This window comes from Pseudonocardia broussonetiae, assembly GCF_013155125.1.
In the GTDB taxonomy this organism is placed as follows: domain Bacteria; phylum Actinomycetota; class Actinomycetes; order Mycobacteriales; family Pseudonocardiaceae; genus Pseudonocardia; species Pseudonocardia broussonetiae.
The window spans coordinates 2,142,604-2,199,248 of record NZ_CP053564.1 but is presented as its reverse complement, the minus strand read 5'-3'; the positions used below and the strand labels follow the sequence as shown (position 1 = coordinate 2,199,248).

Sequence of the window (56,645 nt, the reverse complement as noted above, 5' to 3'; positions counted from 1 at the left end):
GGCCGGTGAGCACCTTGGCCAGGTGCTCACGGTAGTCCGCGGCGGCGTCGGCGTCACTCGGAGCCGCCGTGCCCTCGGTCGCGTGCTCGGCCGCGGCGCGGATGGCGTCGGCCGTGGCCGGCTGTCCCACCAGCGCCTGCTCCACGCCGGTGGCGCGGATCGGGGTGGTGCCCATGTTCGTCAGCCCGACGCGGGCCTCGGAGATGGTGCCGCCGTCGACCTTGACGGCCGCCGCGACCGCGCACATCGACCAGGCCTGCGCCGTGCGGTTGAACTTCTCGTAGTGGCTGCCCCAGCCGGTGTACTTCGGGAACCGGATCTCGGTGAGGATCTCGGCCTCGCCGATGGCGGTCGTGAAGTAGTCGACGAAGAACTCCGCCGCGCTCACCGTGCGGGTGCCCGAGGCGCCCGCGATGACCAGCTGGGCGTCCAGCGCCAGGGTGGGGGCGCCCAGGTCGCCCGCGGGGTCGGCGTGGGCGAGCGAGCCGCCCAGCGTGCCGCGGTGGCGGACCTGGTTGTCCGCGACGGTCTCGGTGGCCTGGCCCAGCAGCGCGACGTGCTGCTTCACCAGGTCGTCCCGGACGATGTCGTGGTACGGCGTCATGGCGCCGATCACGATCTGGTCGCCGTCCTCGCGGATGCCGCGGAGCTCCGCGATCCCCCCGAGATCGATGATCACCGACGGCGCCGCGAGGCGCAGCCGGAGCACCGGGATGAGGCTCTGGCCGCCGGCCAGGATCTTGGCGTCGTCACCGCCGTCGGCGAGTGCCTGCACCGCCTCGGCGACCGACGCCGGCTTGACGTAGTCGAACTTGGACGGGATCACTGGACCTCTCCCTGGGGGTTGTTCGGGTCGATCGAGCCCAGGCCGGCACCCGGCGAGTGGGTGTCGATCGGGGTCTCCTGGGTGGCGACGCCGCGGGCGTCCTGGATGGCGCGCCAGACGCGCTGCGAGGTGCAGGGCATCTCGACGTTGGTCACGCCGAGGTGGCGCAGCGCGTCGATGACCGAGTTGACGACGGCCGGCGTCGAGGCGATCGTGCCCGCCTCGCCGACGCCCTTGACGCCCAGCGGGTTCGACGTCGCCGGGGTGGAGACCGTCGAGGTGTCGAAGCTCGGGAGGTCGGCGGCCGAGGGCAGCGTGTAGTCGACGAACGTGCCGTTGACGAGCGTGCCCTGGTCGTCGTAGTTGGCCTCCTCGAACAGGGCCTGCGCGATGCCCTGGGCGAGACCGCCGTGCACCTGGCCCTCGACGATCAGCGGGTTGACGACGGTGCCGATGTCGTCGACGCAGACGTACTTGCGCAGCGTCACGCGACCGGTCTCGGTGTCGATCTCGACGGCCGCGAGGTGCGTGCCGTGCGGGAAGGAGAAGTTCTCCGGGTCGTACACGGCGTCGGCGTCGAGGCTCGGCTCCATGTCCTCCGGGTAGTCGTGCGCCATGAACGCGGCGAACGCGATCTCCTGGATGGCCTTGCCCTTGTCGGTGCCCTTGACCGTGAACGTGCCGCCCGAGAACTCGATGTCGTCCTCGGACGCCTCGAGCAGGTGCGCGGCGATCTTCTTGGCCTTGGCGACGACCTTCTCCGCGGCCTTGACGATCGCGATGCCGCCGACGACGAGCGAGCGCGAGCCGTAGGTGTCGAGGCCCTTCGGCGAGATCTGCGTGTCGCCGTGCAGTACCTCGACGTCCTCGAACGGCACGCCGAGCTGGTCGGCGACGATCTGGCTGAACGCCGTCTCGTGGCCCTGCCCGTGCGCCGAGGCGCCCGTGATGACCTCGACCTTGCCGGTGGCCAGCATGCGGATGCTGGCGGCCTCCCAGCCGCCGGCGCCGTAGGCCAGCGAGCCCAGCACGCGCGAGGGCGCGAGGCCGCACATCTCGGTGAAGGTCGAGATGCCGATGCCGAGCTGGACCGGGTCACCGCTGGCGCGGCGCTCCTCCTGCTCGCGGCGCAGGCCCGCGTAGTCGAAGGCCTCCATCGCCTGGGCGGTGGCCTGCTCGTAGTTGCCCGAGTCGTAGGTCAGGCCCACGACCGTGGTGAACGGGAACTCCTCGTGGGTGATCCAGTTCTTCTTGCGCAGCTCCATCGGCTCCATGCCGAGCTCGACCGCGAGCTCGTCCATCATCCGCTCGATGCCGAACGTGGCCTCGGGACGACCGGCGCCGCGGTAGGCGTCGGTCAGCGTCTTGGTGGTGAAGACGTTGGTGCAGGTGAACTTGAGCGCCGGGATCTTGTAGATCGCGTTGAACATGAACGCGCCCAGGATCGGGACACCCGGGCCGACGAGGCCGAGGTAGGCCCCCATGTCGGCGAGCAGGTGGACGTCCAGGCCGGTGATCGTGCCGTCCTTCTTGGCGGTGATCGTCAGGTCCTGGATCTGGTCGCGGCCGTGGTGCGCGGCGAGCAGGGACTCCGACCGGCTCTCGTTCCACTTGATCGGCTTGCCGGTCTTCTGCGCGAGGACGACGCAGAGCATCTCCTCGGGCAGGACGCCGATCTTGCCGCCGAAGCCGCCGCCCACGTCGGGGGCGATGACGCGCAGCTTGGACTCCGGGACGCCGAGCGTCACCGTGGTCATGGTGCGCAGGATGTGCGGCACCTGCGTGGCGGCCCAGACGGTGATCTGCTCACCGGTCGGGTCGACGACGCACGCGCGCGGCTCCATGAAGGCGGGGATCAGGCGCTGCTGGATGAAGCGGCGCTTGACGACGATCGAGTCGGGGTCGGCCTCGGCCGCGGAGATGGCGGCGGCGACGTCCTCGCCGGTGCCGGCCGCGCCGGAGTCGAACACCCAGGTGGCGTTCTCGTTGGTGCCGAGGTCCGGGTGGACCAGGGTGGCACCCTCCTTGATCGCGTCCTCCATGTTGAGGACGGGCTCGAGGGGCTCGTAGTCGACCTCGACGAGGTCGGCCGCGTCGCGGGCCTCGGCGGCGGAGCGGGCGAGCACCACGGCCACGCCCTCACCGGCGAAGTGCACGGTGGTGTTCGCGAGCAGCGGGCGCTGCGGGGCCTTCATGTCCGGCGTGATCGGCCAGGCGCAGGGCAGGCCGACGGCCTCGACACCCAGGTCGGCCGCGGTGTAGACGCCGATGACGCCGGGCGAGGCCTCGGCGGCGGACTTGTCGACGCCGGTGATGGTGGCGTGCGCCAGCGGGGAGCGCACCACGTGCAGGTGCAGCATCCCGTTGAGGTTGATGGAGTCGGTGAACTTGGTCCGGCCGGTGATGAGGCGCGCGTCCTCCTTGCGGGTGCGCGCCTTGCCGAACTCGAGCGTGGTGGGATCAGCGGTCGTCGTCATGCTCAGTTACCTCCACCGGCCACGGGGACCGGGGCGTCGGTCTGGGCGTGCGCGCCGGGCTTCATCTTCTGGGCCGCGCTCTGCACCGCCCGGACGATGTTCTGGTAGCCCGTGCAACGGCAGAGGTTGCCCTCGATGCCCTCGCGGACCTCGTGCTCGTCGGGGTCGGGGTTGTCCCCCAGCAGGTCGATGGCCTGCATGATCATCCCTGGGGTGCAGTAACCGCACTGCAGGGCGTGCTTCTCGTTGAAGGCCTCCTGAACGGGGTGCAGCTTCCCGTCGCGGGCGATGCCCTCGATCGTGGTGACCTCGGCGCCGTCCGCCTGGACCGCGAGGACGGAGCAGGACTTCACGCTCTGCCCGTTGAGGTGGACGGTGCACGCACCGCAGTTGCTGGTGTCGCACCCCACGAGGGTGCCGGTCTTGCCGAGGCGTTCCCTCAGGTAGTGGACCAACAACGTACGGGGCTCGACGTCGTCGGCGTAGTTCACGCCGTCGACGGTGACCCGGACCTGTGCCATGTGTCTTCTCCTAGGCAACGACGTCGGTAGGTGGTGGCCGACCACACCGGTGTGGCAGCGCCCACATCTCACCGCTGATCATCGGGGCCCGCAACAAAGCTCACCCTGGCCTGGAGCGCGCCGTCCGGCGCTCGTCGGACGCCTGTCCGTACGGATCCGTAGACGCGGAACGAATCACCCCACGACTCCGCAGGAGCGGGCGCCTCACACCGACTTAATCAACCGTTCGGACCAACCCGGAGGGCTGGTCCGGAGGGTAGGAGGGGTGCCGCGGTGCGGTGCGCGGCCGCGCCCCACCACAGCCCGGCGCCGTAGGCGAGGTCGTCCAGGCGGTGCGCGAGCAGGTGCGAGACGGGGTCCGGGCGCACGCGCGCGTCGCGGCCGCGGTGGCGCCACCAGTCGACCGCGCCCTCGGCCAGCGCCACGGCCAGCACCCGGCGGCGGGCCCGGCGCGACACCGCACAGGCGGCCAGGGACAGCGGCCAGTAGTGCCGGGTCACGGCGTCGGCCGTCTGGGACACCGCGCCCAGCGCGCCGAGCCCCACCAGCCGCGCGGCGGTGGTCCGCGGGCGGCGCACGTCGAGCCGGCGCGAGAGGCGCTCGACGGCCACCGCGCCGACGACGCCCGCCGCGGCCAGCGCCCACGGCCGCCCCACCAGCGCCAGCGCGGCGACGGCGGCCGAGGTCGGGCTGAGCACCATCGGCGGCACGGCCCCGTGGTGGCGCAGCGCGAGCGGCGCCGCGCCGGTGCCGTACTGCGCCTTGCGCCACCACCACGCGCGCAGCGTGGTGCGGTGGTCGTGCGCCACGCGCGCGTCGGGCACGTAGCGCAGGCGGTGGCCGCCCGCGTGCAGGCGCAGGACGAGGTCGACGTCCTCGGCTACGTGCATCGCCTCGTCGAACCCGTCGCCCACGGCCTCGCGGCGCACCACGACCGCCGCACTCGGCACGTACGCGACCCGGGAGCGCGGGACGACGAGCGCCGGGTCCGGCCCCAGGTCGAGCGAGGAGTGCACGGCCTCGTAGCGGCCGAGCCAGCCGACGACCGGCGCGAGGGCGACGATCCGGGGCGCGGCCAGCGCCACCGCCGGGTCGGCGAACACGGCCAGCAGCGGCGCGAGCCAGCCCGGTTCGGGCACGACGTCGGAGTCGAGGAACGCCACCAGCGGCGTCGACGCGGCGCGCAGGCCGGTGTTGCGCGCGGCCGAGGCACCGCGGCTGCGCCCGTGGCGCAGCACCCGCGCCCGCGGGCCCGCCGCCGCCCGGATCGCCGCAGGGTCGGCCGAGCCGTCGTCGACGACGACCAGCGCGCCGACCTCGCCGACCGCCGCCACCAGCCGCGCCAGCCCGTCGACGCGGTCCTTCACCGGCACGACGACGGTGACCGCGTCCGGCCCCGGCCCCGCCGGACCGCCGACGGGGTGGGCGATGCCGACGTCGAGCAGGCGGCGGGCGAGCGCGCGCGAGGTCGGCCCGTCGACGGTGAACGCGCCCGGCGCCAGCAGGTCGCGCCCGGCCCGGGCGAGCCGCAGCATCCGCGGGGGCGCCCCGCCCAGCAGCACCGCGCCGTCGTCGACGCTTCGGGTGCGGCGGTCGAGCGCCACCCGGAGCCCCTCGGGGAGCACCGTGCTGGCGGGGCCCTGCTCCCCGGCGTGCTCGTCACCGACGGGCGTTCCGTGCATGGCAGGAGCCTAGGGCGTGTCTGGCACGCTCCACCCGTGTTCCCGCTCCCGCTCTACGGCCACCGCTCCCTCGCCGAGGTGCTGCCCGCGCTGCTGCGCGCGCTGGGCCTGCCGGAACCGGAGTCGGACCTCGTCGTCGAGCCGGCGCGGGCCGCCGCGCTGCTCCTGGTCGACGGGCTGGGTCGGGAGCTGCTCGACGCCCACGCGGCCGACGCCCCGTTCCTGTCGTCGATGGCCGACGCCGGCCCGGTGACCGTCGGCTTCCCGTCCAGCACCTCCATCTCGCTGACCTCGGTCGGCACCGGACTGCCGCCGGGCGCGCACGGCGTCCTGGGCATCTCCTTCCGCGTCGGGGGCGAGCTGCTCGACTCGCTGAAGTGGACCTCCCACGGCGCCGGCGACGCCGTCGACCTGCGCGAGGCGCTGGTGCCCGAGCAGGTGCAGCCGTCCCCGACGGCGTTCGAGCGGGCGGAGGCGGCCGGCATCGGGGTCACGGTCGTGTCCCAGCGGGTGTTCCGCGGGTCGGGGCTGACCCGCGCGGCACTGCGCGGCGGCCGGTTCCGCGGCACGCACGCGCTGGGCGACCTCGCCGCCGAGGTGCTCGCCGCGCTCGCCGGCCCGGAGCGGCGGCTCTGCTACGGCTACCACGCCGACCTCGACGCGATGGGCCACCTGCACGGCCCCGGCAGCGTCGCCTGGCGGATGCAGCTCGCGCAGGTCGACCGCCTCGTGCAGCGGATCGCCGAGGACCTGCCGCCGGGCGCCGTGCTGGCGGTGACCGGCGACCACGGGATGGTGTCGGTCGACCGCATCCACGACGCCGACACCGACGACGCCCTGCGCCAGGGCGTCCTGCTGCTGGGCGGCGACGCCCGCGCCCGCCACGTCTACGCCCGCCCCGGTGCCGCCGACGAGGTCCTGGCCGCGTGGCGCGCCGTCCTGGGCGACGACGCGTGGGTGGTGCCGGGCGAGCAGGCCGCGGCCGACGGCTGGTTCGGGCCGGTCGCCCCGGCGATGCGCAGCCGGATCGGCGACGTCGTGGTCGCCACCCGCGGCACGGCCGCGGTCATCCGGTCCGAGGCCGAGCCGCTGATCTCCCGGATGCCGGGCCAGCACGGCTCGCTCACCACGGCCGAGCAGCTGGTGCCGCTGCTGCTGGTCAGGTCGTAGCGCCGGCTCTCAGCGGGCGACGCGGTAGCGCAGGTGCGTCACCGCCGGGGAGACGACGACCTCCTCCTGCTCCAGCACGAGCCCGTCGAGGCCGTCGAACAGCCGCTCCCCCGATCCGAGGAGGACCGGGACGAGGTGCAGCGTCAGCCGGTCGACGAGGCCCGCGGCCAGGTACTGGCGCACCGTGCTCGCCCCGCCCGCGATGTCGACGCGCCGCTCCCCCGCCGCCTTCCGCGCGCGCTCGAGCGCCGCCCCGATCCCGTCGGTGACGAAGTGGAACGTCGTGCCGCCCGCCATCTCCACCGGCTCCCGCTCCCGGTGGCCCAGCACGAACACCGGCGCGTGGAAGGGCGGGTCCTCGCCCCACCAGCCCGTCCACGAGGGGTCCCACGGCCCGCGGTCGGGCCCGAACATGTTGCGGCCCATGACGAACGCGCCCACCCCGCTGAGCGACTCCTCGACGATGCGGGCGTCGGACTCCGGGCCGTCGGGCACGAACATCCACTCGTGCAGGCGCTCCCCGCCGCGGCCGAGGGGCTCCTCGAGGCTCTGGTCGGGCCCGGCGACGAAGCCGTCGAGGGAGACGGTGAGGTGACTGCTCACGATGCTCATGCCGGGACCGACCGCCGTCGCGGCCGGAACTCATCGGGCCCGATCTGCCCCCTCGCGGTCAGCCCAGGCGGCCGCGGTCGTCGGGGAGCCAGCGGGTGAGGCGCTCGCGCAGCTGCCCGACCATCTCCTCCAGCAGCTCCTCCCCCTCCCGGGCGGTGGCGCCGCGCGGGTCGCCCAGGACGCCGTTGGCGCTGGCCGCGGCCACCCCGCCCCGGACCAGCGTGGGCAGCAGGTCGCGCAGCGGGGCGGTGTTGCCCGGCTCCAGCGACTCCCGACGCACCACCGACGGGTCGAGCGCCAGCAGGATCGCGGTCTCCGTGCGCCCGGCGTGGGCGTCGCCGCGGGGCACCGCGCAGCCGAACCAGGCCACCTCGCGCCCCTCGTGGCGCAGCTGCGCGACGGCGTCGGGGACGGTCGGGAGGTTGCCGCCGTGCCCGTTGACGAACACCAGCCTCGCCGCCCACCGCGCCGCGCTGCGCCCCAGCTCCACCAGCACCGCGCGCAGGGCCTCGTGCCCGATCGACAGCGTTCCCGCGAAGCCCTCGTGCTCTCCGGACGCCCCGTAGGCCAGGGGCGGCGCGACCAGCAGCGTCGGGTCGCCGTCGGCGGCGCGGCGGGCGACGGCCGCGGCGATGCGGGCGTCGGTGTCCAGCGGCAGGTGCGGGCCGTGCTGCTCCAGCGACCCGACGGGGACCAGCACCGTCCGCGGCTCGTCGAGGTCGGTCCAGGTGCGCTCGCCCAGCCGCAGCGCCGTCACAGCCCCACCGCCACGCGGTCGCCCTCGACGACGGCGGCGTGCGCGCGGCGCGGGGCCAGGCAGTCGCCGACGCGGTGCACCGGGCGCGGCCCGTCGCGCAGCGCGGCCCACAGGGCGTCGTCCGGCTCGGGCGGCACGACCGCGACGACGAGGTCGTAGCTGCGACGCTCCTCGGCGCCGGTCGTGTGGTGCAGCACCGTCACCACCAGCGGCCCGGCCGGCTCGGGGCCGGGCGCGATCCCGGTGACGACCCGGTCGGTCGTCAGCACGATCCCCGCCGCGTGCGCGCGCCGGTGGAACAGCTCCGCGTCCAGCGTCGTCCCGAGGTCCTGCGCGACCACCAGCCCCGGCGTCATCAGCTCCACGCCACTTCCCCCCGCCGCCAGCCACTCCGCCGCGGCGGGTGCCTGGTGGAAGCCCAGCTCGTCGTACACGAGCGCGTTCCGCACGGGTGCCACCCTCCCGGACAGCACGTCGCGCACGTCCACCACCCCGGGCACGGGCCACCGGGCGGCCGGCCGCGCGCCCGTCGCGAGCACCACGGCGTCCGGCGCCAGGGCCTCCACCAGCGCCGGGTCGACGTCCACGCCCGTCCGCACCTCGACGCCCGCCGCCCGGCACTCGCCGAGCAGGTCGCGCACCACGTTCGCGAACTCGGCGCGGCCGGGCGCGGCGGCGGCGAGCCGCACGGCCCCGCCGGTCGTGGCGTCGCGCTCGCACAGGACGACCCGGTGCCCGCGCGCCGCGGCGGTGGCGGCGGCGCGCAGCCCGCCTGGTCCGCCGCCGACCACCAGCACCTGCTTCGGGACGCCGGGCGCGGGCAGCGGCACGGACTCGCGGCCCGCGCGCGGGTTGACGACGCAGCCCAGCCACCGGTTGCGCCCCACCCGCCCGACGCACTCCTGGTTGCACCCCACGCACGCCCGCACCGGCGCGGTGCCGAACGCGGGCTCGGCGATCTGCCCGCGGACGACGCCGACGAGGTCGCAGCGCCCGGACTCCAGCGCGGTCTCGGCCTGCGCGGGGGTGGTGAACCGCCCGACGCCGATCACCGGCACGTCGACGGCGTGCCTGATCGCCTCCGGGATCGACAGCGCGTAGCCCGGCGCGAACCGCAGCGACGCCTCGACCAGGTAGAGCGTGGAGGTGGCGACGCCGATCGCGGTGCTCAGGAGGTCGACGCGCCCGGCGAGCGCGAGGGCGGTGGCGACGGCGTCGTCGATCCCGATGCCGTGGGCGCCCAGGGTGTGCGCGGGCCCTTCGTCGCCGCACAGCCGCACGCCGAGCACGCGGTCGGGCCCGATGGCGTCGCGCACGGCGTCGACGACCTCGAGCAGGAACCGGTTGCGGTCGCGCCCGTAGGCGTCGGTGCGGCGGTTGGTGAGCGGCGAGAGGAACTGCCGGACCAGCGACGAGTGCGCGGCCTGCACCTCGACGCCGTCGAACCCGCCCGCGACGCACCGGGCGGCGGTGGCCGCGTAGCCGTCCACGATCCGGGCGATGCCCGCGGCGTCGAGCTCGACCGGGACCTCGCGGAACAGCGGGTCCGGCACCGGTGACGGCGCGAGCACCGGCCGGCGGCTGTGCATGCCGCTGGACTGCCCGCCGTTGTGGGTGAGCTGCGCGAGCACCGCGGCGCCCTCCGCGTGCACGGCGGCGGTGAGCGCGCGGTAGCCGGGCAGGGCGCCGTCGCGGGCCTCGATGAGCTTCTCGTAGGGCCGGTCGTACGGGTCGACGCCGTGCTCCTCGGTGATCACCAGACCGGCGCCGCCCGCGGCCCGCGCGGCGTAGTAGGCGGTGTGCTGCGGGGTCGGGAGGCCGTCGACGGCGTAGTTGGTCAGGTGCGCGGGGAAGACGAGGCGGTTGCGCAGCACCAGGGGCCCCACCTGCAGCGGCTCGTTCAGCACGGCAGCCCCGTGACCGCTTCGTACGCCGCCCGGCGGCCCTCCAGCACGGCCTCGTGGACCGTCCGGGGCGCCACGCAGTCACCCGCGCGGGGCAGGTCGGGGCGGGCGCGCCACAGCGCGTCGGCGGGGAGGCGGTGGCCGCAGTCGACCACCGCGGCGCAGGCGAGGTCCCACCGCTGGCCGGTCCACACGTGCTCCAGCTCCGCCCGGCCCCCGGCGACGCCGACGAGCCGGGCGTACCGCTCGCGCGTCACGCCCGCGCGGTCGAGGCGGGCGTTGGCGGGGGCCAGGTCGCCGGTGAGCGCGAGCTGGGTGCCCGCGACGGGGTCGGGCGTGACGAGCGCGACCGTCCGGCCCGCCGCGGCGAGCTGCTCCGCGATCCCGACGCCCGTCCAGTCCCCGACCGGGTCGTGGACGACGACGGGACCCGGCGGCAGCACGGGCCCGCCGGCGAGCACGGCCGCCTCGAACTCCGCGGCGGCGAGCACCGCCACGTCGGCGGGGTAGGTCAGGGGCGCGGGCCGGGAGCCGGTGGCGAGCACGACCGGGCCGACGAGATCGGCCGGGGCGGCCGTCACCCCGGTCTCGACGCGGACCCCGAGCCGGGCCAGCTCACGCTCCCACCAGGGCACGAGCACCCCCATCCGCGCCCGCCCGGCGACGGCCGCCGCGAGCCGCAGCGCCCCGCCGAGCACCGGCTCCCGCTCGACGAGCCGCACCCGGTGCCCGGCCAGCGCGAGGGCGCGCGCCGCCTCCAGCCCGGCCGGCCCGCCGCCGACGACGAGCACGTCGCGCGGCGGTCCGGGCGGCGCGGGCACCGGCTCCGTCTCGTGCCCGGCGTCGGGCTCGGCGTCGTCGGAGACGATCGGGTTGCGCGGGTCGCGCACGGCGGTGCGGCGGTTCGACAGGGTCGAGGGGCGGATCCGCTCCGGTGTCCCGGCCCGGACGTGGGCGACGAGGTCGGGGTCGGCGATCTGGGCGCGCGTCATCTCGACGAGGTCGCACAGCCCGTCGTCGAGGGCGGCCTGCGCCATCGCCGGGTCGACCACGGACCCCTGCAGCACCACCCTGTGCTCTGCCCTTTGCTCTGCCCTTTGCTCTGCGCACTCATACGCACCGGACGAGCCGGTGCGTATGAGTGCGCAGAGCAAAGTGTTGAAGCCGGGCGGGGTGTGCAGGTCGGGGCGGGTGGCGCCGACGGAGAGGCCGCTGCCCCGCACCGGCACGACGTAGTCGACGGGCGGGAGTGCGGCGAGGGTCTCCGCGGCCGAGTCGGGCGTGATGCCGGCCCACGGCGCGAGCTCGTCGCAGCACAGGCGCAGGCCCAGCACGGGCTCCTCACCGAGCGCGGCCCGGACGGCGGTGAGCACCTCGCGCAGCAGCAGCGCGCGGTCGCGGCCGTGGGCGTCGGTGCGGTGGTTGGTCAGCCCGGAGAGGAACTGCCGCAGCAGCGAGTGCTGCCCGGCGCCGATCTCGACGCCGTCGCACCCGGCGTCGACGGCGAGCGCGGCGGCCGCGGCGAACCCGGCCACCAGCGCGTCGACCTCGGGCTGCTCCATCGCCATCGGCACCTCGCGCGAGGCGACGTCGGCGACGCGGGAGGGGGCCCACAGCGCCCGCTGCCCGTAGGCCGAGGAGCCCTGCGCGCCGGCGTGGCCGAGCCCGGCGAGCACGAGCGCACCGTGCGGGCGGCAGGCGTCGGCGACGGCGCGCCAGCCGTCGGCGCAGTCGGCCGCGAGCGGGGCGCGCTCGTAGGGGTGGTCGGAGTCGCGCACGGACGCCGCCTCGGTGACGACGACGCCCGCCCCGCCGGCGGCCCGCCGCGCGTAGTAGGCGACGTGCCGCGGCGACAGCGAGCGCCGGTGGCCGAGGTTGGTGACGTGGGGGCCGAACAGCACGCGCGACGGGGCGGTGCGCCCGCGCAGCACGACGGGCCCGGCCAACGAGCGAACGGCACTCTCGCCCGAGCTCGCTGGGCGAGAGTGCCGTTCGTCGGAGAGAGCCGGGCCGCTCAGGCTCGCGCCGACGCCTGCGTCAGCGCCGCGGGCGCCGCGAGCGGGCTCGGGTCGCACGACTTGTCGGGGCGGCCCATGCCGATCTGCAGCATCACCGGGGCCTTGGGCGTGCGGGAGTTCCGCGGCGCCGAGCGCGAGTGGTCGACGTCGGACTTCGGGATCTCGACCCCGTCGCGCGCCGCCAGCGCCTGCTCGCCGAACCCGCGGACGCACTCCGGGTCGGGCCCGTCGAGCGGGAGGCCGGTGAAGAACTTGGCCGCCATGCACCCGCCCTGGCACGAGTCGTAGTGCATGCAGGAGGCGCAGGCACCACCGGTCTGAGGCTGGCGCAGCTCGGTGAACAGCTCCGAGTTCTCCCAGATCTCCTGGAAGCCGCCCGGCGAGCGCAGGTTGCCGGCCAGGAAGTTCTCGTGGATCGCGAACGGGCAGGCGTAGACGTCGCCGACCGGGTCGATCAGGCAGACCACGCGCCCCGCGCCGCACAGGTTGAGCCCGGGCAGGGCCTCGCCGAACGCGGAGAGGTGGAAGAACGAGTCGCCGGTGAGCACCGAGTCGCCCTTGGCCACGAGCCAGTCGTACATCTGCTTCTGCTGCGAGGGCAGCGGGTGCAGCTCGTCCCACACGTCCGCGCCGCGGCCCGACGGGCGCAGCCGCGTGATCCGCAGCTGGGCGTTGTACTTGTCGGCGATCGACTTGAACTCGTCGAGCTGGTCGACGTTCTGGCGCGTCATGACGACGGAGATCTTCGGCTGGCCGAACCCGGCCTCGGCGAGGTTCTCCAGCGCGCGGATCGCGGTGTCGTACGAGCCGGGGCCGCGGACGTGGTCGTTGACCTCGGCGGTGGCGCCGTCGAGCGAGATCTGCACGTCGACGTAGTCGGTGCGGGCGAGCTGCTGCGACCGCTGCTTGTCGAGCTTGATCCCGTTGGTCGAGAACTTGACGCCGACGTTGTGGTCGATCGAGTAGTCGAGCAGCTCCCAGAAGTCGGGCCGGACCGTGGGCTCGCCGCCGCCGATGTTGATGTAGAAGACCTGCATCTTCTGCAGCTCGTCGATGACGCCCTTGGCCTCGGCGGTGGTCAGCTCGCGGGGGTCGCGGCGGCCCGAGGACGACAGGCAGTGCACGCAGGCGAGGTTGCAGGCGTAGGTGAGCTCCCAGGTCAGGCAGATCGGGGAGTTCAGGCCGTACTGGAAGTGGTCGACCAGCTTCACAGGAGCTCCGCTCTTCGAGGGTCGTGGACCCTCAGGTGGTGGGGCGGGGTTCGATCGTGCCGCTGGCGGCCAGGCCGGCGAGTGCACGGAGGTAGGCGGGACGCTGCGACTCCTCGACGCCCGCTGCCTCGATGGCGGCGTGCACGTCGGGGTGGTGCTCCAGGCCGCGGACGACCTCGACGAGCGGCAGCGTCTTCAGGAACGACAGCTTGCGCGTCCCGAAGTGGTAGACCAGCGCGCCGAAGGGCTCGGGGCGCAGCGCCACGCTCGGGCTGCAGCGGAACGGCTGCGAGGGGTCGAACGCCGGGTCCGCGGCCTGCGCGGACCCGGCGTCGGAAGCAGCCGCCACGGTGCTAGTAGACACCGCACATGCCGTCGATCGAGACCTCTTCGACGAGGGTCTCCTCGACCACGGGCTCCTCGGGGGCGGACTGGGCGTCGGGTGCGGGGGCCATGGGCGGCTCCTGTCGTCGAGCGATGCGGACGCCGACGACGCTAAGTGGCACCGGGTGCCAAAGACAAGACCCGCCCGCCGATCGACCACCCCGGCCCCTCCGATCGGAGGGGGGCGGAGGATCGCTCCCGTGACCGACGTCCTGCTGCACCTCGCCACCACCGCCGAATGGCGGACGCACCTCGGGCGCGGGGAGGTCCGCCCGTCCGTCGCGGAGTTCGTGCACCTGTCCGGGCCCGACCAGGTGGCCCTCCCGGCGCAGCGGCTGTTCGCCGGGCGGGCCGACGTGAACCTGCTCGTGCTCGACCCCGCGCGGATCGGCGTCGAGGTCCGGTACGAGCCCGGCCTGCCCACCGACCCCGCCTCGATGCTGTTCCCGCACGCCTACGGCCCGGTGCCGGCGTCGGCGGTGCTGGCGGTCCTGCCCTACCGGCCGGAGTTCACGGCCCCGGTGCTCCCCGCGCTCGACGCCGCGGGCCGCGCCGTCGCGGTGCTGACGTCGGTCCTGCGCCGCACCGCCACGTCGGAGGAGCCGGTGACGGGCGGGATCGCGGTGCGGACGGCGTCGGTGCCCCGCTCGAACCAGCACAACCAGCTGCTCGTGAACGGGCCGGCCGACGCCGCGGCGGTGGCCGCCGACGCCGCCCGCGTCCTGGGCGACCGCCCCCGACCTGCGGCGCTGCTGGTCGGCGACCACCTGGAGGACACCGCGGCCGCGCTCGCCGCGGCCGGCCACACCGTCGGCGCGCTGACCGTGATGGCCGCTCCGGCGGGCGGCCCCTCCTCCCCCGGCGTGCGCACCGTCGACCCCGACGAGCTGCGCCCGTTCCGCGACGCCGCGTGGCGCCGCGCGGTCCCCGACGTGGACGCGGAGTCCCTGGCCCAGCTGTCCGACCGCTGGCTGCGCGAGGCCGAGGTCGTCGACCTGCGGTGCCTGGCGGTCGAGCACGACGGGGCCGTCGTCGCGGCGGCGGTGCTCGAGGTCGACGGGGCGACGGCCGTGCTCGACGCCGTCGAGACCGACCCCGCGCACCGCCGCCGCGGCCACGGCGACGCACTGCTGGCCGAGGCGCTGGCGCAGGCGGGCGACGCGGGCTGCGACCTCGTGGTGCTCGAGGCCGACGCCGCCGCGCACCCCCGGCACTGGTACGCCCGCCGGGGCTTCCGCGAGGTGGCCCGCGCGTGGCAGGCCACCCTGTCGTACTGAGGCCACCCTGTCGCACTAGTTGTGCACCTGCCTGGCCGGGGCCGGAGGCGGGGGTCAGCTACCCGATCAGACGGGCTACCCCCGTCCCTCCTCATGGTTTTCCTGTGCCCGGGACCACACGGGTCCTAGCGTCGCGGCGACACACCCGCACGCAGAAAGGGCTGCCATGCAGGTCGAAGAGATGCTCCCGCAGTTCCCGATCAAGGAGTTCCACCCGTTCCCGCGGGCGCTCATGGGTCCGGGGGCGCACGAGCTGATCGGTCCGGAGGCCCTCAAGCTGGGCTTCAAGAAGACGCTGGTGATGACGTCGGGCCTGCGCGGCTCCGACATCGTCCACAAGATCGTCGAGTCGATGAAGTACCACGGCCTCGAGGTCGTCGTGTACGACAAGGTCGAGTCGAACCCCAAGGACTACAACGTCATGGACGCTGTGGGCCTCTACCAGCAGAACAACTGCGACAGCTTCGTCTCCATCGGCGGCGGCTCATCGCACGACGCCTGCAAGGGCGCGCGCGTCTCGGTCGCGCACGACGGCCGCAACGTCAACGAGTTCGAGGGCTTCAACAAGTCCGAGAACCCGAAGAACCCGCCGCACATCGCGGTGTCGACCACGGCCGGCACCGGTTCCGAGACCTCGTGGGCCTACGTCATCACCGACACCACGACGGACCCGGACAACCCCCACAAGTACGTGGCGTTCGACGACTCCTCGGTCACGACGCTGGCGATCGACGACCCGGTGCTCTACTACTCCTGCCCGGTCGACTACACCGCGCAGTGCGGGTTCGACGTGCTCGCGCACGCCTCGGAGCCCTACGTCTCGCGCATCAACTTCGACCCGTCGCTGGGCAACGCGCTGCACGCCATCAAGCTCACCGCGCGCAGCCTGCGCGAGGCCGTGTGGAACCCGCAGTCCTACGCGGGCCGCGAGGGCATGATGAACGCGCAGTACATCGCGGCGCAGGCGTTCAACTCCGGTGGCCTGGGCATCATCCACTCGATCAGCCACGCGGTGTCGGCGTTCTACGACACCCACCACGGCCTCAACAACGCCGTCGCGCTCCCGCGCGTGTGGGCGTTCAACATGCCGGTGCACTACAAGCGCTTCGCCGACATCGCCTCGGCCATGGGCGTCGACACCCACGGCATGACCGACGTCCAGGCCGCCGAGGCCGCGCTCGCCGCGTCCATCCGGCTGCTGCGCGACGTGGGCATCCCGGAGCGCTTCGTCGACGTCAAGCAGGACTCGTACTCCAAGAACCGGCTGGGCCAGGGCCCGACGAAGTTCTACGAGAACGAGTCGATCATCAAGGGTGACGCGGCGGACGTCGACCGCATCACCAACCACGTCCTCGGCGACGCCTGCACCCCGGGCAACCCCAAGGAGTGCACCTTCGAGACGGTGCGCCCCGTGGTCGACCACTGCATGAACGGCGACCTGGACGACCTGCTCACCTGAGTCACCCCGCTTACAGTCATCAGGGGCGCCGGCCGTGGCCGGCGCCCCTGACGCGAGTCACGATCGGAGCAGCGCGTGTTCGAGTCCGGCACTGGACAGTTCGATTCCGTCGACGAGGTCGTCGACGCCCTGGGCGAGCAGGGCTACATCGCCGACAGCCGCCTCGCCACCACCGTGTTCCTGGTCAACCGACTCGACAAGCCGCTGCTGATCGAGGGGCCGGCCGGCGTCGGCAAGACGGAGCTGGCCAAGGCGCTCGCGAAGGCCACGGGCCGGCGCCTGCTGCGCCTGCAGTGCTACGAGGGCCAGGACGAGACCAAGGCCCTCTACGAGTGGGACTACGGCAAGCAGCTGCTCTACACCCAGATCCTGCGCGAGAAGATCGGCCAGGTCGTCGCCGACGCCCCCACGCTGGAGGACGCGGTCGACCGCATCGGCGCCCAGGAGAGCGTGTTCTTCTCCGAGCGCTTCCTCGCCTCGCGTCCCCTGCTGGAGGCCATCCGCTCCGACGAGCCGGTCGTCCTGCTGATCGACGAGGTCGACCGCGCGGACGAGGCGCTCGAGGCGGTGCTGCTGGAGACGCTGGCCGAGTACCAGGTCTCCGTGCCCGAGGTCGGCACCTTCACCACGAAGACCCCGCCCTACGTCGTCCTGACCAGCAACAACACCCGTGACCTGTCGGCCGCGCTCAAGCGCCGCTGCCTGCACCTGTTCCTCGACTACCCCACCGCCGAGCGCGAGCTGGAGATCGTCCGGAGCAAGAAGACCGGGCTGCCGGACGCGCTCGCCGAGCAGCTCGTCGGGATCGTCCGCGGGCTGCGCCAGCTCGAGCTGCGCAAGTCGCCCTCGATCTCGGAGACGATCGACTGGGCCCGCACGCTCGCCGTGCTGGGCGTCGAGGAGCTCAACGCGACGATCCTGTCCGACACCGTCTCGGTCGTCGTCAAGTACGACAAGGACGTGCGCAAGGCGATCGGCGCGCTGCCGACGCTCGTCGACCCGAACGCCACCGTTCCCGAGAAGGGCCACGGACACGGTCACGGGCACGGCCACGGGCACGACGACCAGGACGCGCCCGCGCCGGCGTCGCGGCAGTCCTCCGCGCGTGACGACGACGAGGACGAGGACGACGGGGGCCGCGCGGTGCGCGCGGCCAAGGACACCCCCGGGCGCTTCGGCAACACCTACGGCAGCAACCCGCTCGGCGGCGACACCGGCGCGAAGCCGATCACCCCGCCCAAGGTGCCCGCCGAGCGCGGCACCCGCAGCTTCGGCGCGGGCCTGGGCCGGAAGCGCGCGCTGTGACCACCCCCGTGAGCGGCGACCGCGGCCCTGGCCACGATCGCCGCTCACGAGCACCGGAGGTGCACTGATGGAGAACGCGCTGCACCGCTTCGTCCGGCTCCTGCGGCTGCGCGGGATGCGCATCTCGATCCCCGAGGCCCTCGACGCGATGGCGTGCGCCGCGCAGCCCGGGATGATGGCCGACAAGGAGCAGCTCCGCGCCGCCCTGCGCGTCGCACTGGTCAAGGACCGGCGCGACGAGGAGGTCTTCGACGACATCTTCGACCGCTTCTTCGCGCTGGTGAAGGTCGGTGACGACGCGACCGGGCACGGCCACGGGCACGGCCACGGCGACCTCTCCGACACCGGCGAGCTCGAGTCGTTCACGCTGTCGGAGGAGCCGAGCAACACCCCCGAGCAGGGCCACGAGCACGGCAAGCCGGCCGACATCCGCGACTACTTCGACCCCGACGACCTGGCGCAGCAGTACAACCTGCACCAGGAGGCCAACAAGATCGACATGGCCGCGATGACCGACGAGATCGTGCTGTCCAAGGACAGCCAGGGCATCGACGGCGAGGGCCAGCGCGTCCAGATCGAGACCGACAGCCTGCACAACGCCGGCATGCCCGGCGACATCTCCCAGCAGCAGGGCACGAAGGTCGACGCCGACCTGTCGGTCGCGCAGCAGGAGATGCTGCTGGGCTGGCTGAACTCCACCGACGGCGAGTCGCAGGACGGCACCGAGGACGACGCCGCGGCCCTGCGCCGCCGCATGACCGGCGTGCTCGCCGGCCTCCCCGAGGCGCTCAAGAAGCACCTCGAGGCGCTGATGGCGCTGGAGAACAAGGTCGTCGAGGGGGCGGAGGCGGAGAAGGTCCGCGAGGTCGACCGCGTCGGGGAGCACGAGCGGATGGAGCTCGAGGAGTCGATCCGCCGGCTCGCGCACACGCTGCACGGCGGGCTGACGCACAAGCGCAAGGTCTCCAGCCGCGGGCGCATCGACTCCGGACGCACGATGCGCCGCAACATGCGCTTCGACGGCATCCCGTTCTCCCCGATCACCGTCACGCGCTCGGAGGACAAGCCGCGGCTGGTGATCCTGGCCGACGTGTCGCTGTCGGTGCGGGCAACGGCCCGGTTCACGCTGCACCTGGTCCACGGGCTGCAGAACCTGTTCGGCCAGGTGCGCGCGTTCGCCTTCGTGGCCGACATGGTCGAGGTCACCGACCTGTTCGAGGACCACCCCGTCGAGCAGGCCCTGGGCCTGATCTTCGGCGGCGACGTCCTCGACGTGGACGCCAACTCCGACTACGGCAAGGCCTTCGGCACGTTCCAGGAGGAGTACGCCTCGGCCGTCAACCGGCGGTCCACCGTGATCGTCCTGGGCGACGGGCGCGGCAACGGCAACGACCCCAACACCGAGGCGTTCGCCGAGATCACCCGTCGCGCGCGGGAGACGATCTGGCTCACCCCGGAGCCCCGCTACTCGTGGGGCCTCGGTGCGTGCGACCTGCCCGAGTACGCCGAGTACTGCTCCCGGGTGCGGGTGGTCCGCGACCTCTCCGGCCTGGAGACCGCGGCGCACGAGATGGCGGCGGAGCTCGTGGGGCGCTGATCGGCGGGCCGGGGGGCGCGCTCGCACACCGCCCCACCCCTATTGGGTGAGGGCAGGCTGGGTTAAGTTAGGGCGTCCTACCACCTAGAGGAGGCCCCGTGCCCGAGCCGACCTTCCGACCCGTCGACGCCGTGGCGGACGCCCCGCTGCTGCACCGCTGGCTGCCGGGCGGCCGCGACGTCGACGGCACCGACCGCTACCTCTGCCTGACGTGATCACCCGCCGTTCGCTGCTCACCGGCGCCGGAGCACTGGGACTCGGCGCCGCACTCGCCGGCTGCGCGGGCGGCACCACCGCGCCGCCGCAGGCGAGCACCCGCACGATCACGCACAAGCTCGGCACCACCGAGATCAGCGGTACCCCGCAGCGGGTCGTGACCATGGGGCTCACCGAGCAGGACTACGTGCTCGCGCTCGGCGTCACCCCGGTCGGGGTGCGGGAGTGGTTCGGCGGGCGCCCGGGCGCCCTGTGGCCGTGGGCCGCGGAGCGCGCCGACGGCGTGCCGGAGGTGCTGGCGGTGACCGAGCCGAGCTACGAGCAGGTCGCCGCGCTCGCGCCCGACCTGGTCCTGGGCGTCAACTACTCGATGACCCCGGAGGAGTACGCGACGCTGAGCGCGATCGCCCCGACCGTCGGCCCGCCTGTCGGGCACGCCGACTACGGCGCCCCGTGGCAGGTGATCACCGAGGTCGTCGGCACCGCGCTCGGGCGCGAGGAGCAGGCGGCCGCGCTGGTGGCGCCGGTCGAGCAGGGGTTCGCCGACCTGCGGTCGACGATCCCCGCAGGGCGCACCGGGCTGCTCGCCGCCCGGCTGGAGGACGGCACCTACTACGCCTACGCCGAGGGCCCCGCGCCCGCGTTCCTGGCCGACCTCGGCCTCGCTCTCCCACCCGCAGCCGAGGCCCTGTTCACCGGCCCGGACCGGCCGCCGGTGGAGCTGAGCCCCGAGCAGCTCGGCGTGCTCGACGCCGACGTGCTCGTCCTCGGCCTCTACGGCGCGTTCGCCACCACCGGCACCGTCGACGACCCGGTGTTCGGGAACCTGCGCGTCGCGCGCGAGGGGCGGGCGATCCTGCTGCCCGAGCAGAGCACCACCAACGGCGCGCTGTCCTTCGGGTCGGTCCTGAGCCTGCCCGTCGCGCTGGCGGAGATGCGCCCGCGCCTGGCCGCGGCGCTCGACGGCGACCCGGCGACGGCGGTGCCGCCGGCCTGACGGGTCACCCGATCGCCCGTACCGGACGACCGGCCCCACGGGGGACTATTCCGGCCACGGCGACGACGCCGTCCGGCAAGGAGGTCCGCATGGGTGGCACGGGCAGCGCTACGGAGCGCCTGAACCGCAACTGGGACGACCTCCTCCAGGAGCTCCGGGTCGCGCAGACCGGGGTGCAGCTGCTCACCGGGCTGCTGCTCACGGTGCCGTTCCAGGCCCGGTTCGACGCGCTGGTGGCCCACCAGCGCGTCGTGTTCCTGGTGGCGATCAGCCTGTCGGCCACGGCGACGGCGCTGCTCATCGCGCCGGTCGTCCTGCACCGCGTGCTGTTCCGGCGCAACGCGCGGCGGCCGCTCGTCCGCTCCGGTCAGCGGTTCGCCGTGGCCGGGCTCATCGTGCTCGGGCTGGCCGTCGTCACGGTCATCGACCTGATCTTCGAGGTGGTGGCCGGGCCGCTGGCCGGGATCGCCGCCGCCGCCGTCGCCGCCGTCGTGTTCCTGACGCTGTGGGTGCTCGTGCCGCTCACGGTGCGGGAGCGGAACGCCGCCGACGGCGACCGCATCGAGGACGACGAGGACGACGAGGACGGAGACGGCGACGGGGCCCGCGACGGGGCCGGGCCGCACCGGGCCGGGTCGAAGGCCGCGGTGCCGACGGCCTGACCGTTCCGGCAGGTGCTCCGGGCGGCCCCCGCCGCCTAGGCTCCGACGATGACCACCGCCACCGCGCCCCGGCTCACGATGGGCGCCGACGGCCGGCTCCGGCACCGCATCGGCCCGGGCGAGATCAGCAACGACCTCGCGGGCTGGATCGCCGACGACCTCGTCGCGCCCGGGCACATCGAGGCGTCGGCGTTCGAGCGGACGTTCGTCTCGGTCGTCGCGTCGGTCGACCCGGGCTGGACCGCGTTCTACCGCAACACCCTCGACGAGCTGGGCCGCGGAGGCGCCCCCGGCGGCACGAACGCCGGGATGGCGCCCGTGCACGACCGCGCCGTCGAGCTCGCGCTCGGGTCGGTGGTGGAGCTGGGGTGCTGCTTCGGGTTCCTGTCGCTGCAGCTCGTCGCGGCCGGCCACGAGGTCACGGCCGTCGACCTCTCGGCGGGCACGGTCCGGCTGCTCTCCCGCGTCGCGCCCGCCCTCGACCTGCCGCTGCACACCCTCACCGGTGATGCCACCGCCGTGCCGCTGGCCGACGACAGCGCCGACACGGTCTTCGCCGTGCACCTGCTGGAGCACCTGCCGCCCGCGCTCGCCCCGGTCGTCGTCGGCGAGATGCTGCGCCTGGCCCGGCGACGGGTGGTCGTCGCGGTGCCCTACGAGGACGAGCCCAACGCCGCCTGGGGCCACGTCCGGACGTTCGACGCCGCCGCGCTCGACGCGCTCGGCGCCGCCACCGGCCGGCCCTACCGCGTCGAGGACCACCACGGCGGCTGGCTCGTCGTCGACGCCTGAGCGCCGGATCCCCCGGAGCCCGGCACGGGACGCTCCCGCGGCGGCACGAGCGTGGTCCACACCGGGCCGACCACCAGCCCCCCACTCGACCCACTCGTGACGCGCGGGCCCCGTTGTCGTGGTGGGATGAGGAGCGTGACCGGCCGGGAGAGGTTCGAGGACGGGCTGCGCGCGGTCGCGTTCCTGGTGGTGGGCGTGGTGCTGTACCTCGTCCTGCCCGACGGCGTGATCCGGTGGCGCACCGACCTGCCCGAGCCGTCGACGGCGGTCGCCCTCGGCGTCCTGGCCCTCTCGTGCTCGGGGATCGCCCTGCGCCGCAGCCACCCCGTGGTGGGGCTGCTCGTCACCGTGGGGGCGCTGTTCCTCGGGCCGTTCGCCGTCGGCGTCACGCACACCGGGTCGCTGCTGGCGCTCGGGGAGTCCCTCTACACCGCCGTGCTGCACTCCACGCGCCGCGCGAGCCGGTGGGTGGCCGCGTGCACCGGCGTGCTGACGGCGCTGGTCGCGCTGCGCATCCTGCTCGTCGAGGACGCCGCGTCGGCGGTGCGCACCGTCCTGAGCCTCGGGCTGCTGCTCGCGATCCCGGTGTTCTGGGGCCTCGAGGTGCGCCACCTGCACGAGCGGGCCGAGGCCGAGCGCGACCGCGCCGAGCAGGAGCGCCGGGCGGCCGAGCGCGACCGCGCCGCGGCGGTGGCCGCCGAGCGCAACCGGATGGCCCGCGACCTGCACGACGTCATCGCCGGGCAGCTCTCGGCCATCGCGATCCAGTCCGAGGCGGCGCTGACCGTCCCCGACGCCGACCCCGCCCTCCTGCGCCGGGTGCTGACGCAGGTGCGCCAGGGCAGCGTGGCGTCGCTGGCCGAGATGCGGACGCTGATCGGGCTGCTGCGCGCGGGCCAGGACGACGAGGAGCGCACCTCCCCCGGCGGGCTGGAGCGGGTGGGGGCGCTGGCCGACGGGGGACGCGCCACCGGCCTGACCGTCGAGGTGGACGACCGGCGCCCGCCCGGCGACCTGCCCGCCGCCGTCGACCTGGCCGCCTACCGGATCGTGCAGGAGTCGCTCACCAACGCCGCGAAGCACGCGCCCGGCTCGACCGTGCGGATCGTGCTGCGCCACGACGACGGCGCGCTGCGGGTGGACGTCGACAACGACCTGGTCGACGCCGGGGCGGGCGCCTCCGGCGGCGGCACCGGCACGGGGCTGCTCGGGCTGGCCGAGCGCGCGGCGGCCGTCGGCGGGCGGGTCGACGCCGGGCCGCGCGGGCGGTCGTGGTCGGTGCGGGCCGTGCTGCCGGCCCCCTCGCCGGTCCCGGTGCCGCGGTGAGCGTGCGCGTCGTCGTCGCCGACGACCAGGCCGCGATCCGCACGGGGCTCGTGATGATCCTCGGCTCGGCCCCGGACGTGGAGGTCGTCGCGGAGGTCGGCGACGGGCTGGCCGCCGTCCGCGCCGCCACCGAGCTGCGCCCCGACCTCGTGCTCATGGACGTCCGGATGCCGGGGATCGACGGCATCGAGGCGACGCGCCGGCTCGTCGCCGACGGGGTGTGCGCGGTGCTCGTGCTGACGACGTTCGACATCGACGCCCACGTCGACGACGCGCTCGCCGCCGGCGCCGCCGGGTTCCTGCTCAAGTCGGTGTCGGCCCCCCAGCTGCTCGACGCCGTGCGCGCGGTGGCGCGGGGCGACGGCGTGCTCGCCCCCGAGGTCACCCGGCGCGTGCTGGCCCGCCTCGCCGCCCCCGCCCGGCGCCCCGCACCGCCCGCCGGCCTGGCCGACCTGACCCCGCGGGAGACCGACGTCCTCGCGTGCCTGGGCCGCGGCCTGTCCAACGCCGAGATCGCCGACGAGCTGGTGATCACCGAGGCGACCACGAAGACGCACGTGTCACGCGTGCTGGCGAAGCTCGGCGTCCGGTCGCGGGTGCAGGCGGCCATCGCCGCGCAGGACGCGGGCCTCGCTCCCTGAACGACCTCAGGGCGCCGCGGGCGCCGCGGGGGTGGCGGCGGTCGCCGGGACCGGCGCCGGGGACAGCAGCGCGACGGAGCCGAACCCCGCGGCCACCAGCAGCGCCGCGGCGGCCGCGACGGGCAGCGCGGCGCGGCGGCCCGGCCGGCCGGTCGCGGCCGAGCGGCGGTGCCGCGCACCCCGCCGGTGGCGCGACGGCGGGGCGAGGGCCGCGGCCACCTCGGCCGCGGTGGGCCGGGCCGCCGGGTCGTCCTCGGTCATCGCGGCGAGCACGGCGCCGAGCCCGTCGGGCAGGTCGGCCGGCACGGTCGGGCGCCGGTGCAGGCGCGCGGTGGCCGACTCCACGGCCCGCCCCGGGTACTCCCGGCGCCCGGTGAGGGCCTCGAGCAGGACCAGGCCCAGCGCGTAGACGTCGGCGGGCGGGCCGACGTCCTGCCCGCGGGCCTGCTCGGGAGCCAGGAACGCGGCGGTGCCGACGATCATCCCGGCCTCGGTGACGGCCGCGCCGTCGAGCGCCTTCGCGATGCCGAAGTCGGCGAGGTGCGCGCGGCTGCCGTCGCCGAGCAGGACGTTGGCCGGCTTCACGTCGCGGTGCACGATCCCGCCCGCGTGCACGTGCGCCAGGGCGTCGGCGAGCTGCGCGCCCAGGCGCCGGACGCGGTCGGCGGGGAGCGGACCGGATCCGATGCGCTGGGCCAGCGTCGGGCCCTCCACCAGGTCGGTGACGACGAACGGGCGCCCGGACACGGTGCCGCCGTCGCGCAGGCCGACGAGTCCGGGGTGGTCGAGCCGCGACAGCGCGTCCATCTCGCGGCGCTGCTGGCGGCGGTCGTCGGCGGTGGCGCCGGGGTGGAACAGCTTGACGGCGACCCGCACCCCGTCGCGGAGGTCCCGGCCGCGGCGCACCACGGCCGACGACCCGACCCCGATCACCGGGCCGAGCCGGTAGCGGCCCGCGACGACCTGACCCTCGGGATCCTCGCCGCCGGTGCTCACGCCGTCCACGTTCCCCCGTTCGCGGCGTTCCATGCGTGATCGACACGCACCCGCGCCACTCTCAGTTGCGACCCGGCGCGTCGTCGCGGCCGAGTCCCCGGCCGGGCGACCCGTCGTCGCCGCTGCTGTCGTCGCCGTCGCCGTCGTCCCGGCCGCTGCCGCCGCCGTCCCCGCTGCCGCCGCGGTCCTCGCCGTCACCGCTGTCGCCGGCGCCGTCGTCGTCGTCCTCGCCGGACCCCCCGGTGCCGCCCTCCCGGACGGCCGCGGGCGCGGCGCCCCCGGTCCCGGGGGCCGTCGTGCCGGAGGCCGTCGTCGAGGGCGCGACGACCGGTTCGGGCACCGCGCCCCCCGCCGCGCCGCCGACCGGCGCGCGGAGGTCCGGTGCGGCGACCACGGGTGCGACCGGGGGCGGAGTGGCGGGGGTCGCCCCGGTCAGCAGCACCGCCACCAGCGTCGCGGCCGCGACGCCGAGCGCCCCGGCCACGACCGCCCACGGGCGCCGCACGGGCACCACCGGGGCCGTCTCGGCGGCGGGGTCGGGGCCGAGCAGCGCCGCGACCGCGGCGGCGGTCGGGCGGCGGGCGGGGTCGGTGGCCGTCATCGACCGGAGCGCGCGGCCGAGCGCGCGGGGCAGGTCGCGCGGCACGACCGGCGGGCGGTGCAGGCGGGCGGTGGCCGACTCGATCGACCCGCCCGGGTACTCGCGGCGGCCGGTGAGCGCCTCCAGCAGGACCAGGCCCAGCGCGTAGACGTCGGCGGCGCCGGTGACCTCGTGCCCGCGCACCTGCTCGGGCGCCAGGTAGGCGGCGGTGCCGAGCACGGCGCCGGACTGCGTCACGGAGGTGGCGTCGAGCGCGCGCGAGATGCCGAAGTCGGTGAGGCGCGGCGTGCCGTCGGGGTCGAGGAGCACGTTGGCCGGCTTCACGTCGCGGTGCACGATCCCGGCGGCGTGCACGGCGGCCAGTGCCGCGGCCACCCGCGCGCCGAGCGCGACGACGGCGTCGAGGTCCAGCGCACCGTCGAGGGCGATCCGCTCGGCGAGCGACGGACCGTCGACGAGGTCGAGCACGAGGTAGGGCACACCGTCGTCGACGCCGCCGTCGTGCAGCGCGACGAGCCCGGGGTGCCGGACGCGGGTCAGCGCGTCCATCTCACGGCGGTGCCGCCGCGGGTCGTGCACCTCGCCACCGACGTGCAGCACCTTCAGCGCGACGACGGCGCGGCGGTCGCGGTCCCAGGCGCGGTGGACGACCGCCGACCCCCCGGTCCCGACGACGGGACCGAGCTCGTAGCGGTCGGCGATCACGTCCGGGGAGGACGACAGCAGGCCGGTCACCCGACGATGGTGTCGGACCGGAGGCCGGTCCGCACGATCGGGCGACCGGCCCGCGTCGTCACGCGCTCCGGTGTCAGGCGCCGGCCGCGGTCGTGAGAGCCCGCTTGGTGAGCACCCGCGCCAGGTGGCGGCGGTACTCCGCCGTGGCGGTGAGGTCGGCCGTGGGCTCGGTGCCCTCGGCCGCCAGCGCGGCGGCGTCGGCGATCGAGGCGCCCTCGGCCAGCGCGGCCTCGGTGGCCGAGGCCCGCAGCGGCGTCGGGCCCATGTTGACCAGACCGACCCGGCCGTCGACCACGGCGACCGCGACGATCGCCCAGTCGTTGGCCCGGCGCGTGAACTTCTCGTACGCCCAGCCCGCCGCGCCCGTGCGGGGCACGCGCACCTCGGTGATGAGCTCGTCGGGCTCCTTCACCGAGGAGAACACCCCGGTGTAGAAGCCGGTCATCGGCACCGAGCGCTCGCCGCGCGGCCCGCGCAGCACGACCGTGCCGCCCAGGGCCAGCACCGCGGCCGGCAGGTCCGACGCCGGGTCGGCGTGGGCCAGCGAGCCGCCCAGCGTGCCGCGGTGGCGGATCTGGGGGTCGCCGACCGTGCGGGCGACGGCGGCCAGCAGCGGGCACTCGGCCTGCACGACCTCCGACGACTCCACGGTGCGGTGCTTGGTGCCCGCGCCGATGGCGAGCTCGTCGCCCTCGACCCGGACGTAGTTGAGCTCCGCGAGCCGGCCGATGTCGATGACGAGCTCGGGCGCGGCGAGGCGCAGCTTCATGACGGGCAGGATCGAGTGCCCGCCCGCCAGGACGGTGGCGTCCTCGCCGTGCTCGGCGAGCAGGGCCAGGGCACCGTCGAGGGTGTCCGGGCGCTCGTAGGCGAAACCGACGGGGATCATGCGCCACTCCCGGTGGAGAAGCCGGGCGCCGCCTCGACACCACCGGAGGGCGCCTCCTCGGCGTGCCCCCCACCGGTGACGGCGTCGGGGTCCTGGCCGCTCGCGGCCAGCACCGCCCGGACGATGTTGTGGTAGCCGGTGCAGCGGCAGAGGTTGCCCTCCAGGCCCTCGCGGACCTCCCGCTCGCTCGGTGTGGGGTTCTCGGCCAGCAGGCTGACCGTGGCCATCACCATGCCGGGGGTGCAGAAGCCGCACTGCAGGCCGTGCTCCTCGCGGAACGCGGCGGCCACGGGGTGCAGCGACTCCGGGTCGGGCGAGAGCCCCTCCATCGTCTGGACGGACGCCTCGTCGGCCTGCACCGCGAGCATGGTGCAGGACTTCACCGACTCCCCGTCGACGAGGACGGTGCACGCCCCGCAGGACGTGGTGTCGCACCCGACGTTGGTGGCCTTGAGGCCGAGGGTGTCGCGCAGGTAGTGGGCGAGCAGCAGGCGCGGCTCGACGTCGGCGCTCGTGTCGGCGCCGTTCACGGTCATCTGGACCTTCACTTCGTGCCCTCCCCGGCAGTGTCCGTGCGCGACTCGCCGGGGCTCGCCGCGGCGGCGTTGATGGCTTCCCAGACCCGCAGGGGGCTGGTCGGCATGTCGATGTGGCGGACGCCCAGGTGCGAGACGGCGTCGACCACCGCGCTCTGCACGGCGGGCGTGGCGCCGATGGTGCCCGCCTCGCCGATCCCCTTGACGCCCAGCGGGTTGACGTGGGTCGGCGTGGCCATCTCCAGCAGCGTGAAGCTGGGGAGCTCGGCCGCCGACGGGAACGCGTAGTCGGCGAACGTCGCCGTCAGCGGGTTGCCGTCGGCGTCGTAGACGACCTCCTCGAGCAGGGCCTGCGAGATGCCCTGCGCGATGCCGCCGTGGCGCTGGCCCTCGCACAGCAGCGGGTTGAGGACGGGGCCGGCGTCGTCGACGGTGATGATCCGGTCGACCACCGCCTTGCCGGACTCGACGTCGACCTCGACGACGGCGACGTGCGCGCCGAACGGGAACGTGGGCGCCCCGCTGTCGAAGTTCGAGTCGACCTGCAGGCGCTCCTTCTCCGCCAGCGCCGCGAGCGTGACGCCCTTGTCGGTGCCGCGGACGTTCACCGAGCCGTCGGCGACCTCGAGGTCGTCGACGTTCGCCTCGAGCAGGTCGGCCGCGCGCTGCTTGGCCAGCTCCACGAGCTCGCCCGCGGCCTGGTAAACCGCGATGCCGCCGGTCTGCAGGCTGCGGGAGCCCATGGTGCCCGCGCCGCGCGGGATCAGGTCGGTGTCGCCGTGCTTGACGGTGATCCTGTCGATCCCGATGCCGAGGTGCTCGCTCGCGAGCATCGCCCACGCCGTGGCGTGGCCCTGGCCGTGCGGGGAGGTGCCGGTGAGGACGGTCACGGAGCCGTCGGCGTGGACCTCGACGCTGGCGTCCTCGCTGAAGGCGCCGCCGCCGGTGATCTCGACGAACACCGAGACGCCGATGCCGAGCTGCACGACCTCGCCGTTGTCGCGGCGGCGCTTCTGCTCGGCGCGCAGGTCGGCGTAGCCGGAGGCCTCGAGGACCGCGTCGAGCGCCTTCTCGTACTCGCCGCTGTCGTAGGGCGCCCCGCCCTTGGTGACGAGCGGGAACTGCTCGGCCTTGAGCAGGTTGCGCCGCCGCACCTCGGCCGGGTCCATGCCGATCTCGGCGGCGAACATGTCCATCGCCCGCTCGATCGCCGCGGTGGCCTCGGGCCGCCCGGCGCCGCGGTAGGCCGCGGTCGAGGTGGTGGTGGTGACGAGCACCCGGGCCCGCGACTCGACCTTCTCGATGTCGTAGACGCCCGGCGCCATCATCCGCGTGAACATCGGCAGCACCGCGCCCAGGCGCGGGTAGGCGCCGGCGTCGGCGAGCACGTCGAGGCGGTAGGCGGTGACCCGGCCGTCGCGCGAGCCGCCGATGGTGACGGTCTGCAGCTGCGCGCGGCCCTGCACCATCCCGGTCATGTTCTCGGAGCGGGTCTCGTTCCAGCGCACGGCGCGGCCGGTGTGCTTCGCGAGCCACGACACGAGCGCGAACTCGGGGTCGGCGCCGATCTTCGCGCCGAAGCCGCCGCCCACGTCGGGGGTGATCACGTGCACCTGGGCGGCGTCGACGCCGAGCCAGCCGGCGACCTCGTCGCGGGAGGCCTGCGCGTTCTGGGTCGAGCACCACAGCGTCAGGCGCCCGTCCTCGCCCCACACGGCGCTGGCGGCGCGCGTCTCCAGCGAGGCCGCGGCCAGGCGCTGGTTGACGATCTCGCGGGTGACGACGACCTCGCAGTCGTCGAACAGGTGCTCGTCGAACTCGTCCTTCAGCCCGAAGCCGTTGGAGGTGTTGGTGCCGACCTCCTCGAACAGCAGGACCTCGTCCGACGCCGAGGCCTTGAGGTCGACGACGGCCGGGAGCGGGTCGTAGTCGATCTCGACGAGGTCGGCGGCGTCCTGGCCCTGGTAGGCCTCCTCGGTGAGCACGGCGACGACCGGCTCCCCGACGAAGCGGACCTTGTCGGTCGGCAGCCAGGACCGGACCATGCCCTTGTTCGCGCCCGGGAACAGCAGCGCCGGGGCGAGGTCGATCTCCGCACCGGTCACCACGGCCACGACGCCGGGGGCCGAACGGGCCTCCTCGACGTCGATCGAGGTGATCCGGGCGTGTGCGAGGGGGGACCGCACGAGGGTCAGGTGCAGGGCACCGGTGAGCCTCTCGTCGGTCAGGTCGTCGGTGTACGTGGCACCCCGCGAGAGGAACAGGGGGTCCTCTCGTCGGACCACACGCGTGCCCATGATGCTCATTCCCGGGACACTAGCCGGACGTGGTGGCTCCCGCCCACGGCCGCCGGGGCGCTACTCCGCCCACCACGGCCGGACGGCCCACAGCGGCGACACCGGGCCGTGACCGGCGCCCAGGGGGTAGGAGTGGCGGACCGCCTCGACGATGTAGCGCTTGGCCAGCGCCACCGCCTCGGGCACCCCCAGCCCGCGCGCCAGCCCGCACGCCACCGCCGACGCCATGTTGTCGCCGCCGCCGTGGGTGTCGCCCGTGTCGAAGCGCGGTCCGGGCAGCTCGGTGAACGTGCTTCCGTCGTAGAGGAGGTCGACGCAGCGGTCGGCGTCCGACACGAGGTGGCCGCCCTTGACGAGGACGAACCGCGGCCCGAGCGCGTGCAGGACCTTCGCGGCCTCGTACTGCCCGGCGCGGTCGTGCACGTCGACGCCGACGAGCAGGCGGACCTCGTCGAGGTTCGGAGTGACGAGCGTCGCACGGGGGAAGAGCAGCGAGCGGAAGGCGTCGAGGGCGTCGTCGGCGAGGAGGGGGTCGCCGTGCATCGACGCCGCCACCGGGTCGACGACGAACGGCGTCGTCCCGCCGGCGCCGATGCCGACCCGGTCGCACGCCGCGGCGACGGCCTCGATCGTCGCCCGCCCGGCCAGCATCCCGGTCTTCGCCGCCCCCAGGCCGATGTCGAGGGCGACCGACTCGATCTGCGCGGCCACGGTCTCCGGCGGCAGCACGTGCACCCCGGTCACGCCGAGCGTGTTCTGGACGGTGACCGCGGTGACGGCCACGCACCCGTGGACGCCGCACGCCGCCATCGCACGGAGGTCGGCGGCGACGCCGGCCCCGCCTCCGGAGTCGGTGCCGGCGATCGTCAGCACGCGGGGCGGGGTGACGCCCGCGGTGGGCTCCATCGTGTCCTCCGTCGGGGGGCGGTGTTGAATCGGATCATGCCGCTTGAAGGAGAGTACGAGCTCAGCCCCGAGGGCTGGGTCCGCGACCAGACCGAGAAGATCCTCGAGACCGGGACGACGGAGAGCGTCGACATCAAGGGCCGTCCGGTGATCCTCCTGACGACCCGGGGCGCGAAGTCGGGCAAGCTCCGCAAGGTCCCCCTGATGCGCGTGGAGCACGACGGGCAGTACGCGATCGTCGCCTCGCTCGGCGGCGCCCCCAAGCACCCCGTCTGGTACTTCAACGTGCAGGCCGAGCCGCACGTCGAACTGCAGGACGGCACGGTGACCAAGGACTACGACGCCCGCGAGGTCACCGGCGAGGAGAAGGCCGTCTGGTGGGAGCGGGGCGTCGCGACCTACCCCGACTACGCCGACTACCAGGAGAAGACCGACCGGGAGATCCCGGTCTTCGTGCTGACCGAGCGCAGCTGAGGGACCGGGGCGGCGCGGATCAGTCCTCCCGCGCCGCCCCCGTCGTCACCGACCGCAGCAGCGGCCGGCTCGCCGCCGACGCGGCCACCACCAGCAGCACCCCCACCACGACCACGCCCCCGAGCAGCAGCAGCCCGCTCGGGGCGAGCGCGTCGACGGCCGCCGCGAACGGAGACGCGCACAGCAGCCCGGCGGCCAGCCCGATCCCGCCGAGCACGAGCAGCGGGCGCACGGTCGCCGCCCGGCGGGCCGCGTCGAGGACCCCGAGCGGCGTGCCCGCCAGGCGCAGCAGGCGCAGGGCGCGGCGCTGGTCGAGGATCCGGGCGGCCGCCGCGGTGCCGGTGGCCGTCGCCGCGAGCAGGAAGGTGCCGGCGAGCACCACGAGCGTGCCGCGACGCAGGTCGCCGACGAACACCGCCTCCGTCGCCGACGCCTCCCGCGCCGTCGCGACCGCCTCCCCCGGCACGAGCGGGGCCAGCGCGGTGCGGACGCGGTCGCGGTCGTCCGCGGGCGTGACGAGCACGTCGTCGCCGTCGGGCTCCACCGCCGCGACGAGCCCGGCGGCCGTGAGCCGGTCAGCGACGGCCGCTGCGGACGCCGACGGCACCCGCAGCGCGGTGTCATCGCCCCCGCCCTCGGACAGCGCGGAGGTCAGCGGGGCCAGGAAGCCGGCGACGAAGACCGCGAGGACCAGCCCCGCGAGGGGGCGGAACGCGGCCTTCGGGTCGTCGAGCAGTCGGCGGCCGGCCAGCAGCGCGGGCGCGGACCGGGCGGTGCGGACCATCCCGTTCCCGAGCAGCCGCACCACGAGCGGCCCGAGCAGCGCCACCGTCCCGAACATGATCAGCACGCCGACGCCGAACACGATGCCGGTGACGTTCGCGGGCCCGGCGTCGCGCAGGAGGTTGACGACCGCGAACGCGACGAGCCCGGCCGCCGCCCCGGCGAGCCGCAGCAGGCGCGCCCCGCCCGCCCGCTGGCGCCGCACCACCCCGAGCGGCCCGACGACGACCTGCCGCATCCCGCCGACGGCCGCACCGGTCGCCAGCAGCGCCACCCCGGCGACCACGAGGAGCAGCGTCGACGGGGACGGCAGCACGTCGCCGGTGAACCAGGCCCCGCCGCCGAGCTCGATCCGCGCGACCGCGGGCGACGCTGCGGCGTAGAGGACGACCCCGAGCACGGCGGCGACCGTCGCGACGGCCGTGACCTCGGTGACGGCCGCGACCGTCACCTGCCGCGTCGACGCCCCGAGCAGCCGCAGCAGCGCGAGCCGCTCGGTGCGCCGGGCCGCGGTGAGCCGGGCCGAGGCGCCGAGCAGGCTCGCCACGGGGAACACCAGCAGTGCGGCCGCGACGTAGGTGAGCTGGCGGTGCACCTCGATCGTGCCGAAGCCGGCGGTCGGGGCGAACCCCGGCAGCGCGTCGGCGTCGGCCAGGGCGGGGTCGTCCGCCGCCGCGCCGACGACCGCGACCAGCTCGTCGGGGCCCGCGAGCCCGGCGTCGGTGACGAGCCCGGTGGGCGCGGCGGGGAAGCGGTCGGCCAGCGCGTCGGGCGGGAGCTCGCGCAGCAGCGCGGCGAGCGCCGGGGACGTCCAGACCTCCCCGGGGCCGGGCACCCGCGGCAGGCCCGGCGGCGGCGGTGTCCCGGGAGCGGTGACGGCGAGGTCGACGACCTGCAGCGACCGGCCCGCCGCGTGCTCGGTCCGGCTCGCGGCCAGCGCCACCGGCTCGCCGGGCGGGCCGCCCCCGCGCTGACCCAGGTCGGCCCGCCACCCGGTGCGCTCCTCGCGGGCGTCCCAGCCGTGGATGCCGCCGAGCGCGAGGGAGAGCAGCACGGTGCCGACGGCCACCCCCGCCCCGACGAGCCCGGCGGCGAGCGCGGCCCGGCGACCGCCCAGGCGCAGCAGCCGCAGGGACAGGCGCGCGACGGCGATCACCGGGGGCCCGCCGGGCCTGCAGCAAGGCCACCTTCACGCCACGAACCGTCCACGAGGTGGCCTTCCTGCAACGGGGTCGGCGCCACCACGCGCCCGTCGCGCAGCACCACCGTCCGGTCGCACCGCCCCGCGACCTCCGCGTCGTGCGTCACCACCACCAGCGCGGCCCCGGTCCGGCGCACCAGGTCCCGCAGCAGGCCCATCGTCTGCTCGCCGGTGGCCGTGTCGAGCGCACCGGTGGGCTCGTCGGCGAACACCACCTCCGGCGACGTGACGAGCGCCCGCGCGATCGCGACCCGCTGCTCCTGCCCGCCCGAGAGCTGCCCGGGCCGGCGCTCCTGCAGGCCGTCGAGGCCGAGCGGGGCGAACCAGGCCGCCGCGCGCGCCACCGCCTCGGCGCGCCGCACCCCGCCCAGCAGCAGCGGCAGCGCCACGTTCTCGACGGCGGGCAGTTCGGGCAGCAGCTGCCCGAACTGGAAGACGAACCCGAGCCGCGCCCCCCGCAGCGCGGTGCGCCGCGACTCCGACCACCCGTCGATCCGGTCCGGGCCGAGCCACACCTCGCCCGCCGTCGGCGCCAGGACGCCGGCCAGGCAGTGCAGCAGCGTCGACTTCCCGGAGCCCGACGGCCCGGTCACGGCCACCGACTCGCCGCGGTGCACCACGACGTCGACCTCGTCGAGCACCGTCGTCGCGCCGAAGCGGTGGGTGAGGCGCGCCCCGCGCAGGACGACGCTCACCGCCGGTCCCCCATCCGCTCCAGCCACGGCAGGGCCGCCATGACCAGCAGCACCGCGAGGCCCGTCGCCCACGCCGCGGTGGCCAGCACCGCCGAGATCGCATCCATGCCGGTGACAGTGCGCCGCGACCGCCGCCGGCCACCTCCGTCACGCGGCCGAGACGTCCGCGACCTGCTCGTACTTCCGGCCGAGGGGCCGGGGTGCCGCCCGACCTAGGCTGCTCCCGTGATCCGCCTGCTGCGCCGGGTCCGGCGGCACCCCGGACTCACCGCCGAGGTCCTCGGCTACCTGTTCTGGCTGCTCGTCGACGCCGTGTACGTCGTGGTGGGCGGGTCCCGGGTGGCGCTGGCCGTCGGGGTCGTCGTCCCGCTGGTCGTGCTGCAGCGCCGCCGCGCGGGCGTCGACCTCGTGACGGCCGCGTCGGTCGCGCTCGGCGTCTCGATCTCCGTGACGGCGATCGTGCTCGTGCTGGGCCCGCCGGGTTCCACCGACATGTCGTTCGCCGAGCAGCTCGCGATGGCGGTCCTCGTGGTCGCCGTGCTGCGCAGCGCCCCGCTGCGGCCCGCGCTGGTGCTCACCGCGGTCGCCGCGGTCGCCGTCGTGGGGTCGGCGCTGCTCCGCACGACCGACGGGGCGAGCCCGGCCTTCGCCGTGCTCTCGGCGCTGGGCTGGGGCGGGGCGGTCGGGATCGGGCTGCTGCTGCGCGACGCCGAGACCCGCCGCCGGGCGTCGCTGGAGGAGGTGCGCTCGAGCGAGCGGATGGCGCTGGCGCGCGACCTGCACGACGTCGTGGCCCACCACGTCACCGGGATCATCGTGGCCGCGCAGGCCGCCTCGGTCGTCGCCCGCAGCTCGCCCGACGACGTCGACCGCGCCCTCGACGCGATCGAGCACGCCGGCACGGACGCGATGGCGGCGATGCGCGCGATGGTCGGCGTGCTGCGCGGCCAGGACGCCGGGGGCGCGCGGACGCCCGGGGCGGAGCTGGGCGGCGTGCCGTCGCTGGTGTCGCGGTTCGACCCGGGCGGCGGGGTCGTGCGGTTCCGCGGCGATCCCGGCATCGAGCACGCCGTGCTGCCGGCCGGGGTCGCCGCCACCGGCTACCGCGTGGTGCAGGAGGCTCTGACCAACGTCCGCCGGCACGCGCCGGGGGCCGCGGCCGTGGAGGTCGACGTGCGGCTGCGGGAGGAGGAGCTGCTCGTGTCGGTGCGCAACGACGGGGTGCCGCTCGGCGGGCCGGCGCCAGGGCCGCGGGGCTTCGGGCTGGTGGGGATGGCCGAGCGCGTCACGGCACTGGGCGGCGACCTCACCGCGGGCCCGACCGGTCCCGGCCTGTGGTCGGTCGCGGCGCGCATCCCGCTGGTGGCGGGCCGGTGATCCGCGTCCTGCTGGCCGACGACCAGGAGATGGTCCGCACCGGCTTCCGGCTGATCCTGTCCGCCGAGGACGGCGTCGAGGTCGTCGGCGAGGCCGGCAACGGGGTCGACGCCGTCGCGCGCGCCCGGGCCCTGCGCCCCGACGTCGTGCTGATGGACATCCGGATGCCCCAGCTCGACGGCCTGGAGGCCACCCGCCTGCTCACGGCCGACCCGGATCCGCCGCGGGTCGTCGTCGTCACGACGTTCGACCTCGACGAGTACGTCTACGGCGCGCTGCGCGCCGGCGCGTGCGGCTTCCTGCTCAAGGACGCCGGGCCGCGGCTGCTGGTGGAGGCCGTCCGGGCGGCCGCGGCGGGCGACGCGCTCGTCTCGCCGTCGGTGACGGTCCGGCTGCTGGAGCACTTCACGGCGCCGGCGCGGCCCGCCCCCGTCGACGACGGGACGCTCTCGCCGCGCGAGCTCGACGTCGTCCGCGCGGTGGCCCGGGGCCGCACCAACGCCGAGATCGCCGCGGAGCTGTTCGTGTCGCTGTCGACGGTCAAGACGCACCTGACGAACGTCCAGCACAAGCTCGACGCCCGGAACCGGACGGAGATCGCGGTGTGGGCGTGGGAGCACGGGTTGGTGCGCTGACGCGCCCGTGAGTGGATACGAGTGCCCCAGCACTCGTATCCACTCACGGGTGCATCTCGCTCGGCACCGCCACCACGTCGACCATCGCCCCGTTGCGCAGCACCGTGACCGGCAGCGGCACCCCGATCGCGTCGTCGAAGAGCTGGCGCTGGACGCCCTGCGCGTCCTGCACCGGGCGGCGCCCGACGTCGAGCACGAGGTCGCCCGCCCGCAGCCCGGCCCGCGCCGCCGGGCTGCCGCCGACCACCTCGGCCAGCCGCAGCCCGCTGCGCCGCCCGTAGCGCTCGGCCACGGCGGCCGGCACCGGCGCCGGCGTCCCGACGACGCCGAGGTAGGCGCGGCGCACCCGCCCGTCGGCGAGCAGGGCGGCGAGGATCCGGCGGCTGGTCGCGTTGACCGGCACCGCCAGCCCGAGCCCGACGCCCGCGACCGCGGTGTTGATGCCGACCACCCGGGCGCGCGAGTCGGCGAGCGCGCCGCCGGAGTTGCCCGGGTTGAGGGCGGCGTCGGTCTGGATGACGTCCTCGACGACGCGCCCGGCCGTGGCGCTGCGCGTGGGCAGGGCGCGGCCCAGCGCGCTGACGACGCCCGCCGTGACCGACCCGGCCAGCCCCAGCGGGTTGCCGACGGCCACCACGAGCTGCCCGACCACGAGGTCGTCGGCGTCACCCAGGACGACGGGCGGGGGCAGGTCGCCGGGCCGGGCGGCGCGCAGCACCGCGAGGTCGGACAGCGGGTCGGCGCCCACCACCACCACCTCGACCTCGGTGCCGTCCAGGAAGGCGGCGGTGCCCCGGCGCGCGTCGCCGACGACGTGCGCGTTGGTGACGAGCACGCCGTCACCGGGGACGACCACGGCGGAGCCGCTGCCACGGCCGATGCGCACGGCCGCGACCCGGCCGGTGATCTCGGCGGCCACGGAGCTGACCGTGCGGGAGTAGGAGTCGAGCTCGTCCACGTCTCACCTCGATGCTTACAGCGTTGCACCGAGCGTACGTCGGAAACCGGTCAGACGTCCTCGGCCTGCTGCGTCGCCGGGTCCCAGGACAGCCCGGGCCGGCCCCAGCCCGCGCGCCGCAGCGCCTTCTTCGCCGCGCGGGCGTTGCGCCCGACGAGGCGGTCGACGTAGATCACGCCGTCGAGGTGGTCGACCTCGTGCTGCAGGCACCGGGCCAGGAACCCGTGCCCCTCGACCTCCACCGGCGCCCCGTCGACGTCGACGCCGGTGACCTTCGCCCACTCCGCGCGGCCCGTCGGGAACTGCTCGGCGGGCACCGAGAGGCAGCCCTCCTCGTCCTCGTCGGGGTCGGGCATGCCCTCGGGGCGGGGCGAGGTCTCCAGCACCGGGTTCACCACGACGCCGCGCACGCGCGTCCGGGTGACCTCGTCCGGGCAGTCGTAGACGAACACCCGCCGGTCGACGCCGATCTGGTTGGCGGCCAGGCCCACGCCCTCGGCCGCCTCCATCGTCTCGAACATGTCCTCCACCAGCGCCTTCAGCGCGTCGTCGAACGTCTCGACGGGGCGCGTGGGGGTGTGCAGGACGGGATCACCGATGATGCGGATCGCGCGGACGGCCACGGTCGGGGAGCCTACGACGCCCGCGATCCTCACCCGTCGGGTGGCGCGTCCCTGCCCCGGTCCTGTCGGTCCCCCGTGGTTGAATGGCCGCCGTGAATGACACGCGTGTCATTCAGTTGAGCGAGGCCGCGAGGAGCGTGATGGAGTCCGCCACCGAAGCCAGTGGGGTGTCCGCCACGGGCAGCACCGCCCGTGCCCTGGACCGCCGGGAGCGCGAGATCCTCGCCTTCGAGGGTCAGTGGTGGAAGTACGCGGGCGCCAAGGAACAGGCGATCCGCGAACTCTTCGACATGTCCGCGACACGCTACTACCAGGTCCTCAACGCGCTCGTCGACAAGCCGGAGGCGCTCGCCGCCGACCCGCTGCTCGTCAAGCGCCTGCGACGACTCCGTGCGAGTCGTCAGCGCACCCGTGCGGCGCGTCGGCTGGGCATCGAGCCCTGGTAGGGACACCATGATCCTCCGACCGCACTGACGAACTTCCGGAGGACGCCGTGACCGCACCCGCCCCGTCCGGGGGCCCGTCGCCCCTGCGGATCGGCGGTCTCGCCCTGCTCGGGGTGGGGGCCGTCGCCGGCATCATCGGCCTGGCCACGCTCGCCACCGGCGGTGGCGACGGCAGCTCCAGCGCCGCGCCCTCCACCAGCGTCACCGCGTCCCCGGGCGACGGCTTCACCGAGACCGACGGCGTCACGCCCCCCGGCGGCGTCGTCCCCACCGACGGCGCCGCGCCCGGTGAGCCGGGTGCCACCCCCGGTCAGCCCGGGGCCACGCCCGGTCAGCCCGGGGGCGTGCCCGGACAGCCGGGCGACGCGAACGGCGACGGCACCGGCGACGGCGCGGGCGGAGTCCCGATCCCCTCCTTCGGCCCCACCCCCACCGGCGGCATCGCCGCACCCGGCGACGGCAGCGGCGGCACGGGCGGCACCGGCGGGACGGGGACCGGCGGCACCGGCGGCGGGTCGGGCACCGGCAGCGGCTCGGGCGGTGCCGCGGGCGGCGCGGCCGGCGGCGGCAGCGCGGTCGGCGGCGGTGGCGGCGGCGCCGAGAGCGTCCGCATGCCGCTGCGCGTCTACAACAACAGCACGATCCCCGGGCTCGCGGCCCGCGCCGCCGCCGACTTCGAGGCGGCCGGCTGGACCGTCACCGACACCGGCGGCTACAACGGCCTCATCCCCACCTCGACCGTGTACTACCGCGCCGGCACCGCCGAGCGCGACGCCGCCGAGTTCCTGGGCTCCGCGTTCGGCCTGCGGGTCGAGGAGCGCTTCGAGGGCATCCAGAGCTCGAGCCCGGGCGTCATCGTCATCCTGACGAAGGACTACCAGGGCGCCTGACCCCGGCCCTGACGCCGCTACCCCCGGCGCTGGGCGTACGCCGCGAGCTCGGCCAGCTGCACCGGGTCGAGCGACGCCGGCACCGCGGCCCGGGCCGCGGCGATGTGCGCGCCCGTCACCTCGGCCGCCTCGCGCGACTCCCGCATCGCCGCCAGCGCGGCCTCGCGGAGCACCGCGGCGCAGTCGGCCGCGGAGTAGCCGTCGAGCTCGGCGCCGAGCGCGTCGAGGTCGACGTCGTCGGCGAACGGCGTGTTGCGGCCCGCGGCGCGCAGGATGTCGGCGCGCGCGGCCCCGTCCGGCGGCGGCACGTAGACGAGCCGCTCGAGCCGCCCGGGGCGCAGCAGCGCGGGGTCGATGAGGTCGGGCCGGTTCGTCGCCCCGACCACGACGACGTCACGCAGCGGCTCGGCCCCGTCGAGCTCGGTGAGCAGCGCGGCGACGACCCGGTCGGCCACCCCGGAGTCGGTGGAGCCGCCGCGGCGGGGCGCGAGCGCGTCGACCTCGTCGAGGAAGACCAGGGCGGGCGCGGCGTCGGCGGCGCGCCGGAACAGCTCCCGCACGGCCCGCTCCGACTCCCCCACGTACTTGTCCAGCAGCTCCGCGCCCTTCACCGCGATCACGTTGAGCTGCCCGGTGCCCGCGAGCGCCCGCAGCAGGAACGTCTTGCCGCAGCCGGGCGGGCCGTAGACGAGCACGCCCCGCGGCGGCGCGACGCCGAGCCGGGCGAACGAGTCGGGGTACTGCAGCGGCCAGAGGACGGCCTCGGTCAGCGCCTGCTTCACCTCGACCATGTCGCCGACCTGGTCGAGGGTGATCCCGCCGGTCCGCAGCGTCGCCGACGACGACATCGACAGCGGCCGGACCGAGCCGACGGCGTCGAGCAGGTCGGGCTGCCCGATGTCCTCGGCCCCGCGCAGGGCGGCGCGGACGGCGGCCTCGCGGCGCAGCGCGACGAGGTCGGCCACCACGAACCCGGGGGTGCGCTCGGCCACCGCCTTGAGGTCGACGCCCTCGGCCAGCGGTACGGAGGCCAGCAGCCGGCGCAGCAGCTCGGTGCGCACCCGCAGGTCGGGCAGGGCCAGGCCGAGCTCGCGGTCGGCGAGCTCGGGCGCGCGCAGCCGGGGGTCCAGCGCCTCGGGGGCCGACGTCGTGGCCACCAGCACCAGCCCGGGCGTCGCGAGAGCCTCGCGCAGCGCGTCGAGGACGAGCGTCGACAGCGGCGGCGGGGTGGCCGCCGGGAGCAGGGCGTCGGCGTCGGTGACGAGCAGCAGCACGCGCCCGCCGGCGCGGGCCGCGGTGCGCGCCGTGGCCAGGGCGTCGTGGACGCGCTGCGAGGCGTCCGCGGCGGCGACGACGGCCGGCCCGGCGATCTCGACGCACCGCGCCCCCACCGCGGCGGCGACGCTGCGCACCAGCGTCGTCTTGCCCACGCCCTCGGGCCCGACGACGAGCACGCCCAGGCGCGCCGACCCGCCGAGCCGCGCCAGCAGCTCGGGCCGGTCCAGGCTCAGCTCCAGCCACTCCGCGAGCCGCCGCGCGGCCTCGGTGTTGCCGACCAGGTCCTCCACCGCGACGACGGGCTCCGGGGGCGCCGCGGGCGCGGGCCGCGCGACGGGCGCGCTCGCCGGGGCCGCGCTGGTGGTGGCGGCGACGGCGGGGCGCACCGGCTCCGCGTCGGCCGTGCTCGGCCCGTCCTGCCAGCCGACGACGCTGCTCGGACGCACCGCCACGGCCCCCACCGGCTCGACGGCGGCCACCGTGAGCAGCTCGGTGGTCCAGGCCCCGCCCAGCGCCCCGGCGACGCGCCTGCGGGCGACGGAGGGGTCGAGACCGGGAGCGGGTTCGAGGTCCTGCGGGAGCAGCGACACGGCGTCCCCCGGGGTGACGATCTTGCCGAGCAGCGCCAGCCGCAGCGTCTCCGGCGGCACCGACGCCCGCGCGAGCCGGGACCCGGTCAGCAGCACCCGCCGCGCCGGCTCCACCCCCGCGGCCGCGACCACCACACCCGCACCGTCGGCCAGGCCGGCGTTGGAGAGCGTCACGTCGTCGAGGGTGGCCTGCCCGGGCGGCCCGTCACCGGGGGCGGCCAGCGCGGTGGTCACGCGGGCGCCGGTGAGCGTCACCGCGTCCCAGGAGCGCAGGCCCAGGGCGTCGAGGACCTCCGGGTGCAGCCGGACGACCCCCCGGCGGGCATCGGCGGCAGACGCGGCGAGCCGGGCGACGAGCGTGATCACGGCGCCACGCTACCCACCCCGCGGGACGGGTCAGCGGCGGCGGACGCGGCGCAGGCCCAGGCGCAGCCGGTTGGGCGGCTGGGCCGCGGGGCCGGGGGCGCGCCGCGGCGGCGGCCCCTCGTCCCCGAGCCGGCGGACCGCCCCGGCGACGGCCCCGCGCGCCCGCCCGGCCACCTCGCCCGCCCGGCCCGCGACGCGCCGGCGCAGCGGCGGGCGCAGCCCGAGGCGGCGGGCCGAGCGCGCGGCCCGGGCCACGGCCCGGCGCTCGCGCCCGCCCACGTCCCACGCCTCGGGGTGCCGGGCCAGCCAGCGGTAGCGGTGCACCGCGTAGGGCAGCGCGGCGACGTAGAGCACCCCGACGCCGACGAGGGTCAGGAACGGCGCCGTGACCAGCACCGCGGTCAGCAGCCCGACCAGCACCAGCAGCGGCGCGATGAGCTGCGGCGCCACCCGCACGGTCTTGAACGACAGCGTCGGCAGCCGGCTCACCATCAGCGCGGCGGCGACCAGCGCCCACACCCCGACGACGACGGGCGCGGACCACCAGCCCTCGCCGAAGTGCAGCGAGGCGAACAGCGGGATCCCGGCGACGAGCGCGGCGGCGGGCGCCGGCACGCCGACGAAGAACTCCTTGGCGAACGGGTACGGGTCCTCGACGTCGAGCAGCGTGTTGAACCGCGCCAGCCGCAGCGCCATGCAGACCGCGAACACCAGCGCGACGACCCAGCCGAAGCGGCCCTCGCTGCCCACCTGCCACTGGTCGAGCTGCCAGACGTAGAGGACGAGGGCGGGCGAGACGCCGAACGAGACGAGGTCGGCCAGCGAGTCGAGCTCGGCGCCGATGCGGGTGCTCGCGTCGAGCAGGCGGGCGAGGCGGCCGTCGAGGGCGTCGCACAGCGCCGCCACGCCGACGGAGAGCACGGCCAGGTCGAAGCGCTCGCCGAGCGCGAAGTAGACCGACGACAGCCCCGCGCACAGGGCGACGACCGTGACCGCGTTGGGCAGCAGCCGGACGCCTGCGGGGTAGGGGGCGGGCACGGGTCAGCCCACCGGCGGCAGGGCCGCGAGCACCGTCTCGCCGCCGACGGTCCGCTGCCCGACCGCCACCTCCACGCGGCTGCCGGGCGGGAGGTAGGTGTCGACGCGCGAGCCGAAGCGGATGAGCCCGAAGGTCTCGCCCGCGGCGACCTCGTCGCCGGGCGCCAGGTCGCAGACGATCCGGCGGGCCAGCAGCCCGGCGATCTGGACGACGCCGACGCGCGCCCCGCCGGCGGTCTCCAGCAGCACGGAGTTGCGCTCGTTGTCCTCGCTGGCCTTGTCGAGGTCGGCGGAGAGGAACACGCCCGGCGAGTACTCGACGGCGACGACGCGGCCGTCGAGCGGCACGCGCTGCGTGTGCACGTCGAGGACGGAGAGGAAGACGCTGACGCGCGGCACCGGCACGTCGACCGGCAGGCCCAGCTCGGGCGGGGGCGGCACCTCGGACACGGTGGCGACGGTGCCGTCGGCGGGGGCGAGCACGACCCCGGTGCGCGGAGGCGGCACGCGGTGCGGGTTGCGGAAGAACGCCGCGGTGGCCGCGGTGGCCAGGAGCCCGGTGGCGGTGCCGCGGCCGGACAGCGCGCGGACGAGCCCGGCCGCCAGCGCGACGGCCGCGACGATCGGGCGGCCGCCGGGGTGCATCGGCGGGATCGCCTCCCGCACGAGCCCGGCGACGTGGCGCGGGGAGAAGCCGGACGGGACGGCGGGATCGGACATGGGGTGCGTTCTCGACTCCTCCGGCGAGGGGTGGTGCTCGGCGGCGGCTACGGTACGCGACCGGCAGGGCGCAAAAGGGCCGGGGCCGTCATCCCCCGAGACGACGACCCCGGCCGTGGAACCGCTCGTCCGCTCCCCAGCGACGGGCGGTAGGTCCTTTGCGATGAGCCCTGGTTACCCGGGCCTGCGAAAAGTATCCCTGAGCGTGCGATCGATCGTCCAGATCACGGGGAGAGGAAGCCCGCGATGTGCACCGATCGGCCGAACGCTCACCGGTATGACGTCCCCGGACCGCCGAATGTTGCACCACTTGACTGTGACGTCGGTCACATTCAGCGCAACCGTCACCCCTCGAGCAACCACACCTCGACCGGAGTGCCCTCCTCGAGCTCGGTCGCCTCGGCCGGAACGGACACCAGGCACTCGGCCCTGGCGAGCGCGGCGAGGAGGTGCGAGGCCGGGTTGCCGACCTCCGAGACCGTCCCGCGGACGGCGTCGAGGGCGCCCCGACGGAACTGCCGGCGCCCCGACGGTGAGGTCCACCGCTCACCGAGCGTGGCGGTCACGACCGGCCGCTCGGGGTGCGGGTGCCCCATCGCCGCCCGCAGCGCCGGGCGCAGGAACACCTCGAACGACACCTGGGAACTCACCGGGTTGCCGGGCAGCGTCACGACCGCGACGCCGCCGAGCGCGTCGACCCGCCCGGCCCCCTGCGGCCCGCCCGGCTGCATCCCGACCTTGACGAACTCGACGCCGCGCCCGGTGAACGCGTCCTTGACGACCTCGTAGGCCCCGGCGCTGACCCCGCCCGAGGTGACGAGGAGGTCGACGCCCTCGACCTGCTCGCGGAGCCGCTCCAGGAACTCCTCGACGTCGTCGGGCACGAACCGCAGCAGCCGCGCCACCCCGCCGGCCTCCTCGACGGCCGCGGCGAGCATCGGGCCGTTCGACTCGTAGATCTGACCGGGCCGCAGCGGCGTCCCCGGCGCGACGAGCTCGGAGCCGGTGGAGAGCACGAGGACGACGGGGCGGCGGCGCACCGGCACCTCGGCCAGCCCGACGGCGGCGGCGACGCCGATCTGGGCGGCCTGCAGGACCGTGCCCGCGTCGACGACGACCCGCCCCTCCTCGACGTCCTCGCCGATCCCCCGCACGTGCGCGCCGACCTCCGGCGCGTGCCGCAGCGCGACGCGCTCGGTGCCGCCGTCGGTGCGCTCGACCGGCACCACGGCGTCGGCGCCCTCGGGCAGCGGCGCGCCGGTCATGATCCGGGCGACGGTGCCGGGCTCGAGCGGGGGCACGTCGGTGCGCCCGGCGGGGATGTCGGTCGCCACCGGCAGCACGACGGGCGCGTCCTCCGCCGCACCGGCGAGCTCGGCGGCCCGCACGGCGTAGCCGTCCATCGCCGAGTTCACGAACGAGGGCAGGGAGACCCCCGCGACGAGGTCCTCCGCGAGCACCCGCCCCCGGGCCTGCGCCAGCGGCACGACCTCCACGGGCTGGGCGGGGACGAGGGCCGCCACGACGGCCCGGTGCTGCTCCACGGTGCGGGTCACGACCCCTCCTCGCTGACGCTCGTCACGGCCGCGTCCCGGGGTGCTGCACTCAATGGTTCCCTCGCAAGCTCGGTCACGACGGGCATCCTCCCGCACCGATCCGTCTTGCACTCGCGGCACCCGAGTGCTAGAACCGGGCTTGGCACTCGGCACGGTAGAGTGCCAGATGTCGGGCCGGTGAGATCGGCGCAGGGTTGCCGGTCGTCCGTCGCGGGCGCCACCCGACACACGAGACTTTCCCGGTCATCCCAATTCGGAGGACTACACACCCATGGCGAAGATGATCGCTTTCGACGAGGAGGCGCGCCGCGGGCTCGAGCGCGGCATGAACACCCTCGCCGACGCTGTCAAGGTGACGCTCGGCCCGCGTGGCCGCAACGTCGTCCTGGAGAAGAAGTGGGGCGCGCCCACCATCACCAACGATGGTGTGTCGATCGCCAAGGAGATCGAGCTCGAGGACCCCTGGGAGAAGATCGGGGCCGAGCTCGTCAAGGAAGTTGCGAAGAAGACCGACGACATCGCGGGTGACGGCACCACCACCGCCACCGTGCTGGCGCAGGCGCTCGTCCGCGAGGGTCTCCGCAACGTCGCCGCCGGCGCCAACCCGATGGCCCTCAAGCGCGGCATCGAGAAGGCCGTCGAGGCCGTCTCGCAGCAGCTGCTGAAGACCGCCAAGGAGGTCGAGACCAAGGAGCAGATCGCCGCCACGGCGTCCATCTCCGCGGCCGACACCACCATCGGCGAGCTCATCGCCGAGGCGATGGACAAGGTCGGCAAGGAAGGCGTCATCACGGTCGAGGAGAGCCAGACCTTCGGTCTGGAGCTCGAGCTCACCGAGGGCATGCGGTTCGACAAGGGCTACATCTCGCCCTACTTCGTCACCGACGCCGAGCGCATGGAGGCCGAGCTGGAGGACCCCTACATCCTCCTGGTCTCCTCCAAGATCTCGACCGTGAAGGACCTGCTCCCGCTGCTGGAGAAGGTCATGCAGGGCGGCAAGCCGCTCGCGATCATCGCCGAGGACGTCGAGGGCGAGGCCCTGGCCACGCTCGTCGTCAACAAGATCCGCGGCACCTTCAAGTCCGTCGCCGTCAAGGCGCCGGGCTTCGGCGACCGCCGTGAGGCCATGCTGGCCGACATCGCCATCCTCACCGGTGGCGAGGTCATCTCGGAGAAGGTCGGCCTCAAGCTGGAGAACGCCGACCTGTCGCTCCTGGGCACCGCCCGCAAGGTCGTCGTGTCCAAGGACGAGACCACCATCGTCGACGGGGCCGGCGACGCCGACCAGATCGCCGGCCGGGTCTCGCAGATCCGCAACGAGATCGACAAGACCGACTCGGACTACGACCGCGAGAAGCTGCAGGAGCGCCTGGCCAAGCTGGCCGGCGGTGTTGCGGTCATCAAGGCCGGAGCCGCGACCGAGGTCGAGCTCAAGGAGCGCAAGCACCGCATCGAGGACGCCGTCCGCAACGCGAAGGCGGCCGTCGAGGAGGGCATCGTCGCCGGTGGCGGCGTGGCGCTCATCCAGGCCGGTGCGGGCCTGTTCGAGGGTCTCGGTCTCGACGGTGACGAGGCCACCGGTGCGAACATCGTCAAGGTCGCGCTGGAGGCTCCGCTCAAGCAGATCGCCATCAACGCCGGCCTCGAGGGCGGCGTCGTCGCGGAGAAGGTGCGCGGGCTCCCGGCCGGCGAGGGCCTCGACGCGGCCACCGGTGAGTACAAGGACCTGATCAAGGCCGGGATCATCGACCCCGCCAAGGTCACCCGCTCGGCGCTGCAGAACGCGGCCTCGATCGCGGCCCTGTTCCTCACCACCGAGGCGGTCATCGCCGACAAGCCGGAGAAGAACGCCGCGCCCGGTGGCGACCCCACCGGTGGCATGGGCGGCATGGGCGGCATGGACTTCTGAGTCCCGCCCACCGGTAGCACCGCACGTCCCGCAGGGGCGGCATCCCGCAGTCACGTCCGTGACCGGGGTGCCGCCCCTGCGGCGTTCCCGCCCCTGCGTCCCGACCACGGGACACGGCCGGACGCCCGGTGCGCCTGGGCCGAACGGCCGCAATCGCTGCCGGACGGAGCACGCGGCGCGGCCCTCTGCCACTGTCGAGGGGTGGAGGGACTCTGGTTCGCGCTCGCCGCCGTCTGCGTCGTCGCGGGCCTCGCCCTGCTCGTGATCGACCGCAGGCGCCGCCGCAGCCCCGCGGCACCCGTCGCGGCGACGGTCGAGCGGCCGGCGGAGCGGCCGGCCGACCCGCCGGCCGGGGAGCCCGGCGACCTGTTCCGGGAGCACCCGCCGCGCTGAGGCCGGCTCAGGTCCCGGCGTAGACCGCCGCCGTCGCCGCCGCCCGCTCGGCCAGCGCCGCCCGCAGCTCGGGCGGGTCGAGCACCTCCGCGTCGGCCCCCACCGCCCAGACCGTCACGAGCGCGTGGCCCGGGTCGCCGAAGCGCAGGTCGAGCTCCAGCCGGTCGCCGACCGCGCGCTCGGCGTCGAGCGTCGCGGAGGTGCGCAGCAGGCCGTCGCGGCGGTCGGGCCGGACGCGGACCCGCACGGCGTACCGGGGCAGGGACGCCCGGAACGCGGAGCGCCGCCGCTCCCACAGCTCCTCCAGGTCGACGTCGCCGACGGGCGCCGCGGCCTCGTCGAGCACCTCGGCGTGCTCCATCCGCGACAGCCGGTAGGTGCGCTCGGCGCCGTCGTGCGTGGCGAGCAGGTACCACTGCCCGCCCGCGTCGACGAGCCCGACGGGATCGACGGTCCGCGACCGCGCCTCCTGCCCGGACGCGGCGTACCGGATGCGCAGCCGCCGCGAGGCGAACACCGCCTCCTGCACCGTGCGCAGCACCGGCGGCGCGTCGGTGCCGGTGCGCAGCATCCGGTCGGGGCTGAGCAGCACCCGGCCGGCCGCACGGGTCGCGGTGTCGCGCTGGGCGTCCGGCAGGGCCGCGACGACCTTGCGCATCGCCGACGCCAGCGCCGGGGACGGCGCGCGCGACCCGGCCACCAGCAGCGCCCGCGCCTCGTCGTGCGTCAGACCGGTGAGGTCGGTCGAGTAGCCGGGCAGCAGCGCGAACCCGCCGGTCCGGCCGCGCTCGGCGTACACCGGCACGCCCGCGGCCGACAGCGCCTCGACGTCGCGCAGCACCGTGCGCGTCGAGCACTCCAGCTCGCGGGCGAGCGCCGCCGCCGACATCCGCCCGCGGTGGCGCAGCAGCAGGAGCAGGGACAGGAGGCGGTCGGCGCGCACGGGTGCAGACTGCCACGAATACACGACAGGAGATGTCGTGTATGGCGGGCAGAGTCCTCCCCATGACGACCGACACCACGGACCCCCGCCCCCTCTACGCCGCCGCGATCGACTGGGTGTGCACATTGCTGCCCGGCGCCACCGACCTCGACGCCCCCACGCCCTGCGACGAGTTCGACGTCCGGGCCCTGCTCGGGCACCTGGTCACCACGGTCGAGCGCGCCCACGTCGTCGGCGAGGGCGGCGACGCGCACTCCGTGCCGCTCGTCATCACCGGGGTGGCCGACGACGCCTGGGCGGACACCTACCGCGCCGCGGCCGACAAGGCCCTCGCGGTGTGGAGCGACGACGCGCTGCTCGACAGCCGGGTCGTCGTGCCGTGGGGCACCGTCCCCGGCCGCGGCGCCCTGTGGGGCTACCTCAACGAGACCCTGGTGCACGGCTGGGACCTCGCCGTCGCCACCGGGCAGGACCCGGAGGCCGACCAGGACCTGGCCGCCGTCGCGCTCGACGCCGCGCGCGGGTTCCTGCCGGCCGGGTTCCGCGGCGGCCCCGTCCCGTTCGCGGCGGTCGTCGAGCCGCGCGAGGGGGCCGGCCCGACCGAGCGGCTCGCGAACTGGTCCGGGCGCGCCTCCTGAAGGCGCACCGGCCCGGGGCGACCGACGGGGTGCGCACTGGCGACGGCGCGTCGCCGTGGTGCACGATCTGCGCCATGGCGACACCGCGGCGGGCCCGGCTCGAGGCCCGGAACGGCCAGAACAGCGTCACCACGCTGGAGCTCTTCTTCGACCTGGTCTTCGTCTTCGCGCTCACGCAGGTCACCGACCTGATGGCCGACGAGCCGACCGGCACCGGCCTGTTCCGCGGCGCGCTCATCCTCACCGTGCTGTGGTGGTCGTGGGTCGGCTACTCGTGGCTGAGCAACGTGGTGAAGGCCGACGAGGGCGTCATCCGGGTCGCGATGTTCGTCGCGATGGGCGGGGTGTTCGTCGCCGCGATCACCATCCCGGAGTCGTTCGACGACCTGCCGGGCGGCCTGTCGGGGCCGGTCGTGTTCGCGGCCTGCTACTTCTTCGTGCGGGCCATGCACATCCTGATGTTCTGGCTGGTCAGCGCGGGCGACCCGGTCCTGCGCCGGCAGGTCCTGCGGTTCGTGCCGTCCATGGCCGCCGGCACGGTGCTGCTGCTCGCGGCGTCGCAGGCGTCCGGTGCGCTGCAGACCTGGCTGTGGGTCGGCGCGATCCTCGGTGACTACCTCGGCACGATGCTCGCGGGCACCGGCTGGCGCCTCGCGTCGGCGGCGCACTTCGCCGAGCGCCACGGCCTGATCATCATCGTGGCGCTCGGCGAGTCGATCGTCGCCACCGGCATCGGCATCGCGCAGAAGCCGATCAGCTGGCCGATCATCGCCGCGTCGATGCTGGCCCTGGCCGTCTCCGCCGCGCTGTGGTGGGCCTACTTCGACGTCACCGCGATCATCACCGAGCGCGCGCTGCACGCCGCCGAGGGCGTCCGGCAGATCCAGCTCGCCCGCGGCGGCTACTCGTTCCTGCACCTGCCGATGGTCATCGGGATCATCATGATGTCGCTCGGGCTCAAGAAGGCGCTAGGCCACGTCGCGGGCGACGAGGACTACACCCTCAGCGACCCGCTCTACGGCCTCCCGCTCGTCGCCCTCTTCGGCGGCACGGCGCTGTTCCTGCTCGCCCACGTCGCGTTCACCCGCCTGGTCGCGGGCGTGCTGAAGTGGGAGCGCGTGGCCGTGGCGGGCGTGCTCGTGGCGCTCGTCCCGCCGGCGTCGATGATGCCGGCGATCGGGTCGCTGGCGATCCTGGCCGCGGTCCTCGTGGTGATGCTGGCCTACGAGACGCGCCGGTACGCCGAGCAGCGCCACGAGATCCGCCACGCCGAGGGGCACTGAACGCCCGGCACCGGCGGGTCAGACCGCGGCGCCCTCCTCGGGCAGCAGGATCCAGGCGGCGACGTAGGCGATCGCGCCCGCGCCCGCCCCGAACACGGTGAGCAGGACGAGGCCCAGGCGCACGAGCGCCGGGTCGACGCCCAGCGCGCGGGCGGTGCCGCCGCAGACGCCGGCGACCATGCGGTCGTCGCGGCTGCGGGTCAGGCGGACGGTCGGGCGGGAGACGGGGGCGAGGGGGCCGGTGCTCTGTTCCATGACCACGAGCCTGCCGCCCGGAGGGCCCCGCGCCCTCCGGGACGGACCCCGGTCGGACCCCGGGATCCGGCCCCCGGAACGCCGCAGGGCCCCGGGGTCGAGACCCCGGGGCCCTGCGGGTGGAGCGGGTCGGATCAGCCCTGCTGGAACGGCGCCTTGTAGGACTCCGCCTCCGGCGAGGTGAACAGCGGCGCGACCTCGGTCAGGCCGCCCTCGGCGTTCGCGTCGACCTGCGCGATGTAGACACCGCGAGTGGGGGGCGCGCCCGGCGAGCTGTAGTCGAGCACGTCGACCAGGCCCTCGGTGTCGACCGAGGTCAGGGTGCCCAGCGCGGTCTTGACGCCGGCCCGGGTGAGGTCACCGGCCTCGCAGGCCGCCTCGAGCACGTTCTGCCACACGAGGCCCTCGGTGTAGCCCGTGGTGATGCCGGCGTTGCGCGGCAGGTCCGGGTACGCCTCCTTGTACGCGGTCGTCACCTCGACGGCCTTCGGGTTCGACGAGGAGAACGGCGCGTTGGACGCCGAGACGTAGAGGTTGCCCAGGGCACCCGCGGCCGGCGTCTGGAGCAGCGCCGGGTCGAAGGTCGGGTTGTTGCCCAGCACCGGGACGTTGAGCCCGAGCGCCTGGTTGGCGGCCAGCGCCGACGCGGTCTGGCCGGGCGTCGTGGTCAGCACGATGAGCTTGACGCCCGCGCCGCGCATGCCGGTGACGATGCCGGTCAGGTCGTTGTCGGTCGAGGTCACCTTGGCCTCGTTGATCGTGATGCCGTGCTGCTCGGCGTAGTACTTCGAGCCCTTGAGCCCGTTGCCGCCGTACTCGCCGTCGATGTAGATGTGGCCGATGGTGTCGCCGTCGGCCAGCAGGCCCTGCTGCTGCAGGTAGGCCAGGCCGTTGACGATCTCCAGGTCGTAGGTGGTGCCGATCATCATGATGCCCGGGTTGTCGAGCACCTCGGAGCTCCACGACGCCGGTGCGGCGAGCATGTTGTCCTCGATGAGGTTCGGCTCCAGCGCCGCGAGCACCGGGGAGCCCAGCAGCTGGACCATGCCGAGCACGTTCGGCTCGAGCTGCGGGTACAGCGTCTTCGCCACGTCGGCCTTGTAGCCGTGGTCGACGGTCTCGATCTCGATCTGGCGGCCGCAGATGCCGCCGGCGGCGTTGACGTCGTCGGCCCACAGCTGGTTGCCGGCGTTCAGACCCGCGCCGAGGTTCTTGAACACGCCGGAGGTGTCGCCCATGATCCCGAGCGTGATCGTGGTGTCCGTGACGCCGAAGTCGGTGGCCACGCCACCCGCGCCCTCGGTGCCGCCCGACGTGTCGGCCGTGCTGCCGCACGCGGCGAGCACGAGCGTGCTGGTCAGGACGCCGGCGATCAGCGCCGACCGCCCGGCTCTCCGTGCTGCGATCATCATCGATCCTCTCGGGGGGTGGTCCGGTCACCGTCGGCGGTGGCCGGGACATCTGGGGAGCGGCGACGGCCGAGCAGCCGCCTGCCGATGGCGGCCATGCCGCCGGGTTCGAAGAGCACGACGAGGACGATCGCCCCGCCGTACACGAACGCGCTGACGACGACGGCGCTGAAGCCGCCGAACTGCGCGTCGGCGAACCAGCCGAACTGCTGCGAGCCGAGCAGGAAGAACTGCTGCAGACCGAACACCAGCACCGCGCCGATCACCGCGCCCGGCACCGAGCCGAGCCCGCCGATGATGACGATCGCGAGGAACGCGATGGCGACCGTCAGCGAGTAGGTGCCGGTGAACTCGTTCTCGTCGGGCTTGACGAGGTCGAGCCACAGCGCCGTCATGACGCCGGCGAGGCCGGCGAAGGCCGAGGAGATGACGAACGCCCCCGCCTTGACCCGGGTGACGTGCACGCCCATCGCGGTGGCGGCGGCCTCGTTGTCGCGCACCGCGCGCCACGAGCGGCCGATCCGGCTGTTCACCGCGCCGCGGGCCAGGAAGTAGCTGCCCAGCGCGAACGCGAGGAACAGGTACCAGAGGCGCTGCTGCTTCTGGATGGCGACGCCCGCGATGGTGGGGGCGGGTTGGGAGTTGGCGAACTCGAACCCGAACAGCTCGAACACCGGGGCGTTGCGCCCGCTGGACGTGCCGCCGGAGAACATGTCCAGCGACTGGCCGAGCCACAGCCCGAGGAACACCAGCGACAGCGAGGCGACGCCGAGGTAGATGCCGCGCAGCCGCCCGGCGACCGGCGCGAACGCCAGGCCGATCAGCCCGCAGAGCGCCACGGCCCCGATGACGCCGACCAGCGGCGGCAGCCCGAGCCCGACGAGGTCGTCGGACTCCTCCGGGTCGCCCGACAGCACCGCGTAGCCGACGGCGCCGACCAGCAGGAAGAAGGGGTGCGCCAGCGAGAGCTGCCCGGCCTGGCCGACGAGCAGCGTCAGCCCGATGCCGCCGACGACGCCGATGAGGATGTACTGCGCGAGCTTGAGGTAGGCCACCCCGGAGTTGCCGACGAGCACCGGCAGCAGCAGGAGCACGACGACCAGGACGGCCGTGGCCACGATCTTGAGCCAGTTGCGGCCGGGCCGGGCCGCCCCGGCGGGCGGCGCCTGCGGCGGGGCGGCGGGCGGGGTCATCGTCTCAGACACGACTGAGCTCCTTCGTCCCGAAGAGTCCGGACGGTCTCACCACCAGCACGACCAGCATCACCAGGAACACCGCGCTCTTGGAGAACTCGAACGAGATGTACTGCGCCGACAGCGCCTCGGTGAGCCCGACGACCAGCCCGCCGACGACGGCGCCCGCGGTGGAGTCGAGGCCGCCGAGGATCGCGGCGGGGAAGGCGATGAGCGCGATCGCGTGCGTGCCGCGCCCCAGCCCGGCCCCGGAGAAGTCCTGGGTGGCCATGAACAGCACCGCGACGCCGGCGAGCGCGCCCGCGACGAGCCACGCCGTGGCCGTCACGCGGGAGCTGTTGATGCCCATCAGGGCCGCGGCCTCGCGGTTCTCGGCCTGGGCGCGCATCGCGACGCCCCAGTTCGAGTAGCGGAACGCGAGCAGGAACGCCGTGATCAGCACCGCGCCGACGACCAGGGCGATCGCCTGCGTGCGGAACACCGTGAGGCCGGCGATCTGCAGCGGCTGCGAGTCGTAGGGGTCGCCGATGAAGGGGATGTCGGCGCCGACCCGGCGCACCACCTCCTCGGTGATGATCACGTCGATGCCGATGGTGAGCAGCGCCAGGCTGTTGTGGTCGGCGCTGCGGGCGTTGCGCAGCAGCACCCGCTCGATCACCAGGGCCGCGACCGCGGCCGCCGTGATCCCGACGACGGCGGCCAGCGTCCAGCCGAGCGCGTCCTTGAGCTCGTAGACCAGGTAGCCGCCGATCAGCACGAGCGAGCCGTGCGCGAAGTTCACCACCTCGGTGGCCTTGTAGATGATCACGAAGCCGAGCGCGAGGAGCGCGTAGACCGCGCCCTTGCCCAGCCCGTTGACCAGCAGTTGCAGGAAGGTGCTCATCACTCGGCCTCCGTGCCCAGGTATGCGCGGATGACGTCGGGGTCGGCCTGCACCTCGGCGGGGAGCCCGTCGGCGATCCGCTTCCCGAAGTCCAGGACCGTGACGCGGTCGGCGATGCCCATGACCAGCCCCATGTCGTGCTCGACGAGCAGGACGGAGATGCCCAGCGCGTCGCGCAGGTCGCGGATGGTGACCGCCATCTCGGCGGTCTCGGTGGCGTTCAGGCCCGCCGCGGGCTCGTCGAGCAGCAGCAGGGTGGGCTCGACGGCGAGCGCTCGGGCGATGTCGACCCGCTTCGCCACGCCGTAGGGCAGGGAGGCGACGGGGGCGTCGAGCCGGTCGGCCACCCCGAGGAAGTCGCAGATCTCCTCGGCGCGCGCGGTGTGCCGGCGCTCGGCGCGCCGGGTCAGGCCGAGCCCGCCGGCGAGGAACCCGCCGGAGGTGAGGACGTGCCGCCCGAGCATCACGTTGTCGCGGACCGTGGAGCCCGGCGAGAGCGCGATGTTCTGGAACGACCGCCCGATCCCCAGCGCCGCGAGCCGGTGCGGCGTGAGGGAGGTGAGCACGTCGTCGCCGAGGCGGACCCGGCCCTCGGTGGGCTTGTAGAGCCCGCTGATCACGTTGAAGCAGCTCGACTTGCCGGCGCCGTTCGGCCCGATCAGGGCGTGCACGGTGCCGGGCTCGACGGTGAAGCTGACGTCGTCGAGCGCGGTGATGCCGCCGAACCGCAGCGTCACGTCCTCGATGGCGAGCGGACGGACGTCGGTGCGCAACTCGGTGCTGGTCATCCCGTCCACCTCGACAGCGTCCGCGTGCGGCGGTGGGCCAGCGCCTCGGCCGCCTCGGACTCGGCCTGCTCCTGCGACTCCGCGTGCCCGCCCAGGTAGAGGCGCTGCACGTCGTCGCTCGCGGCGAGCTCCGCGGCCGGGCCGGACAGGGCCACGCGGCCCACCTCCAGCACGACGGCGTGGTCGGCCACCTTCAGCGCCATCGTGGCGTTCTGCTCGACGAGCACGACGGCCGTGCCCTGGTCGTGGATGTCGCGGACGACCTGGGCGATCCGGCCGACCATCTGCGGCGCCAGCCCCAGCGACGGCTCGTCGAGCAGCAGCAGCTTCGGGTCCGACATGAGGGCCCGCCCGATCGCGAGCATCTGCTGCTCGCCGCCCGACAGGAGCCCGGCGCGCTGCCCGGCCCGCTCGCCGAGCACCGGGAACAGCTGCTGGATGCGCTCCCGCGCCGACGTCCTGGCCTGCGCCGAGCGCGCCCCGAGGCCGCCCGCGCGCAGGTTCTCCTCCACGGTCATGCGGGCGAAGACCTGGCGGCCCTCGGGCACCGCGACGACGCCGGCGCGCACGATCAGCGCCGGGTCGAGCTTGTCGATGCGCTTGCCGTCGAACACGATCTCGCCCGCGGACACCGATCCGCGGTGCAGCGGCAGCGTGCCGGACACCGCGCGCAGCAGCGTCGACTTGCCCGCCCCGTTGCCGCCGAGCACCGCGAGCACGCCGTCGGTGGACACCTCCAGGTCGACATCCGACAGTGCCTGCACCGATCGCCCGTAGCGGACGGACAGTCCGCGCGCGCTCAGCACGGTGGTTCTCGAAGCACGTTGTGGCCCCCTCGCTCGCCGCCTCCGGTCGGAGCGGCGGGGCACATCGTGTGTGCCGTCACACCCGTCAGGCACCCCCACGTGGAGAGGGGTCCGGACAAAGATGACCGTCCGTTATCTCCGGACAGTCACGATCCGCTGACAGGGGGACCCGTCGGCGCCGGTCAGAGGAGTCCGGCCTCGCTCGCCTTACCGATGGCCTCGACGCGGTTGCGCGCGCCGAGCTTGTGCAGGGCCGACTGCAGGTAGGTCTTGACGGTGTTGCGCGCCAGCCCGGTGGTCTCGGCGATCTCGGGGTTGGTGCGCCCCTGCGCGGCCAGGCGCAGCACCTCGTACTCGCGGCGGGTCAGGCCGCTGCGGGCCAGCGCGGCCCCCCGGCCCTCGGTGCCCGGCACCATCCGGGGGTCCGACACGCGCTCCCCGCGCAGCACCCGGCGCAGCGCCGCGACGAGGTCGGTGGCCGCGGCGTCCTTGAGCAGCGCGCCGTGCGCGCCCGCGTCGAGGGCGGCCTGGACGCCGTGGTGGTCGCCGTGGGCGGTGAAGACGACGACCTTGGCCAGCGGGCACGCCGCGCGCAGGCCGGCGACGACCTCGGGGGCGAGCATGTCGGGCAGCCGCAGGTCGAGCAGGACCAGGTCGGGACGCAGCCCCGGCGCCCGCTCCAGCGCCGTGCGCCCGCTCTCCGCCGCCCCGACCACCACCAGCGACGGCTCCGCCCGCAGCAGCAGGGCGACGCCGTCGCGGACCACCGGGTGGTCGTCGACGACCATGACGCGCGAGGGACTCATCGCACGGCCTCGCTGCGCTCGGCCGAGGCTTCGCCCCGGCGCGGTGCCGATGGTTCGCTCGCAGGCTCGCTCACCGGTGCACCGGCAGCAGCACCCGCAGCGTCGTGCCGCCGTCCTCGTCGTGCACGAGGCTGACGCGCCCGCCGAGGCGCGCGGCGCGCTCGGCCAGCATCCGCAGGCCCAGGCCGGCCCCGTCGACGGGCTCGGCCGCGCCGCTCTCGGGCGCCCCGTCGTCGGCGACGGCCACCTGCACCCCGCCGTCGACCATGCCCAGGCTGACGACGACGGTCGCCGCCCCGGAGTGCTTCTCGGTGTTGAGCAGGCCCTCGCGCACCGCGCCGATCAGCAGCGCGGTGCGCTCCTCGTCGAGCGGGGCGACCTCACCGAGCTGCACGAGCCGCGCGGGCACGCCGGTGCGGGCCTCGAAGCTGCGGCAGTGCTCGGCGAGCTCGATCGGCAGCGCCCGCTCGGGGCTCGACTCCGACAGCGCCAGCAGCGACTCCCGCAGCGCGAGCGACGCCGCCGACACGTCCGACTCCAGCCGCCCAAGGCGCGTGCTGAGCAGCGGGTTGTCGGGCAGCGTCGTGCGCAGGTCGCGGACCTGGGCGCCGATGGAGAACAGCATCGCCCCCACCGAGTCGTGCAGGGAGGCCTGCATCCGCTGGCGCTCGGCGGCGACGGCGGTGGTCCGGCCGGCCTCGGCGCGGTCGGCCAGCCGCAGCGCGCGGGCGGCCTCGCGGGCGACGGCCTGCACGGCGCCGACCGCGTCGTCGCCGAACTCGCCCGCGCCGCGCAGCGCGGCGTAGGCGACGGCGACCGTGTCGACCCGCCCGTCGCGCTCGGCCAGCACCGGCACCGCGAGCATCGCCGACATCGACTCGCGCCGGACCATCCCGTCGAACTGGTGGGTGATGC

The 56,645-nt window shown here is 75.1% G+C and carries 53 protein-coding genes (2 of these 53 only partly in view); 19 read left to right on the top strand and 34 right to left on the bottom strand.

What is annotated here, in order from left to right:
- From HOP40_RS10845 to mftF, 4 genes are all read right to left on the bottom strand, one after another.
- Positions 1 to 826: the 5' portion of an FAD binding domain-containing protein gene (locus HOP40_RS10845; protein WP_172157302.1), read on the bottom strand. The gene continues 26 nt to the left of window position 1, outside the view; the window shows 826 of its 852 coding nt (coding positions 1-826); it begins with the start codon at positions 824 to 826; its stop codon lies off the left edge, out of view.
- Positions 823 to 3,303 carry a xanthine dehydrogenase family protein molybdopterin-binding subunit gene (locus HOP40_RS10840; RefSeq protein ID WP_172157300.1) on the bottom strand — a complete coding sequence of 827 codons (2,481 nt, stop codon included), beginning with the start codon at positions 3,301 to 3,303 and terminating at the stop codon, positions 823 to 825. Before HOP40_RS10840 ends, HOP40_RS10845 begins: the two co-directional genes overlap by 4 nt.
- Before the next feature lie 2 nt (positions 3,304 to 3,305).
- A complete protein-coding gene (locus HOP40_RS10835) occupies positions 3,306 to 3,824 on the bottom strand; it encodes a (2Fe-2S)-binding protein (protein WP_172157298.1) in 519 nt (172 codons plus the stop codon).
- A gap of 218 nt (positions 3,825 to 4,042) precedes the next feature.
- On the bottom strand, positions 4,043 to 5,506 hold the full coding sequence (gene mftF / locus HOP40_RS10830) for a mycofactocin biosynthesis glycosyltransferase MftF (RefSeq protein ID WP_172157296.1): 1,464 nt from the start codon (positions 5,504 to 5,506) through the stop codon (positions 4,043 to 4,045).
- A 36-nt stretch (positions 5,507 to 5,542) separates the two neighbouring features.
- Between mftF and HOP40_RS10825 the strand changes: the two genes are divergently transcribed.
- Positions 5,543 to 6,676, top strand: coding sequence for an alkaline phosphatase family protein (locus HOP40_RS10825; RefSeq protein ID WP_172157294.1), 1,134 nt, complete (start codon positions 5,543 to 5,545; stop codon positions 6,674 to 6,676).
- A 9-nt stretch (positions 6,677 to 6,685) separates the two neighbouring features.
- Here the strand turns inward: HOP40_RS10825 and HOP40_RS10820 are convergent, their stop codons facing one another.
- From HOP40_RS10820 to mftA, 7 genes are all read right to left on the bottom strand, one after another.
- Positions 6,686 to 7,288, bottom strand: coding sequence for a dihydrofolate reductase family protein (locus HOP40_RS10820; protein ID WP_172157283.1), 603 nt, complete (start codon positions 7,286 to 7,288; stop codon positions 6,686 to 6,688).
- Positions 7,289 to 7,346: 58 nt separating this feature from the next.
- Positions 7,347 to 8,045: a mycofactocin biosynthesis peptidyl-dipeptidase MftE gene (gene mftE / locus HOP40_RS10815; protein WP_172157281.1), complete on the bottom strand. Its 699-nt coding sequence runs from the start codon at positions 8,043 to 8,045 to the stop codon at positions 7,347 to 7,349.
- Entirely contained in the window at positions 8,042 to 9,952 is a 1,911-nt protein-coding gene (locus HOP40_RS10810) for a mycofactocin system FadH/OYE family oxidoreductase 2 (protein ID WP_205347152.1), read from the bottom strand. Before HOP40_RS10810 ends, mftE begins: the two co-directional genes overlap by 4 nt.
- On the bottom strand, positions 9,946 to 11,895 hold the full coding sequence (locus HOP40_RS10805; protein WP_205347151.1) for a mycofactocin system FadH/OYE family oxidoreductase 1: 1,950 nt from the start codon (positions 11,893 to 11,895) through the stop codon (positions 9,946 to 9,948). Before HOP40_RS10805 ends, HOP40_RS10810 begins: the two co-directional genes overlap by 7 nt.
- 68 nt (positions 11,896 to 11,963) lie before the next feature.
- The gene (gene mftC / locus HOP40_RS10800; RefSeq protein WP_172157273.1) at positions 11,964 to 13,178 is read right to left on the bottom strand and encodes a mycofactocin radical SAM maturase; all 1,215 of its coding nucleotides are present in this window, start codon (positions 13,176 to 13,178) and stop codon (positions 11,964 to 11,966) included.
- A 31-nt stretch (positions 13,179 to 13,209) separates the two neighbouring features.
- A complete protein-coding gene (mftB, locus tag HOP40_RS10795; protein ID WP_172157266.1) occupies positions 13,210 to 13,527 on the bottom strand; it encodes a mycofactocin biosynthesis chaperone MftB in 318 nt (105 codons plus the stop codon).
- A 4-nt stretch (positions 13,528 to 13,531) separates the two neighbouring features.
- The gene (gene mftA / locus HOP40_RS10790; RefSeq protein WP_141279391.1) at positions 13,532 to 13,633 is read right to left on the bottom strand and encodes a mycofactocin precursor MftA; all 102 of its coding nucleotides are present in this window, start codon (positions 13,631 to 13,633) and stop codon (positions 13,532 to 13,534) included.
- A gap of 129 nt (positions 13,634 to 13,762) precedes the next feature.
- Between mftA and HOP40_RS35845 the strand changes: the two genes are divergently transcribed.
- From HOP40_RS35845 to HOP40_RS10745, 9 genes are all read left to right on the top strand, one after another.
- Entirely contained in the window at positions 13,763 to 14,839 is a 1,077-nt protein-coding gene (locus tag HOP40_RS35845) for a DUF952 domain-containing protein (protein WP_240157622.1), read from the top strand.
- A gap of 166 nt (positions 14,840 to 15,005) precedes the next feature.
- On the top strand, positions 15,006 to 16,298 hold the full coding sequence (gene mdo, locus HOP40_RS10780) for an NDMA-dependent methanol dehydrogenase (protein WP_172157262.1): 1,293 nt from the start codon (positions 15,006 to 15,008) through the stop codon (positions 16,296 to 16,298).
- Positions 16,299 to 16,373: 75 nt separating this feature from the next.
- Positions 16,374 to 17,603, top strand: coding sequence for an AAA family ATPase (locus HOP40_RS10775; protein ID WP_172157250.1), 1,230 nt, complete (start codon positions 16,374 to 16,376; stop codon positions 17,601 to 17,603).
- A 67-nt stretch (positions 17,604 to 17,670) separates the two neighbouring features.
- The gene (locus HOP40_RS10770) at positions 17,671 to 19,200 is read left to right on the top strand and encodes a VWA domain-containing protein (protein WP_172157248.1); all 1,530 of its coding nucleotides are present in this window, start codon (positions 17,671 to 17,673) and stop codon (positions 19,198 to 19,200) included.
- 211 nt (positions 19,201 to 19,411) lie between these two features.
- Positions 19,412 to 20,413, top strand: a complete 1,002-nt coding sequence (locus HOP40_RS10765) for an iron-siderophore ABC transporter substrate-binding protein (protein WP_205347150.1) — start codon at positions 19,412 to 19,414, stop codon at positions 20,411 to 20,413.
- An 89-nt stretch (positions 20,414 to 20,502) separates the two neighbouring features.
- Entirely contained in the window at positions 20,503 to 21,075 is a 573-nt protein-coding gene (locus HOP40_RS10760) for a DUF6328 family protein (RefSeq protein WP_205347149.1), read from the top strand.
- Positions 21,076 to 21,123: 48 nt separating this feature from the next.
- Complete coding sequence (gene mftM, locus HOP40_RS10755) at positions 21,124 to 21,867, top strand: mycofactocin oligosaccharide methyltransferase MftM (protein WP_172157246.1); 744 nt, start codon at positions 21,124 to 21,126, stop codon at positions 21,865 to 21,867.
- Positions 21,868 to 21,993: 126 nt separating this feature from the next.
- On the top strand, positions 21,994 to 23,193 hold the full coding sequence (locus tag HOP40_RS10750; RefSeq protein ID WP_172157244.1) for a sensor histidine kinase: 1,200 nt from the start codon (positions 21,994 to 21,996) through the stop codon (positions 23,191 to 23,193).
- The gene (locus HOP40_RS10745; protein ID WP_172157242.1) at positions 23,190 to 23,834 is read left to right on the top strand and encodes a response regulator transcription factor; all 645 of its coding nucleotides are present in this window, start codon (positions 23,190 to 23,192) and stop codon (positions 23,832 to 23,834) included. Before HOP40_RS10750 ends, HOP40_RS10745 begins: the two co-directional genes overlap by 4 nt.
- Positions 23,835 to 23,840: 6 nt before the next feature.
- Here the strand turns inward: HOP40_RS10745 and HOP40_RS10740 are convergent, their stop codons facing one another.
- The 6 genes from HOP40_RS10740 to thiD all read right to left on the bottom strand — a co-directional run bounded on the left by HOP40_RS10740 (position 23,841) and on the right by thiD (position 30,794).
- Positions 23,841 to 24,830: a serine/threonine-protein kinase gene (locus tag HOP40_RS10740; protein ID WP_172157240.1), complete on the bottom strand. Its 990-nt coding sequence runs from the start codon at positions 24,828 to 24,830 to the stop codon at positions 23,841 to 23,843.
- Between the two features lie 61 nt (positions 24,831 to 24,891).
- The gene (locus tag HOP40_RS10735) at positions 24,892 to 26,166 is read right to left on the bottom strand and encodes a serine/threonine-protein kinase (protein ID WP_240157621.1); all 1,275 of its coding nucleotides are present in this window, start codon (positions 26,164 to 26,166) and stop codon (positions 24,892 to 24,894) included.
- Between the two features lie 73 nt (positions 26,167 to 26,239).
- Positions 26,240 to 27,055, bottom strand: a complete 816-nt coding sequence (locus HOP40_RS10730) for an FAD binding domain-containing protein (protein WP_172157238.1) — start codon at positions 27,053 to 27,055, stop codon at positions 26,240 to 26,242.
- Complete coding sequence (locus tag HOP40_RS10725; protein WP_240157620.1) at positions 27,052 to 27,603, bottom strand: (2Fe-2S)-binding protein; 552 nt, start codon at positions 27,601 to 27,603, stop codon at positions 27,052 to 27,054. Before HOP40_RS10725 ends, HOP40_RS10730 begins: the two co-directional genes overlap by 4 nt.
- Positions 27,600 to 29,897, bottom strand: a complete 2,298-nt coding sequence (locus HOP40_RS10720) for a xanthine dehydrogenase family protein molybdopterin-binding subunit (RefSeq protein WP_172157236.1) — start codon at positions 29,895 to 29,897, stop codon at positions 27,600 to 27,602. Before HOP40_RS10720 ends, HOP40_RS10725 begins: the two co-directional genes overlap by 4 nt.
- 51 nt (positions 29,898 to 29,948) lie before the next feature.
- Complete coding sequence (gene thiD / locus HOP40_RS10715) at positions 29,949 to 30,794, bottom strand: bifunctional hydroxymethylpyrimidine kinase/phosphomethylpyrimidine kinase (protein ID WP_172157234.1); 846 nt, start codon at positions 30,792 to 30,794, stop codon at positions 29,949 to 29,951.
- Positions 30,795 to 30,830: 36 nt separating this feature from the next.
- Between thiD and HOP40_RS10710 the strand changes: the two genes are divergently transcribed.
- A complete protein-coding gene (locus tag HOP40_RS10710; protein ID WP_172157232.1) occupies positions 30,831 to 31,268 on the top strand; it encodes a nitroreductase family deazaflavin-dependent oxidoreductase in 438 nt (145 codons plus the stop codon).
- Positions 31,269 to 31,287: 19 nt separating this feature from the next.
- Here HOP40_RS10710 and HOP40_RS10705 read toward each other — a convergent pair whose 3' ends face one another.
- Positions 31,288 to 33,207, bottom strand: coding sequence for an FtsX-like permease family protein (locus HOP40_RS10705; protein ID WP_172157230.1), 1,920 nt, complete (start codon positions 33,205 to 33,207; stop codon positions 31,288 to 31,290).
- Positions 33,204 to 33,947 carry an ABC transporter ATP-binding protein gene (locus tag HOP40_RS10700; RefSeq protein WP_172157228.1) on the bottom strand — a complete coding sequence of 248 codons (744 nt, stop codon included), beginning with the start codon at positions 33,945 to 33,947 and terminating at the stop codon, positions 33,204 to 33,206. Before HOP40_RS10700 ends, HOP40_RS10705 begins: the two co-directional genes overlap by 4 nt.
- 225 nt (positions 33,948 to 34,172) lie before the next feature.
- Between HOP40_RS10700 and HOP40_RS10695 the strand changes: the two genes are divergently transcribed.
- Positions 34,173 to 35,324, top strand: coding sequence for a sensor histidine kinase (locus HOP40_RS10695; RefSeq protein WP_172157226.1), 1,152 nt, complete (start codon positions 34,173 to 34,175; stop codon positions 35,322 to 35,324).
- Entirely contained in the window at positions 35,321 to 35,959 is a 639-nt protein-coding gene (locus HOP40_RS10690; protein ID WP_172157224.1) for a response regulator, read from the top strand. The genes HOP40_RS10695 and HOP40_RS10690 overlap by 4 nt, the downstream gene beginning before the upstream one ends.
- Before the next feature lie 43 nt (positions 35,960 to 36,002).
- Here HOP40_RS10690 and HOP40_RS10685 read toward each other — a convergent pair whose 3' ends face one another.
- Positions 36,003 to 36,917 (bottom strand): S1C family serine protease, encoded by a 915-nt coding sequence (locus tag HOP40_RS10685; RefSeq protein ID WP_172157222.1) that lies wholly within the window; start codon positions 36,915 to 36,917, stop codon positions 36,003 to 36,005.
- Between the two features lie 50 nt (positions 36,918 to 36,967).
- Positions 36,968 to 37,540, bottom strand: a complete 573-nt coding sequence (locus HOP40_RS10680) for a peptide deformylase (protein ID WP_172157220.1) — start codon at positions 37,538 to 37,540, stop codon at positions 36,968 to 36,970.
- Positions 37,541 to 37,680: 140 nt separating this feature from the next.
- On the opposite strand from HOP40_RS10680, the gene HOP40_RS10675 reads away from it, so the two are divergent.
- The gene (locus HOP40_RS10675) at positions 37,681 to 37,986 is read left to right on the top strand and encodes a DUF3263 domain-containing protein (RefSeq protein WP_172157218.1); all 306 of its coding nucleotides are present in this window, start codon (positions 37,681 to 37,683) and stop codon (positions 37,984 to 37,986) included.
- 47 nt (positions 37,987 to 38,033) lie between these two features.
- Positions 38,034 to 38,876, top strand: coding sequence for a LytR C-terminal domain-containing protein (locus HOP40_RS36380; protein ID WP_172157216.1), 843 nt, complete (start codon positions 38,034 to 38,036; stop codon positions 38,874 to 38,876).
- Between the two features lie 17 nt (positions 38,877 to 38,893).
- Here HOP40_RS36380 and HOP40_RS10665 read toward each other — a convergent pair whose 3' ends face one another.
- From HOP40_RS10665 to moeA, 4 genes are all read right to left on the bottom strand, one after another.
- On the bottom strand, positions 38,894 to 41,110 hold the full coding sequence (locus tag HOP40_RS10665; RefSeq protein WP_172157214.1) for an AAA family ATPase: 2,217 nt from the start codon (positions 41,108 to 41,110) through the stop codon (positions 38,894 to 38,896).
- A 30-nt stretch (positions 41,111 to 41,140) separates the two neighbouring features.
- Positions 41,141 to 42,148: a CDP-alcohol phosphatidyltransferase family protein gene (locus HOP40_RS10660; RefSeq protein ID WP_172157212.1), complete on the bottom strand. Its 1,008-nt coding sequence runs from the start codon at positions 42,146 to 42,148 to the stop codon at positions 41,141 to 41,143.
- 3 nt (positions 42,149 to 42,151) lie between these two features.
- Positions 42,152 to 42,868 carry a phosphatidylserine decarboxylase gene (locus tag HOP40_RS10655; RefSeq protein ID WP_172157210.1) on the bottom strand — a complete coding sequence of 239 codons (717 nt, stop codon included), beginning with the start codon at positions 42,866 to 42,868 and terminating at the stop codon, positions 42,152 to 42,154.
- 344 nt (positions 42,869 to 43,212) lie between these two features.
- Positions 43,213 to 44,424 (bottom strand): molybdopterin molybdotransferase MoeA, encoded by a 1,212-nt coding sequence (gene moeA, locus HOP40_RS10650; RefSeq protein ID WP_172157208.1) that lies wholly within the window; start codon positions 44,422 to 44,424, stop codon positions 43,213 to 43,215.
- Between the two features lie 271 nt (positions 44,425 to 44,695).
- Here moeA and groL point away from each other — a divergent pair, with 271 nt between their 5' ends.
- Positions 44,696 to 46,333 carry a chaperonin GroEL gene (gene groL, locus HOP40_RS10645; RefSeq protein WP_172157206.1) on the top strand — a complete coding sequence of 546 codons (1,638 nt, stop codon included), beginning with the start codon at positions 44,696 to 44,698 and terminating at the stop codon, positions 46,331 to 46,333.
- 201 nt (positions 46,334 to 46,534) lie between these two features.
- Entirely contained in the window at positions 46,535 to 46,726 is a 192-nt protein-coding gene (locus HOP40_RS10640; protein WP_172157204.1) for a hypothetical protein, read from the top strand.
- 7 nt (positions 46,727 to 46,733) lie between these two features.
- Here HOP40_RS10640 and HOP40_RS10635 read toward each other — a convergent pair whose 3' ends face one another.
- Positions 46,734 to 47,669: a helix-turn-helix transcriptional regulator gene (locus tag HOP40_RS10635; RefSeq protein WP_172157202.1), complete on the bottom strand. Its 936-nt coding sequence runs from the start codon at positions 47,667 to 47,669 to the stop codon at positions 46,734 to 46,736.
- 62 nt (positions 47,670 to 47,731) lie between these two features.
- Between HOP40_RS10635 and HOP40_RS10630 the strand changes: the two genes are divergently transcribed.
- Together HOP40_RS10630 and HOP40_RS10625 are read left to right on the top strand one after the other, a co-directional pair.
- A complete protein-coding gene (locus HOP40_RS10630; protein WP_172157200.1) occupies positions 47,732 to 48,307 on the top strand; it encodes a TIGR03086 family metal-binding protein in 576 nt (191 codons plus the stop codon).
- 74 nt (positions 48,308 to 48,381) lie between these two features.
- Positions 48,382 to 49,590 carry a low temperature requirement protein A gene (locus tag HOP40_RS10625; protein ID WP_172157197.1) on the top strand — a complete coding sequence of 403 codons (1,209 nt, stop codon included), beginning with the start codon at positions 48,382 to 48,384 and terminating at the stop codon, positions 49,588 to 49,590.
- Positions 49,591 to 49,608: 18 nt separating this feature from the next.
- Here the strand turns inward: HOP40_RS10625 and HOP40_RS10620 are convergent, their stop codons facing one another.
- From HOP40_RS10620 to HOP40_RS10585, 8 genes are all read right to left on the bottom strand, one after another.
- Positions 49,609 to 49,845: a PspC domain-containing protein gene (locus tag HOP40_RS10620; protein ID WP_172157195.1), complete on the bottom strand. Its 237-nt coding sequence runs from the start codon at positions 49,843 to 49,845 to the stop codon at positions 49,609 to 49,611.
- A gap of 134 nt (positions 49,846 to 49,979) precedes the next feature.
- Complete coding sequence (locus HOP40_RS10615) at positions 49,980 to 51,254, bottom strand: ABC transporter substrate-binding protein (RefSeq protein WP_172157193.1); 1,275 nt, start codon at positions 51,252 to 51,254, stop codon at positions 49,980 to 49,982.
- Positions 51,254 to 52,459, bottom strand: a complete 1,206-nt coding sequence (locus HOP40_RS10610; protein ID WP_240157618.1) for a branched-chain amino acid ABC transporter permease — start codon at positions 52,457 to 52,459, stop codon at positions 51,254 to 51,256. The genes HOP40_RS10615 and HOP40_RS10610 overlap by 1 nt, the downstream gene beginning before the upstream one ends.
- Positions 52,452 to 53,330: a branched-chain amino acid ABC transporter permease gene (locus HOP40_RS10605; protein ID WP_172157191.1), complete on the bottom strand. Its 879-nt coding sequence runs from the start codon at positions 53,328 to 53,330 to the stop codon at positions 52,452 to 52,454. Before HOP40_RS10605 ends, HOP40_RS10610 begins: the two co-directional genes overlap by 8 nt.
- Complete coding sequence (locus tag HOP40_RS10600; protein ID WP_172157189.1) at positions 53,330 to 54,118, bottom strand: ABC transporter ATP-binding protein; 789 nt, start codon at positions 54,116 to 54,118, stop codon at positions 53,330 to 53,332. Before HOP40_RS10600 ends, HOP40_RS10605 begins: the two co-directional genes overlap by 1 nt.
- On the bottom strand, positions 54,115 to 54,924 hold the full coding sequence (locus tag HOP40_RS10595; RefSeq protein ID WP_172157187.1) for an ABC transporter ATP-binding protein: 810 nt from the start codon (positions 54,922 to 54,924) through the stop codon (positions 54,115 to 54,117). The genes HOP40_RS10600 and HOP40_RS10595 overlap by 4 nt, the downstream gene beginning before the upstream one ends.
- Positions 54,925 to 55,106: 182 nt before the next feature.
- Positions 55,107 to 55,730: a response regulator gene (locus tag HOP40_RS10590; RefSeq protein WP_172157185.1), complete on the bottom strand. Its 624-nt coding sequence runs from the start codon at positions 55,728 to 55,730 to the stop codon at positions 55,107 to 55,109.
- Positions 55,731 to 55,800: 70 nt separating this feature from the next.
- Positions 55,801 to 56,645, bottom strand: partial view of a GAF domain-containing sensor histidine kinase gene (locus HOP40_RS10585; RefSeq protein ID WP_172157183.1) — the 3' portion only. Its footprint extends 328 nt past the window's final position; 845 of the gene's 1,173 nt are visible here — the last part of the coding sequence; its start codon lies beyond the right edge, outside the window; it ends in the stop codon at positions 55,801 to 55,803.

What these genes read in the sequence shown, in the direction of transcription:
- HOP40_RS10630 (WP_172157200.1), top strand. Translation starts at nt 47,732, where the DNA reads ATGACGACCGACACCACGGACCCCCGCCCCCTCTACGCCGCCGCGATC.
- HOP40_RS10605 (WP_172157191.1), bottom strand. Translation starts at nt 53,330, where the DNA reads ATGAGCACCTTCCTGCAACTGCTGGTCAACGGGCTGGGCAAGGGCGCG.
- mftM (WP_172157246.1), top strand. Translation starts at nt 21,124, where the DNA reads ATGACCACCGCCACCGCGCCCCGGCTCACGATGGGCGCCGACGGCCGG.
- HOP40_RS10840 (WP_172157300.1), bottom strand. Translation starts at nt 3,303, where the DNA reads ATGACGACGACCGCTGATCCCACCACGCTCGAGTTCGGCAAGGCGCGC.
- HOP40_RS10820 (WP_172157283.1), bottom strand. Translation starts at nt 7,288, where the DNA reads ATGAGCATCGTGAGCAGTCACCTCACCGTCTCCCTCGACGGCTTCGTC.
- mftF (WP_172157296.1), bottom strand. Translation starts at nt 5,506, where the DNA reads ATGCACGGAACGCCCGTCGGTGACGAGCACGCCGGGGAGCAGGGCCCC.
- mdo (WP_172157262.1), top strand. Translation starts at nt 15,006, where the DNA reads ATGCAGGTCGAAGAGATGCTCCCGCAGTTCCCGATCAAGGAGTTCCAC.
- HOP40_RS10655 (WP_172157210.1), bottom strand. Translation starts at nt 42,868, where the DNA reads ATGTCCGATCCCGCCGTCCCGTCCGGCTTCTCCCCGCGCCACGTCGCC.
- HOP40_RS10600 (WP_172157189.1), bottom strand. Translation starts at nt 54,118, where the DNA reads ATGACCAGCACCGAGTTGCGCACCGACGTCCGTCCGCTCGCCATCGAG.
- HOP40_RS10625 (WP_172157197.1), top strand. Translation starts at nt 48,382, where the DNA reads ATGGCGACACCGCGGCGGGCCCGGCTCGAGGCCCGGAACGGCCAGAAC.
- HOP40_RS10760 (WP_205347149.1), top strand. Translation starts at nt 20,503, where the DNA reads ATGGGTGGCACGGGCAGCGCTACGGAGCGCCTGAACCGCAACTGGGAC.
- HOP40_RS10835 (WP_172157298.1), bottom strand. Translation starts at nt 3,824, where the DNA reads ATGGCACAGGTCCGGGTCACCGTCGACGGCGTGAACTACGCCGACGAC.
- HOP40_RS10720 (WP_172157236.1), bottom strand. Translation starts at nt 29,897, where the DNA reads ATGAGCATCATGGGCACGCGTGTGGTCCGACGAGAGGACCCCCTGTTC.
- HOP40_RS10675 (WP_172157218.1), top strand. Translation starts at nt 37,681, where the DNA reads ATGGAGTCCGCCACCGAAGCCAGTGGGGTGTCCGCCACGGGCAGCACC.
- groL (WP_172157206.1), top strand. Translation starts at nt 44,696, where the DNA reads ATGGCGAAGATGATCGCTTTCGACGAGGAGGCGCGCCGCGGGCTCGAG.
- HOP40_RS10620 (WP_172157195.1), bottom strand. Translation starts at nt 49,845, where the DNA reads ATGGAACAGAGCACCGGCCCCCTCGCCCCCGTCTCCCGCCCGACCGTC.
- HOP40_RS10710 (WP_172157232.1), top strand. Translation starts at nt 30,831, where the DNA reads ATGCCGCTTGAAGGAGAGTACGAGCTCAGCCCCGAGGGCTGGGTCCGC.
- mftA (WP_141279391.1), bottom strand. Translation starts at nt 13,633, where the DNA reads ATGGCCCCCGCACCCGACGCCCAGTCCGCCCCCGAGGAGCCCGTGGTC.
- HOP40_RS10750 (WP_172157244.1), top strand. Translation starts at nt 21,994, where the DNA reads ATGAGGAGCGTGACCGGCCGGGAGAGGTTCGAGGACGGGCTGCGCGCG.
- HOP40_RS10615 (WP_172157193.1), bottom strand. Translation starts at nt 51,254, where the DNA reads ATGATCGCAGCACGGAGAGCCGGGCGGTCGGCGCTGATCGCCGGCGTC.
- thiD (WP_172157234.1), bottom strand. Translation starts at nt 30,794, where the DNA reads ATGGAGCCCACCGCGGGCGTCACCCCGCCCCGCGTGCTGACGATCGCC.
- HOP40_RS10770 (WP_172157248.1), top strand. Translation starts at nt 17,671, where the DNA reads ATGGAGAACGCGCTGCACCGCTTCGTCCGGCTCCTGCGGCTGCGCGGG.
- HOP40_RS10730 (WP_172157238.1), bottom strand. Translation starts at nt 27,055, where the DNA reads ATGATCCCCGTCGGTTTCGCCTACGAGCGCCCGGACACCCTCGACGGT.
- HOP40_RS10590 (WP_172157185.1), bottom strand. Translation starts at nt 55,730, where the DNA reads ATGAGTCCCTCGCGCGTCATGGTCGTCGACGACCACCCGGTGGTCCGC.